Raw genomic sequence first — 57,671 nt, forward strand, 5'->3', positions numbered from 1 at the left:
AAAAGAATTGATTATTTTATGTTTGATTTTACAATGAAAATCGTGGGGAATTTATTTGGAGGAATGTATTTTTGCGATTACTTTACATAAAAAAACTAGTTTACTTATTATTATGTGTGCCATACCTTTATCTCGCTCTGCTTTTTGATTATTATTATCATTCAGTTAACCTATTCATCGTATTGATATTTTTGGCTTTTCTCTTGGGCTTTGCTTTAAGTCGAGCCAATCGCTTAAGGACGTTGTTGCTTGGTAATCTTTGCTCTACGTTGACATCTTATCTGCTTTTTGCCAAATGTACAGAATGGCATTTTTTGTACCAACCCTTTTCTCCCGAAAAGCTCATCTTACTACTTGCTGGTCTTTACTTATTGCCACAGCTATTAGGGATCGTTTGGGGAAATATCTTTGTTCGTTCACGTAGTCAAGCGAGGTAAGCACCCGCTTTTAAGGATAAAAGAAAAAAGTAAAGCATCCGTAACAGCAACAAGCTGGGGAATGCTTTACTTTTTTGTTGTTTTTGATTTGTTCCACTAATTAACAAGAGATTACTGTCAATCGATGACAATATTTTTTAGATTTCATGTAAATAGATTTTTTTGATGATCAACTTATCAAATAGCTGCGATTGACTATCTTGTTCGCCGATGATTTCTGCGATCACGATTTTGCCATTTGGTTTTTTCCTTAATTGATAATTGATTTTACCCGTTTCGGTTAATTCATTAAGCATATCGACAACTCCGCCAAAACCGGTCTTCTTCGTAATGAAGCCTAATGCGACCATTCGTTCATCAAGATTTTTCGCAGAGATCGACACACCAGTGACTAAATATTGCTTTAAGGCACTCACCAATTCATCTAATGATTCAGAAGTTGAAACGATCGCTGTGCGATTTTTCGGGAATGATTCGTTGGTAGCTGGCCCACTTACTTCTATCTCTTCAGTTTCTGTTGTAACAAGTTGGCGCAACGTAGCCAGCTCCTGCAATAACGTTTCATATTGCTCTTGTGTCAACATGACACCAGCAACTTTTTCTCGATTAAAAATATATACGCCCGTTTCAGCTTTTCTAGCTTGGTCAAACACATCCATCGGCGATCTTTTTACTTCTGTAATCGAAGATGTAGGTACTTCTAGTTTCTTTAATTCCAATGGATACCCTCCTTTGTTTTTCCAGTCCATTATAGCATATTCTATCGGTCGATGATTCGTTTACTCGTAAAAGTTATCTTCGTGTTGATCCAATAATCGATGTCTGACAATAGTCTTTCGATCCCTAAGGAATCCTGATAAAAATAAGTTTTCTGGTCACTGTTGAGATTTGCGGAGAAAAAGTGATCCGTAATGACAAGTTGGGCATAACTAGGTGGTTTACTCCTTGTACATACGTGGATCGATGTTCGTTTACGATGACGCAACGTTTTATCTAAAATCGCAGCAAGTCGCCTAGCTTCTTCATGGTCATACCGAAAAAAGAAAACGATCTTCACTTCTGGTGCATACATTTCCAGATATCCTCGTTCATTCAATAATTTCAGTAACATATTTGCCCATTCGATCGTTGGTTGAAACAAAGCCTGTTGCAACGCGAAACGGAACTGGCTTGATTTTTCAATAAAATTAGGGATTGTCTCTGCTAATACTTGGTAGGCATGCGCTTCTTCTGGAGTAAAACGATTATGTAGTCCGATGGAATATTTCAACCACTCTTGAAATAGTACTCTCGTGATTTTCTTTTTGTTGGAACTTTCGAAATCATTCGTCAACCAAAATAACGAATCTAGTTTTTCTGTGACGATTGCTAGTTTTTGATAAACAACGGTTTTTTCGATTCTTTGCCAACGTTTATCCGTGATCAAATGGCTATTCAATCGCAGGATCGCTCGATAATTTTTTTCTTTGGTTGAAAGTTTTTTTTCAGAGCGAAAGAGTAGTTCTGGAAAAAGTTCAAAGAAGAATAAACGATTATTTGCGAAAATCTCAATCTCTGAGTGTTGGGAGCGGCGATCCAGTAATTGGATGAATAGCTCTGAAAATGTCTGGTCATGGTCTTCCTTGAAAAAACTTGGAAATTCTTTTAGAAAGCAAAAAAGTAAATATCTGATTTTTCGTTCCGAGCCATAGATTTGCCTTTTTTTATAGGAAAAGGAAAGATGATAATCACCTAACCATTTTTTCAATCGTTCTTGTGCGGAACGATCATATTCAAATGAAAACTTCTTTTCTAGAATCAGATCTCGTAGCAAACAAAAAGAATCCGATCGAATCAAAAATTCGAATAAAAGGAAGGGTTCGTTGTACGCTTGATGGTACACCAATTGGACTTCTTTTTTCTCATATGCCAACTCTAACGGATAATCTTCTGATTTCAATCGTTTCAGATAGCGGTCGACCGTTTTGACATCTACACCCATCCTTTGAGCCAGATCACTCTTCTTCCAGCTCAGATCCTTCATTTGATTGATCAATAAAAAGAGATTCTGTGCTTGTTTTGTTAGTAGTTTTTGCCAGTTCATTCCTTCGCCTCACTCTATTATTAGTCTTTTCAAAGCTATTTATCTAAAACTCCGAAAATGTCTCTTTTATAAAGTACGCAAAGAAATAATTTTTATTTTTCTTCTTTTTCTTGTTTACAAAATTTACTGTAACTTAACCCAGCATGTATCGTTTCTGTAAAGTGGTTTGACGACAAAAAAAAGAGGAACGATTGTCCCTCTCTCCTATCAAGTTGATCATTCTTTGATTTTCAACGTCAATGCATTAAGTGCCACAACGACGGTACTCAATGACATCAACACAGCTCCTACAGCTGGACTCAATAAAATCCCGATTGGTGCGAGAATTCCTGCTGCTAAGGGGATGGCAACAATATTGTAACCAGCACCCCACCATAGATTTTGGATCATTTTCTTTCTTGTTTGTTTTGCAAGATCCAAGAAATGCAAGATATCTTTTGGATCGCTGTTGATCAACACAACATCCGCTGAATCAATGGCGATATCTGTTCCTGCACCAATGGCCATACCGATCGTTGCACGCGCTAAACTTGGTGCATCATTGATTCCGTCACCGACCATGATGACTTTTTTGCCTTGTTCTTGATAACGTTTGACGATGGCTTCTTTGTCGTTTGGCAACAATCCGCCATAATACTCTTCGATCCCTAAGTATTGCGCAACGACTTCTGCTGCATGTTGATTGTCTCCTGTCAGCATCACCGGAGTGATTTTTCTTTCTTTAAGGCTTTGAATAAAGCTTTTCGCTTCTGGTTTGATGATATCGCCTAAGGCAACCAAACCAACCAAACGATCATCGATCAATAGAAAACTGACTGTATTTCCTTGTTCTTCATAAGGCGTCAAGCGTTCTTTTGGGAACGCAAGTCCTAAACGTTTGATTTCTTTTTCGTTGACTACTTTGATCGTTTTATCTGCTACTGTTCCAGATAAGCCGACACCTGAAAGATTTTTTTGGTTTTCGGCTTGATAAGGAGAAATATTTTGTTCTTTCAAATACCGCATGATACCAATCGCTAACGGATGGTTGGCATTCGCTTCTAAGGCACCTAGATATTTCAATAGTTCTTCTTCGGAATAACTATCGTCCAAACGTTCAACACCGGTCACAGTAAATTTTCCTTCAGTTAATGTACCAGTTTTATCCAACATGATAACATCAAGTTCATTGGCTTGTTCTAATGCCTGACGACTTTTAAGCAACAGTCCATTTTTAGCCGCAATGGAAGTCGAACGTGCAACAACTAGAGGTATCGCTAAACCTAACGCATGCGGACAGGCGATAATAAAGACGGTGACCATTCGTTCTAATGCAGTTGGTAGATCGGTCAATACAAGCCAAACAACGAAGGCTAAAATTCCTGCGACCAACGCCACATAAAACAACCATTTCGCCACTTTGTCAGACAACGATTCTAATTTAGACTTTTCTCCTTGTGCTTGACGAACCATATCCATGACTTTGGCTAAATAACTATTTTCACCTGTTCCAGTTACTTCGATCTCGATAGTGCCATCGCCATTGATCGAACCACCGATCACTCGATCATCGACTTGTTTTTTGACTCCTTTTGACTCACCCGTTACGGCAGATTCGTCGACGATCGTTTTCCCTTTGAGAATCGTCCCGTCGGTTGGCATTTTATCTCCTGCTCGAACGACTAAGCGATCGCCCTCTTGCACTTCTTTTAAGGAAATTGTTTCTTCAGTCCCATCTGTTCGTAATCGTTTGACGGTTTCTGGTAATAGTTCTGCTAATTTTTGTAAAGCATTACTTGCATTAGAAACGGCACTCATTTCGATCCAATGCCCTAATAACATGATGACGATCAACGTTGCTAATTCCCAGAAAAAATCCATCACATGTGTATGCGGATTGATGAGATTTGCAATAAAAGAATAGAGACTGTACACATATGCTACAGTGATCCCCATAGCAATCAACGTCATCATAGCAGGACTTTTTTGTTTTAGTTCCATCTTAGCGCCGCTTAAAAACGGTTGTCCACCGTAGATGAATAAAATCGTTGCTAGGATCAAAACGATCCAATCAGAGCCAGGAAAAGTAACTTGGAAGGGAAATTCCATGCCCATCATCGGAGAAAACAAGATAATCGGAATCGCTAGCAACAATGACAACCAAAATTTTTGTTTAAAATTCCCCATGTGCATCGAATGATCCATCCCACCGCCCATATGGTCATGCCCCATTGAATCATGATCCATTGAACGATGGTTCATCGAATGATGGTCATGCCCCATTGCCTCGTGGTTCATTTTTTCATGATCCATGCCCATATGAGCCATCTGTTGATGGTCCATATTATTTGTCCTGTTCGTTTGTTGCTTCGTTTCATCATGATGATGTTCGTGCATCTTTCCTTTTTCTTGCTCGTTCATTTTCATCCTGTCCTTTCCTTTTTTGAACCGCTTATTTCTTCATTTTTTGGTTTAGACTCAATGAATTTAGTAATACACTGATTGAGCTGAACGCCATCGCTCCTCCGGCGATAATTGGATTCAATAGGCCAAAAGCAGCAAATGGGATACTGACAACATTATAGATAAATGCCCAAAATAAGTTTTGTTTGATTTTTTTCAGAGTTACACTTGAAAGCTCGATCGTTTGTCCAATCGATGACAGTTGACTATTCATCAACGTCACATCAGCCGTCTCCATGGCAATATCTGTTCCACTGCCCATGGCGATGCCGACATTTGCTAACGCCAATGCGGGTGCATCGTTGATCCCATCACCAACCATACCTACTTGTTTTCCTTCTTTTTGCAGTTTTTCAACATAGCCGGCTTTTTCGTCAGGTAACACTTCAGCAAAGATGTTTTCAGCTGGAATACCAACTTCTTGTCCAATCGTTGTTGCGACAGATTGATTGTCCCCAGTAACCATATAGACTGCCAAACCTTGTTCTTGTAACTGTTTGATCGCCAGTTGTGCGTGTTCTTTAATTTGGTCAGCGACAGCGATCAAGCCCAATACTTGTTTGTCATCTGCGAGAAACATCACGGTTTTTCCTTGACGTTCTAATTGTAACGCTTGTTCTTGATAAGCTTCAAATGAAACGTTCATCTCCACCAAACGTTTTCTTGTACCAATAAAATAAGATTTTCCATTGACTTCTCCGCTGATCCCAGCACCCGGATGCGCTTTAGCCTGAAGGACAGGTAGTGTAGGAATCGATTGTTCTTTTCCATAATTGACGATTGCTTTTCCTAGAGGATGCTCTGACCCTTGCTCTAATGTCGCTGCAATCGCTAAAACTTCTTCGTCACCGATCACGTCTGTAACGACTGGTTTTCCTTGCGTGATCGTGCCGGTCTTATCTAAAAGGATCGTGTCAAGATGTGTCGCAGCTTCTAGTGCCTCGCCACCTTTGATCAAAATGCCCTTTCGTGCGCCTAAACCGGTGCCAACCATGATAGCCGTTGGCGTAGCCAAGCCTAATGCACAAGGACAAGCAATCACCAGAACTGACACACTATGGATCACCGCAAGTTCCCAATTGCCTGTAAATATTCCTGTTAATACTAAAGTGAAAAAAGCGATAACTAACACGATCGGTACAAAAATACCAGAAATCTTATCAGCGATTTTTTGGATCGGTGCTTTGCTTCCTTGTGCATCTTCCACCATTTGGATGATTTGTGAAAGCACCGTGCCTTTGCCCACTTGGGTCACTGTCATTTCAAGAAGACCGGTTGAATTGATCGTTCCACCAAAAAGCAAATCACCTGGCTTTTTCTCAACTGGCACACTTTCACCCGTCAACATCCCTTCATCGATCGCACTGTCGCCTTTTATGACTTTTCCATCTGTTGGGATTTGTTCCCCTGGACGAACCAATAAGACATCCCCAATAACGACCTCTTCGATCGGGATAGTCTTTTCTTCGCCATTTTTGATGATTTGAGCTGTTTTTTTCTGGAGAGACATCAACTGTTTGATTGCATCACCAGTTTTACTTTTAGCCGTATGTTCTAAATACTTCCCTAATAAGATCAGCGTGATGATCATATTACTACTCTCAAAATACAGATCTGAAGAATGTGTACTAAAGAAGCCATTGTACACACTTAGAACAAACGCAGCAGTCGTACCGATTGCAACCAAGACATCCATATTTGGTGCATTCGTTTTAATGGCATGATAGGCACCTTCATAAAAACGCCAGCCAATATAAAACTGGACAGGAATCGCCAAGATCAGTTGGACCCATGGATCATGGAAGAAGTGGACGAGATTTCCGTGGAAACCTAACATCATGGCAATCATTGCGATCATCATAGGAAAAGTTAAAATAGACCCTATAATGACATCACGTTTCATGTTTTTTAAATAGGTGCGTTTTTCTTCAGCAATTTTTTGCTTATGTGCCTCGTCATATAAAATCGCCCCATAACCAATCGTTTCGACACTTCGAATCAAATCTTCGATGGATACTTCTTGATAATTGATCGTCGCCTTTTCTGTTGCTAGATTGACCGTAGCGGTCAAAACTCCGGGTTGTTCTTTCAATTCCTTTTCGATGCGTGCTGCACAATTTGCGCAAGTCATTCCAGTAATCACGAGTGTGTCTTTTTTAGCTGTATTCTCCATCAAATCACCTCTGCTTGGTAACCTAAATCATTGATCGCTTGACAGATCGTCAACGGTTGGATCACCGTTTCATCTAACGTTATAGTTCCTATCTCTTTTTTTAAGTGAACGTTGACTTTTTTTACACCTGGTAATGCCTTTACTGTCTCTTCTACTCGTGAAACGCAATGGTTACAGCTCATTCCGTTGATTTTTAATTTTGTTTTCATCTTTTCTTTCCTCCTAGTCGTGTTGGTGGCAATTACATTGTCCTGGGATACAATTGCACTGGATCGTTGCTACGGGTTCTTTTTGTTTTAGCTCTGCCAAAATCTGATCGATGTCCGCTTGCGTCAAAGTTGCTTCTGAAACAAGGTCTGCAATCGTCTCTCCGACTTTCTTGGCACAAATATGTGAGAATAAATTTTCTGCGGCACTTTGCACCGTTTCCGATTCAGACACCGCTGGATGATAGATAAATTTTTTCCCTTCTTGTTCTGTCCAAATCGCTTCTTTTTTGACAAGGCGCCCTAAGAGCGTTTTGACCGTTGCTGATTTCCACCCCATCGATTCTGAAAGGATCTGTGTGATTTCTTGGGCAGTTGTGTTTTGTAATGTCCACACCACACGCATGATCTCCCATTCTGAATCACTGATTTTGATTGGCTTTTTCAATGCTTCCATATGTATCGCCTCTTTTCCGTTTACAAATGTAAACTTAATTTCTATCTAAAGATTACACTTGTAAACGAAAGTTGTCAACTACTTTTGTTTCGCCATTTTTCTAAAAATGCTTTTTGCTGATGTGGCCCATCTAAAATAACTACTTTCGCCATTGCATCTTGTTCGGTTAGCTTTTTAAGAGCCAATGGTTCTTTCTCTTTTCTGTACCGCCAAACATACCGCAAAAAATCCAGATACTCCTGATCGAATTTTTCTTTGAATTCTTCTGGAACATCTGGACGTGTACGTTTATCTAATTTGCGTTTGATCGACCGCTTGATTACCCGATAGATCGCATGGTGTCTCGGCAAGCGAAGCAATAGGATCAAGTCCGCTTGTTCGATTCGCTCTTTGGCGATTGATAGATAGTTCCCTTCGATGATCCAATCGCTATTATCTGCCATAAAACGTTCTTGTTCCTGAAACAACCAACGTTCTGCTTCTTTACCATAATCTGTCTTGAGCCACAGCCGATCAAGTGCTAGAAGTGGGCTTCCTGTCATTTTTTGCAAACTTCTGGCAAGCGTAGATTTCCCAGCACCGGATTGTCCCATGATCATGATTTTCATCTTTTGCCCCCCTTAAATCAGTTTTTCTTTATTCTACCTTTAATCCGTAATAACGCAAAAAGAAACCGAATCAATCGTTGCATTGATTCGGTCATCACTATTGTTATAGTTGAGTAACTGGTTGTTTCACTTCATTTTTCTTTTTATCACGACGTGCAATCGCTGGCAAGATCATGCCTAGTAAAATCAAGATGATCGGTGTCACGATATTTGAGATCAATTGGAACCACCAAGCTTTTGGATCAGCGGCGTATTCCACTTTTGGAACCATTCCCAAAATACATGCAAACGCAGTGAAAGCAAAACACCAAGCACCAAAGATGAAGCCAACTTTTGGATTTTTCACGAATTTATATTCAGACGTGAATTTTTTGTATGCTTTGTTCAACATCATGTATGCTAAGAATACCCACAAGTAACGCATTGGCATAACGACTGAATTCAAGTTCGTCAACCATTTGACTAATTCATTCATATCTTTGATACCGACGATCGGTAAGAGGATGATGATCCCTACTAAAATACCTGTGAACATATAACCGTTCACTAATGTACCTTTGCTGTTGCGTTTACGTAACCAGCTTGGGACAAACTCTGGATCTGCATCTGCTAATAAAATCTTCAATGGCGCATCGATTGAAAAAGCCAAGGCAGAGATCTGACCGACCATGTTCGTCAACGCATAGATGATCATCAACAGATTACCAATACCGTAATAGTTACCTAAGATTTGGAAGGCACTGTATGCACCATTTGCCATTAAATCTTTTGGAATATTATCACTTGCAAACAACATACCCATTGCGACAGAACCTAAAACGGCACAGATTCCTACCATTGCAGCTAAGAAAATCATCCCTTTAGGAAATTCTTTTGCAGGGTTACGCGTTGAATTAACATAAGGAGAGATTTTTTCAGCGCCCCCTACAGCAAAAACAAGCATGGAGACAGTTGTGAAGTAGCCAAAATCAAACTTAGGAATATACGTTTGGACTTGATTCATATTCGCTGTCGCAAATTCCATCGTTGGATTGATGAATGGTGCAGTGACAGCAAGTAAAATGAATAATAATGACATGACAAACATTGCTGTACCCGCTAAACCACCAATTACTTTCAACGTAGATAAACCTTTAGTTGATAAATACAAGAAAGCTAAGAAAATGATCAATGAGATAACTGCGACCATTTGGACGGACATCGTATTGACGATATCGCCATTCCCTTGGACTGCCCACCCAGCAGCAATCAAGATTGCTTGCGGTTTTTGTGCTAAATATGGAATATGCACGACCCAGTAAGTCCAAGCAGCATAGTAAGCTAAGCGTTTATTTGACGTGGTATTTTCCACCCAAGAACTAACGCCACCTTTACTATCTTTAAATGCTGATCCTAATTGACCAACGATCAGAGCATAGGGGATAAAATAAATTGCTAGGATCAATAACCAAGAAGTGATTACTGAAATCCCTTGTTGCGCGTAGTTATTGACGACATTCCCCATACCCCAGACCATGTTGAATGCAATCAATGCTACTGTAAACCAGCGCAGTTGTTTTTCGTTCATCTGATTTCTCCTTTAAAAATATTTAATAATTAATCATTGACTATCATATTCAATTTTTTTATTGTTTACAACACTTCGTTATTTTATTTGTGGATTATTTTAGGTAAAACACATCGTTTTTACATTTTCTTTTCATTTTAGACTAAAACTCCCCTTATATAAGCGCATAAAAAAGATTTATTTTCTAACTATTTTGGAATTTTCAGAACAATTAAAATATTCCAGTTATTTTAAGCGCAAAAAACCACAGTCCTCACTTTACTGATTCCTGTGGTTTATCGTTGCTTTTTTGAATATTTTGTTTACTTTTTGACAGAGAGGCCACGCATCGCATTTAATACAGCGATAAGCGTCACACCGACATCGGCAAAGACGGCATTTCCCATCGAAGCATAACCGATTGCACCAAGAATCAACACGATCACTTTTACGCCGATAGCAAACGCGATATTTTGCTTGACGATTCTCAACGTTTTTCTTGAAAGTTTGATTGTCTCAGCTAGTTTTGATGGTTCATCGTTCATGATCACGACATCGGCTGCTTCAATTGCCGCATCACTGCCCAAGCCTCCCATAGCGATTCCGACATCCGCTCGAGCTAAGACTGGGGCATCATTGATCCCATCGCCGACAAACGCGGTTTTTTGTGATGTGTCGTGCATCAGCGCTTCTAATTTCTCAACCTTATCTTCGGGAAGCAGTTCACTATAGACTGTATCGACCCCTACCTCTTTTGCGACTTGTTCCGCAATGCTTTGAGCATCTCCAGTCAACATCGCCGTCTTTTTGACACCGACTTGCTTCAATGTCTCGATTGCTAATGTTGCATCTGGTTTGATCGTATCAGCAATGACTAAATACCCCATTACTTGATTATCGATCGCTAAATAAATCAAAGTGCCAATTTCATGAGGATTTGCTTGCTTGATTTTAAAACGAGCGAGTAATTTTTGATTGCCGACAAGTACATCTCGTCCTTCGATTTGTGCTTTGATTCCTTCACCAGCAATTTCTTCTGGTGTTTCAATCTCATATATTGGTCCACTATTTGCATCCATGACCGCCTTAGCGATTGGATGTGTCGAAAGATTTTCAAGACTGGCAATGTACTTCATGAACGCTTTTTCGTCCATGTCTGAAACGATTTTTTGTACCGAAAAATCACCCTTCGTCAATGTGCCTGTTTTATCAAATACGACCGTTTCTGTACGAGCTAAAAGTTCTAAATAATTGCCGCCCTTTACGAGTATCCCTTGTTTACTAGCTCCTCCGATCCCGCCAAAAAAGCTAAGTGGGACAGAGATCACTAACGCACAGGGACAAGAGATCACAAGAAACGTCAACGCTCGATAGATCCATTCAGAAAATCCTCCCCCCAAAAATAATGGTGGGACGATAGCTAAAAGAACAGCTAGAGCGACAACGATCGGCGTATAATAACGAGCAAATTTAGTGATAAATTTTTCAGCTGGTGCCTTTTTACTACTTGCTGTTTCGACTAATTCCAATAATTTACTGATTGTCGAATTTTCATAACTTTTTACTACTTCGATCGTTAATGGCTGCGTCTTGTTGATAAAACCACTTAGTACTGTTTCTCCACTTATAACTTCTTTTGGCAATGATTCTCCTGTCAATGCTGAAGTGTCTACGAGTGATTGCCCTTTGATGATCTTTCCATCTAACGGAATCCTTTCACCAGGTTTGACCATGAGTGTTTCACCAATCTGCACTTCTTCAGGTTGCATACTTACTAAGCCACTTTCAGTGATCACATGTGCAATTTCTGGTCGGATCGCCATCAAGTTGCGAATCGAGCGACGTGACTGATCGACAGCGAAATGTTGGAAATATTCGCCAATTTGATAAAACAACATCACAGCGACTGCTTCTGGATATTCACCAATCAACATCGCACCGATCGTTGCAATCGACATCAAGAAATTTTCATCAAATACTTGTCCTTTACGAATATTCACGATTGCTTGTTGAATGACATCAAATCCGATGAGAACAAAAATGGCAAAGAACGTAATGAAACGGATTGGCTCTGCTGGTTGCCATAGAAATAAGACGAGTAAGCCAAGTGAAGCAAGTACGATCCGCCATAGCGTCGTATTTTTTTCGCTTTCAACTTGCTTATTTTTCAGTTGCGGATTTTTTTTCACTTCTGTAACTGTCACATCTGGTTCTAAACGATTGATTTCTTCTTTTGCTTTCTCCTCAATCGCTGAAATCATTGTTTCATCCGCCTCGATCATCATTTTACCAGTCGCAAAATTGACTGTTGCCTCTTTTACACCAGGTATTGCTTGTACTTTCTTTTCAATTTTCATCGCACAGTTTGCACAATCTAAACCTTGTAATTGATAGCTTTTCATTTTAAGTCCCTCCTCACCAAACATATGAATATCTCTTCATAAGTTATTATACATGAGTAATCATTCATATGTCAAATGATTATATAAAAACTGCTCATTTTAAGAAAAATCCGAAAACTCATTATTTCTTCAATAGATAAAAGAAGTTGTTTATGTAAAAGTCACGAATGGTAGAATCCATTAACAAGTCTCTTGTTTTGGATAAAAAATGACCAAATAAATGATGGATACCACTCGCTACACAAATAAACTCTTTTGTACGATCGTACAAAAGAGTTTATTTAGATCTTAATTATACGATTTCTGCTCCAAATGGCATCAATGCTAATCGTGCAAGTTTAAAGGATTGTTTCGCAAATGGAATACCGATGATCGTGATGCATAGTAAAATCCCACTGATCACATGCCCTAAAGCAATTGGTAATCCTGACACGATCAGCCAAATGATATTGACGATCAAGGATACACCGTTGTTTGTATAAATGACTTCTTTACCGAAAGGGGCAAAAGACAATGAAGCGATTTTAAAGCATTGTAAGCCTATTGGTATCCCAATGATCGTGATACACCACAATACTCCAGCTAACGCCCAACTCAGTCCTCCGAGCAAACCACCAAAAATAAACCAAATAATGTTTCCGATACAACTCATTTCTTATTTCTCCATTCTAACGAAAGTCCTATTCTAAAATCCATTGAAATCGACTCTCTTGATTTTACGTTTTTTTGCTTCTAACAACCACTGCTCCATAAATTGAGCAGCTATGATTCGCTCTTGGTCCCCTGCCACAAATACCGTTCTCACGAGTGTGTCAGCTTTCGGATCAGCCTCTGTGGTTTTCACTTGTCTCACTTGGCTAAAGGCAAGAATCGTTTGTTTTTCTGTCTCCTCTTGTTCTGCCACAAGTGATATATTTAGTGGATCTTTTATGTCTTCCAACATTTGTTCCTTCAAAAAACGATCATCTTGCTGTCTGATCAATTCATTGATCTTTGGTAGATCTGCTTTGGTTGCTTGCCGGATGATCACTCAAACCACTCTTTTCTTTTCATGACCGTTTCCATCCAACTATTCGCAATCGTTTCATGTCCGAGTACTGTCGGATGAACGCCATCATCTCCTGTATATTTTTCATAGCCATAGGAGATCCCTAAAGAATTCAATCGTCCATCTAACGGTACAAAGACTGCTTGATATTCGTATGCTAACTGACGGATCAAATGGATCTTCGGATCAAGATCGCGACGCCAAGTTCTACGATCATCAGGTTCTGGCAAAACAAATGGTTCCATCAAGACGATTTTTTTGATTCCATTTTCAACTAAACGATCAAGCAAATAGCGATAATCTGCTTCAAATCGAGCGAGCGACTCCTTTGTCGCAAAAGCTGTAGGTTCACCTACATTGTGCCATGTATCATTGATACCAATCAAAATCGAGACGATGTCGGGCTTTAACTCAAGGCAGTCTTTCTTCCAGCGGTTTCTCAAGTCTGCTATCTTATTGCCACCGATACCTCGATTGAAAAATACCCATGATTTTTTTGGGTCACTTGCCGCCAATTTTGCTGCTGTCAATAGCGCATAGCCATGTCCGAGATCATCCGTTCCTCTGCCAGCATCTGTAATACTATCGCCAATGAATAAAAGTCGTTGTTCCATCACACACCCTACTTTCCATTCCACTTTTAGGTTATTATCCCATAGTCGTCTGCCCAAAGAAAGGAAGAATCGCCACCTTAGTCATTTTTAATATCCTCTTAAATAAAATAAGATCCACGAAAATTCAATGAACAATTTTCGTGGATCGCGTCTTATATTATGGGTAAATACGATTTAACAAACGTGGGAATGGGATAGCTTCACGTACATGGTCGATTCCTGAGATCCAAGTCACTGTACGCTCTAAACCTAAGCCAAAACCAGAATGTGGTACAGAGCCGTATTTGCGCAGATCTAAGTACCATGAGTATTCTTTTTCGTCTAAGCCATGGTTTTTGATTTGTTCTAATAAGAAATCATAGTCAGTCGCACGTTCACTTCCGCCGATGATCTCGCCATATCCTTCAGGTGCGATCATATCTGCACAAATCACAACATCTTCTCTTGTTGGATGTGGTTTCATGTAGAATGGTTTGATTGCTTTAGGATAGTTCAAAATAAAGACTGGTTGCTCAAATGAGTTGGCAATAAAAGTTTCGTGTGGTGAACCAAAGTCATCGCCCCACTCGATATCGTCAAACCCGTTTTTCTTCAATAATTCGATTGCATCATCATATGTGATACGTGGGAAAGGTAATTTTGTATAAGTTTTCAATACTTCTTTGTCACGTTCTAATACGTCTAAAGCATACTCACAATTATCTAGAACACTTTGGACTAAAAAGGCAACGTATTGTTCTTGCACTTCTAAGCTTTGTTCTTGGTGTGTAAATGCCATTTCAGGTTCGATCATCCAGAATTCGATCAAATGACGACGTGTTTTTGATTTTTCAGCACGGAAAGTCGGTCCGAATGAGAATACTTTACCAAATGCCATTGCTGCAGCTTCCATGTATAGCTGACCACTTTGTGAAAGATAAGCTTTTTGATCGAAGTAATTCGTTTCAAATAAGTCCGTTGTGCCTTCTGGTGCTGAACCAGTCAAGATCGGTGGATCGATTTTAACGAATTGGTTGTTGTTGAAAAATTCGTAGGTTGCACGGATGATTTCGTTTCGAATCTGCATCACAGCATGTTGGCGAGAAGAACGCAACCATAAGTGGCGATGATCCATCAAGAAGTCTGTCCCATGTTCTTTTGGTGTGATTGGGTAATCGTGGCTTTCGCTCACTACTTCAATATTCGTGATCCCGATCTCGTAGCCGAATTTTGAACGGCTGTCTTCACGGATCTCACCTGTAACAAGGATCGACGTTTCTTGAGAAAGATTTTTTGCTGTTTGGAAAACTTCCTCTGGTACTTCGCTTTTTACAACAACACCTTGGAAAAATGCTGTACCATCTCGTAATTGTAAAAAGGCGATTTTTCCACTTGAACGCTTATTAGCGACCCAAGCACCGATCGTTACTGTTTCGCCTACATGTTTTTTTGAATCGATGATTTGAATTTGTTCCACGTAAAATTCTCCTTTATCCTATACTATTTCTATTGGTTTTGACTTTTACTCTCAATAAAACGGCGAATACGGCGGATGCCTTCTTCTAGCGTTGCTAAATCTGTCGCATAACTCAAACGGACATTTTCCGGCGCACCGAACCCTTCACCAGTCACCAAAGCAACCCCTGCTTCTTCCAGTAAGTCCTCGACCCATGGTGTGACTTGCTCATAGCCACACATTGCCAGCGTCTCTTTGACATTTGGAAACAAGTAAAATGCGCCTTGTGGCCTCTTGACCGACATACCTGGCAGATCAGCAACCAGTGGAAATACGATATCCAGACGTTCTTCAAATGCTTGACGCATCTCTTCAACAGTGTCTTGTTCACCTTGTAAGGCTTCAACAGCCGCATATTGACTCACAGCAGTTGGATTACTCGTTGATTGAGAAGCAATCGCGATCATGCCATCAATGATATCCTGATTACCGACTGCATAACCGATACGCCACCCCGTCATTGCGTAGGTCTTAGATACACCGTTGATGACGATCGTCTGTTCACGTATCTCTTCTGAAATCGATGCTATTGGAGTAAACTCATTGTCATTATAAACTAATCGGCCATAAATATCATCAGCAACTATTAAAATATCATTTTTTACTGCCCATTCACCAATGGCTTGTAGTTCTTCTTTTGTATAGATCATCCCTGTTGGATTCGAAGGAGAGTTGATAATAACTGCTTTTGTCTTGGAAGAACGAGCTTGTTCCAATTGCTCAAGGGTCACTTTGAAATCATTGATTTCTTGACCAGTAACAAAAACAGGGACTCCTTCTGCTAATTTGACTTGTTCACCATAACTTACCCAGTAAGGCACTGGAATAATGACTTCATCTTCTGGATCAAGGATCGTTTGAAACAGCGCATAGAGTGCAAATTTTGCCCCATCCGTCACTATCGTCTGTGAAGATTCATAGGTCAAGCCATAATAGGTTTTCAGATACGAAACGATTGCTTGTCTTAATTCTGGAATACCTGCTGTAGGCGTATAATAACTGGCTTTTCCATTCTTGATCGCCTCGATTGCTGCTTCTTGGATATTTTCAGGCGTAGCAAAATCAGGTTCTCCTACGGTTAGGCTGATAATATCTTTTCCTTGTGCTTTCAATGCCTTTGCTTTTGCCGCAGTGGCTAGTGTGACAGAAGGCTCTAAGCGTTCCACTCTTTTTGACTGTTTCATCCCATCTATCCTTTCGTTCTTCTTTTCTACACCCCGCTGATGACTTTGATTTCTTCTCCTGTTTCAAAGGAAAGCAAATAATAATTCAACTGATCATCTGATGTTTTGGCAATGACTTCCCATACTGGTTCGTCTCGATACATCCCTAAAGAAGCTTTTTCCACTTGTTGATCAGGATGTTGCTCACTGATTTCTTTTCGGGCAGCTTCTTCCGTCAAGCCTGCTTTTTGATCTAATACCTTCACGCGCTCCCCCGATTTAGGAATGATCACTGCAATATCTTGTCCTTTATCATTTTGTCCTGTTAATGAAAAATAAGTGGCTTCTCGAGTAAACCAATAAAATTGGTCGACTTCTTCAAGGTTCGCATATTGTTCCGCCAACTTTGTCGCCTCTTGCTTTGCTTGCGTCATTGGTCGTGTCGCACGCAGATAAAAAATAGTACTGATCACGATCACTGTCAATAAGGCAATGATCAATCCCAATAACACGCGATTGATCGTATGTTCTTTGTTTGTCTGATTCTTCAAGGACCGTCGCTCCTTCTTTTTTCATTGATGTTCATTATAACAGATTTCGAGGTAAAAATAGTCCTCGATTATGGCTTAATTTCTTCGTTTTTCTTTAAGAAATCATGGATGTCCTGACAAATTTCTTCAAAAGAAGCTTCTTGGATAGGCACTTTTTTAGGTAGCGCATGGATGATCCGTGCCCCATATTTTGCAGTCACCAATCGGCGATCTAATATCAATAAGACTCCCTTATCCGTTTCTGAACGAATCAAACGCCCTAATGCCTGTCTCACTTTCAACGCTGCTTTTGGTAAAGATTCTTGATAAAACGGATTGATTCCTTCAGATTCTAAATACGCATTTCTTGCTTTGACCATCGGACGTTGTGGGTGATCAAATGGAAGACGCGTAATCACAACTAATTGTAACGCATCTCCTGGTAAGTCTACCCCTTCCCAAAAGCTATCTGCACCAAATAGCACACTCATTTCAGAAAGTACAAAGCGTTTCAATAACTTCTCACGACTGCCACCGATCCCTTGCGCTAAAATCTCTCTTCCTTGTTCAAGCATCGTCAAATGCATCCGTTGATAGACCTTTTGCAAGACATCATGGGAAGTAAACAAGACAAGGATCGGTCGTTTTTCTTGTCGGATCAATTGGTAGAGGACATCTGTGAGATAGTCGACATATGCTGTGCCACTTAATTGATTGATTTCTGGCGCTTCTTTCGGCACATAGATCCTTGCTTGTTCCTCATAATCATAAGGAGAAGCGATGACTTTTAAAGGTGTTCCTTCAATCCCTAATCGTTTCGCCAGATATTGGCGATCTGGACCTACTTTTAACGTTCCTCCTATATACAAGATCCGCTCATAGCGTTGATACCAGACAGTATTAGGAATCAATGCCGCAGTGAAATCGTGGAGGTGGAACATCGTCTGTTGAGGGGTAGCAGCCGGAACGAACCAATGGACTAAGCTTTCTTGCCAGTTCTCCAGCCATTCTTCCATAAAACTTGCTTGTTGCTCCAAGCGATCAAATAACGCATACAGGCTGGCTAGATCAACCCGCATTTGTTTCGTCCAGCTTTCTTGAAGCACCTCTACCCCTGCACGAATCCTGTCCTGCAATTCCTTTATTTCTTGGTAAAAAAGATGAAGATGATCGATGGCTGTACTTGCCTCAAAAGATAGTTTCTCTATATCTGTTTTCGTAATCATAACTTCTTCAGGATAAGCCTGTCCTTTTTGTGGCGGGACGATCTCAAGTAACCCCTCAGCTAAAAAAAGCTGTGCTTCCCGAAGTGCGGTCAACTCTTCTTTATAGATATCCAGCCAACGCTGCCCCTCATGATTTTTAGGGAGGTACCCTTTGAAGCGATCAAAAAGACGATCCGGTTCTTCGAATAATTGTACTTCTTTATTAAAATAGCTCAAACTAAACCGTTGATCATTGACTTTTTCTGCAATTTCAGGCAGATGATGTGCTTCATCGATCAATAAATAGGGACTCTCAGGTAACAAAGGTGTTTTTCTTTGCGTTTCTTGGACTAAGAAAGCATGATTGACAATCAAAAAGTTACTCTCTTTGATTTGTCTATGCAAAAAGCGGATAAAATCTTGTTCGTAAAATGCTTGTTTTTTTGCTAAAAAATCGATGCCGCGATGGGAGACATCTGTAAAAAATGAATGATTCAAGTTCGTTAAATGTAATTCATCTAAATCCCCAGTTTTCGTTTGCGTCAGCCAGACAAGAACAGTCATTTGGTACAGGGCATACTGTTTTTGTTCTTTCGGTTCAAGTAGCGTCGCTTTAAAACGTTGCAGATCAAGATAATGGCGATAGCTTTTGATGATCGTGGCTTGGATTGGCTGGTCGAATAATTGATTCAGCAAGGGAATATCTTTTTCCATGATCTGCTCTTGTAGAACAAGGGAGACCGTACTGATCACCACCGGCTTCTCGGGTGTAGCGAGATAGCTGAGCGGCAGCAAATAGCCAATGGTTTTTCCCATACCAGTTGCTGCTTCGATCATCAAATTTTTTGATTCATCTTTGGTAAAATGATCGTAAACAACATTCATCAAGCGATTTTGTTCTTTCCGATACATCAATGTTTTGCCAAATATTTTTTCTTTTGCCTGTTTTTTTCTTGGATATTCTTTTTGACCGTAATAGACTTCTGAAAACAATTCGACTTCTTTTTTTTGTAAAGCGATCCCTTCAACGATTTCTAATTCTTCCGATAACGGGGCTGGCTGTTCTCTCATTTCATTGGTGATTTGTTCGATGAATAGCTTGGTATCCATTCCAGTATGATTGCTTAACTTCACGATTTGTTCCAATGTCACTAAAGGTAGCTGGCGCATTCGTTCTTCAATCAATAAAAGCAATTGTGCGGTGACTTCAGCATCACTATCAGCTTGATGAGGATTGTCATGGATAAAGCCCAGGCTTTCTGACAAATCAGCTAAACGAAAGCTTGGCTCAGTCGGCAAGAATATTTGCGCCAACTCAACGGTATCGATACCAGGTATCTTTAATTTTGGTACACCACAACGAGCTAATTCATGGTTCAAAAACTGATAATCAAAATAAATATTATGCGCCACGAAAATGGTATCCGCTAGAAGGTTGTAAATCGTTTGTGCTACATCTTCAAAATAGGGTGAACGATGAACACGTTGATTGGTGATCCCTGTCAAATTCTGGATCTGTTTTGAGATTTTACGTCCAGGATTGATATCCATAGAATAACGAGAAGTGATCCGCCCATCTTCAATCATGACACATCCAAATTGGATAATGCGATCTTCTTTTGGATTTGTCCCAGTCGTCTCAATATCGACGACTGCATAAGTTTTCGGTTTCAACATAGCTTCCTCTTCTCTTCCCTCTAGTCTTCTTTTGAAATTATACTACAAATCACCTAAAAATTCTTAGGAAATCAACCTCAAACAAACGCCTAGACGATCAATTGCCCTCTAAAGAAAACAATGCGTGGGTGTTATACCTTCTATCTCTCCACGACTCAGAGATAATTTATCTTTCTTGTATTCCTTAGTTAGACAGAATCCGACAGTGAATAAGCAGAAAACACAAAAAAGCCCAGACCGCTAGAAACTAGCAGACTGGGCTTTTATTTAGTAGTGGGTTAATTAAGCTTTAACAACGTTAGTTGCTTGAGGGCCACGTTGACCTTCTTCAACATCGAAGTTTACTGTTTGGCCTTCTTCTAAAGTTTTGAATCCATCACCTTGGATAGCTGAGAAATGAACGAATACATCGTTTCCGTTTTCTGCTGTAATGAAACCGAAACCTTTTTCTGAGTTAAACCATTTCACTGTACCTGTTTCCATAATAAAAATCCTCCTTGTGTATCAAACACATATTTTGCAATTACTTGAATGGTGAATATCTGGAAGATGTTTATTTGAAACAAGCTACCAAGATTACCGAACAAAAACTACATAATTATTGTAGCACATTAATTACAGTTTAGCTAGTAAATTTTCGACTTTTTTTATTTTTTCTTCATTCTTTTGCTTATTTTCCAAAAAAAAAACGAACGTTTTGAATTTATGGCAATAAAAAATTCAGTTTTAAAATAACCGTGCCTCCGACTGAAGCTCTTCGAAAAATAAGAAAAGCCATGAAATCAAATGAATGATCTCATGACTTTTCTTTTGTAAGTGTACTGGACTAGGACCTAATAACGCAAGATTGCAGTCAGGCTCTTTTCGTCTGGAGCGTCTTTTTGATCCAGAATAAAGACTTGTCCGCCATTCGTGATCACGTCATCCGCAAGTTGGTTCAATACTTGGCGACGATCATATTCCGTTTCTGGATCTTCACCAAATCCGTTAGCAAGATTAGATGTAGCGATAAATAAGTGGGAAAGTTTCCCTTCTTTTGCTGCCGGCACGATATCGACCAATTGATCGAGGAATTTTTTATCCAATAACTGGTTGTAGCTGCTTGCTTCATTCGCTGCTAGTTGTTCCGATAATTTTTTACTACCTGCTTCAATTTCTTTTAATGAAAGTTGGGCAGGTGAAGCGGAGATGGCAACATCTGAGCGGAAATAAGGATTTTTTGCTACTTTTTTGAACATGGTTTGATTCTCAGGTAAAGCGTATAAGAAAATCGGCCATTTCTCAGGATTATCAAATGTATCTCTGAGGAATTCATCGACCGCTTGATAATAGTTGACCCAGTCGATCTCCACTTCCTCGTCTTTCGGGTTCACACCATGGAAATTCGATCCTTCACTTCCATTTGAAGAATAATTGATCCCTCCACCTGTCAGCTCAGACCCTAATGCAGTGACCACATCTGTTGGTGCGCCTTCTGGCAGATCAATTTCTTTGATTTGTTTGTTGCTTACTTCGTAAAGCTTCATCGAGTCACGATTCAATCCTAGTAAATAGTATGAGTAATTAAACTGTCCATTTTTGATGATCGCTAATAAGTAAGGAAGATCACTTACATAATATTGATCGTCTACCGCAATACTCAAACGATGAACAATCGTACTGTCTGTAGACAAAATGACGGCAACACTTGCAGTGGCACTACGCCAAAATGAAGCATCTTCTAATAGTTGATCGATCTTTTTTTGAAAGATTGACCAATCATGCTCCGCATATTTCTTTTCAAAACGTTTTTTTGCTTCTTTTGCAAAGTTCTTGAATTTGATCTGATCTTTTTCCACATCTTGATGTGCAACGTGAGTATTTAGCATAATAGTAATAAATGGTCCTTTGACACCTTCTGAAGTCAGTTGTGACAGTAACGCTCTATCCTTTTTCGCCATAAACGTACCCCTCCTAAAAAATCATTTCTTCAATACTACTAACTAAAGTCTACCACAACCATTTTTATCCATAAAACAAAATGGTCCCTAAAAGAAAAAACGTTTCCAATCCAACCATAGCCAATCATTTATTTCTTCAATGATTCTTCAAAATTTCCTCAATGATTCGTTACACTTCACAGCCAAATTATTCATACATCCATGCTAAGATGAAAAAAAGTAGAAATCGAGGTGTTTTTATGCAATTATTGATGATCTTTAGTTTACTAGGGCTGACCGCTTTATTTGTATTCACTGCCTTTCGTCTAAATGAACCTGAAGTACAACCCGTTCGGATCAAAAAGAATCAACGTTAAGCTTCTTGGGTGTGTTCGTTTTGTTTATCTAAAGTTTTTTTCAGAAAGATTGAAACTACGTACGCTCTCTGATAAAATTTTAATTTGTAGCAAATCAAATTAGAAAACAAGGAGATTGGACATGCGCACTAAGAAAACACATTTCGTTTTACTGTTGGCAACGCTTCTTTTGACGTTAGGAACGTTTCTGCCAACTTTATCCGTACATGCAGATGATACATTTTCTGTGAATTCCCAAGCAGCATTTGCGGTGGACGCAACAAGCGGAAAAATTTTATACAATCAAGATGGGGATAAAACAATGGGGATCGCATCGATCTCAAAAATCATTGGATTATACATCGTACTCGACCAAGTGAAAGAAGGAAAATTATCTTGGGACGATGAAGTGGCAATCTCCGATTATGCTGAAACCCTAAGTATCGCACCCAATTTATCAAATGTTCCCTTACATAAGGAGAATACCTATACTGTAAAAGAACTTTTTGACTCTGCCTTCATCCAATCAGCCAATGCTTCAATGGTCGCTTTAGCTGAAAAGATTTCTGGTAGTGAAACAGCCTTTCTGACTGTCATGAATGATCAATTAAAAGAATGGGGCATTGAAGATGCAACGATCGTCAATGTTTCTGGTCTAAACAATGTTTACCTTGGTGCAAATCGCCCAGAAGGTACTGGCGAGACAGATGAAAATCAAATGTCCGCAAAAGATGTAGCAATCATCGCACGTCATCTATTACTAGATTTTCCTGAAGTACTAGAAGTAACAAGTACAGCCACAAAAATGTTTGGTGAAAATACTCAATCACCGGTTGAAATGGTCAATTGGAATTGGATGCTTCCAGGATTTATCAACGCGAAAGAAGGTGTTGATGGACTGAAAACTGGAACCACTGATTTTGCTGGTGCTTGTTTTGTTGGTACGATCGAAAGAGATGGCAAACGCATTATCACTGTCGTATTGAATGCTGAAGGCCATGAACTAAACCCAAGTGTTCGTTTCACTGAAACAGCTCGCTTGATGGATTATTGCTATGATAACTGGTCAGTCAAAGAAATCGGCAAATCAAATGCAAGTATCCCTTCCCTTGAATCGATCAATGTGAAGAACGGGAAAGAAACTTCTGTCAACGTCGTATTGAAAAGCCCTGTCAGTGTCTGGGTCAGAAACGACATGGATACTGGTCAATTGACGATCACACCAAAAATCGATGAAGAAAAAGTAATAGACAATGAACTTGAAGCACCGATCGTCAGAGGCACAAAAGTTGGTACAGCAACGATCACTTTAGCTAATGATCAATTAGGCTACTTAGAAGACGATGCCTCTCCTAGCACAGACATCATCACTGCTAGTTCAGTTGAAAAAGCCAATATTTTTGTGATTGGCTGGCGTAATGTCACTAACTTTTTCAGTAATCTATTCTAGATAAAAACTCTTGATCGATTGCATCAAATAGCTACCCAAACGATAAAATTTGGTTCTTCGTCATGATACGACGTGGATCAATGCCAAAATTATCGTTTGGGTATTTTTTTGCTTATTTCAGAAAATAAATGTAATTTATATTTTTTCTTTTTTTATAACAGCTTTTTTGTTCATTTTTCGTTATACTGTAAAAGATAGATGGTTACTTGAAGGGTTGTTCTTTGAGGGGCAAGTAACACTATCATTTCGTGTGTATAAATTCATCGGTTTTCTGCTATCTATCCCTAGCAGTGATGACTGCACGTTTAGAAAAAGGAGTTGGTTCTATGAATTTAACAAGAGATTTGATTTTTTCGATTCTCTATATTTTAGGGATGACTGGCATCATCACCTGGCGTCGAAAACAAAAAGACCCGGCGCTATTCTTTTATTGTGGTACTTGGACATTTGCATTGATGCTCACGTATTTCATTGTGTTAGAGATTTTTTTTGCAAGTTTTTATTTCTTGATTCCTCTAGCCTTCTTTAGTATTTTTGCCTTTTTTTACTTTACAGAAAAACGACGGCTCATGAATGGATTGATCTTCAATTTATTTTTAGTCAGCTTTGGCACTTATTTATTACTCTTACTCTTTGAGACCCAAAACGTCTTTATCGGTGGTATTTTCGCCTTGATAGCAGTGCCAGTTGTATTGATTTTATTATTTGGTGTTTATATTTTAGTCGTCTTTCTGGTTTGGAATGGGATCATCGTTCTAAAGAGAGAATCTAGGTCTCTAGCAAATCTTTTGACCTTACTACTAGGAATCGCTTTGATGCTTTATGTAGGGACTGCTACCTTTTTGATTAGTTACTTGCCAGCATGGATCAATGTATTTCTTTCTGGTATAGCAGTTATTTTGATTTATCTGTTTATCGTCTTCTATAATTTTATGACCGTTTCTTTCTTATATCAGTTCAACCGACCACGATATAATCAAGACTATATTATTGTTTTAGGCGCAGGACTGATCAATGGTGAACGTGTTTCCCCTCTCCTAGCCAAGCGAATCGACAAAGCCATCGCTTTTTATTGGGCGCAAAGTCATGCTACTCTAAACCCACCGACACTTTTGATGTCAGGGGGACAAGGTGCAGACGAAAGATTGCCTGAAGCAATGGCGATGAAAAATTATGCGTTAGAAAAAGGGATTCCTGAAAGAGATATTTTGGTTGAGACTAATTCGACTACCACTTTAGAAAATATGCGTTTCTCTAAAGAGTTGATGGACCGAGAGTCTGGTGGCGGTGCTTACCGTGCCATTTTCAGTTCGAATAATTACCATATTTTCCGTGCAGGACTATTTGCGAAACAAGCGCAACTAAAAGCAAATGGCATTGGCGCAAAAACAGCCTTTTATTATTTGCCAAATGCTTTTCTGAGAGAATACATTGCAATCTTGATGCTCCACAAAAAACGTCATATGATCGTATGTGGCACAATCGTTGGCTTTTCGGTCTTGATGGCCTTGCTTACATTAATTGTCTAAAAAAAGAAGTTGCTGAAATAGCAACTTCTTTTTTTAATATGAGATCACTCTTTTGTTTTCCTCTGATTTTTTTCCACTGGTAAAAATAAAATCCCTTTTTTGACCATCACTTTTTGTGCCGAATAGATCCCGTAGTTTCCTGAACACATGAAACTGATCAAGCAAATCATGAAAAAGAAACTAGCTGCTTCACCACCAAAGAGTTCGATCCCCATGATAAAACAAGCAATTGGCGTATTCGTTGCACCAGAAAAAACGCCAATAAATCCTAAGGCTGCAAGAAAAGGAATCGAAACATGTAAAAGTGGTGCTAATGCTGCACCTAAAGTCGCACCGATCTCAAATAAAGGCGTCACTTCACCGCCTTGATAACCAGCCCCTAGTGAAAGGACAGTAAAGCCCAGTTTCCCAATAAAATCATATGCGTTGGCTGTTCCTGCAAACGCATCTTGTAACAAAGGCAGGCTAAGTCCTAAGTAGCGTTGGGTCTGGAAGATAAGTGCGACAATAACGACGATGCCCCCACCAATAAAATTTCTAACTACTGGGTCTTTGAACCATTTCGTATACACTTTTTTCAAAAAGACGATCGAGCGGCTAAAAACCCAACCTATCAATCCAAAAGCGATCCCTGCCACCATCAATTTAGCAAATAGTGCGGGACTCCAGACAGGAATCTCCCCCATTGCGTAATGGACATGCGTGACTCCAATACTCTCCGTCACAAAATTTGCAAACAAGGCAGCAAAAAAACTAGGAAAGATCGCTTCTGTTCGCATTTTACCAATTGCTAATACTTCAAGCCCAAAGAGTGTGCCAGCTAAGGGAGTCCCAAAAACAGAACTAAAACCAGCGCTTATTCCACTGACGATCAGTACTTCTCGCTCAATACGACTTAATTTCAACCCTCTAGCAAGATTTTCAGCCAAAGCACCACCCATTTGGACCGCCGTTCCTTCTCGACCGACTGAACCACCAAAGAGATGTGTCGTGATCGTGCCAAAAAGCGTCAAGGGAATCAATCGAAGGGGGATTTTTTCTTCTCCACCATTTCCTTGATCAATCACCAGATTGTTTCCACGACTAGCATTTCCACCGTACCGTTGATATAAAAAAGCAAATAATGCCCCACTGATTGGTAATAGATACAATAGCCACGTATGGGCTTCTCGTAGATTTGTTACCACCGTCAAGCTATTCAGAAAAAAAGCTGAAAGTCCTCCCATCAATAGGCCCAAACAGGCAGTGATCACTAGCCATTTGATCATATACGTGATTATTTTGATTGGGTTATACAACCATTGTTCCATTTTTTTTCATTCCTTCCCACAAAAAAAGCCTACTAAAAAAACGGATTCTCCGATTTTTAGTAGGCGTCATTAGTCATCTATCGATCGACATTTAAAGGTGAACACCATCACCTATTCATTTACGGAAAGTTTATCATACCTTCTTAGAAAAAACAATGACACTATTTCTCTTTCTTCACGATTTCTGTAAATTCATAGAATGGTGCCAACTTTACAAGTTGTTGATTGCATTGATCGCTATCGTGACAAATATAATTCCCTTTTTTGGTATACGTGCCATCTGATCCAGATTTCGTTGTGGAAAGAAACATTGCAACATTTGAGGTCTTATGACAAATCGCACACACCCCTTTGATGATCGTCGGTGAAAGTGTTCCATGCACCCCTTTTAGCTGGTCGTTCTCGTAATAAAGCAGATATTTCTTTTGTGTTCCTGGGTCGTTCCAACCAATATACGTGTGTTCTTTCAGATCTAAGATTTGCCAATCTGGTTGTTTCAACTTTTTCACTTTTCGGAATATTTTTTCCACTTGGATTTTTGATGGTTGCTTGAATGGCGCAACATGTTCTTTCAAACGCTCGAGCAATTCTGCTGCTTTTTCTTTTTTCAAATTCGTATCCATGATCTGCTGCACAAATGGTTCAAGTAAAACGATTGCTTGCGGATCATTTTCTACTACCTCATTGATTTTTTCTGTTGCTAACGCTTGGACTGTCGCGACAGTTTTTTTGTCATTCACTGAATGATACACATTCAATAATTGCTCGATTTCTCGTTTAATAAAGAAATATTGATAGGTTTTAATTGTTGTTTCCATGATTTTTTGAGTCCTTTCTTCTTTCAAAAGTAGCTACTTTGAAGAAAAAAGTGTCCTTCAACAAAGTTAGCTTAATAACTGAAGTCCTTGAACTCTGCTAAATAAGATACATATGGCATCTCATCACCCCCCTTATGCTTTTTTCATTATGTACAGTTATCTAATAAAGAGTTAACCTTATCTCTCTTATTTCGTCAACTACTTTCGTACAAAAAAACAGTCAAAGAATGCCCAAAATCGGGTTCTTTGACTGTTTCGATTCGGCTGGTCAATGGGTTAAACCGATTGTTCTTTACCAAAATATCGTTGCCATTTTTGTTTCATCGTATCTGTTACCGGTTGTGCCGCTTCTTTCACTGCACAATACTTGTCCACAAATGTCACAATATAGCTTTCTTTGTATTTTGGCGGAGCGATCGTTGCGCCCCACATGTGTTTCAAAATGATGTCGCGTTCTAAATCAGAAAGCTCTGTGATCTTTTCCGCATTCTTTACTGCGATTCTTGGATGCACATACGCATGTGTTCCTTCATCAAATTTTGTCGTACGCCAGTCATAGTAAAATAGGTCATGTAAAAGTCCTGCACGTGCAGTTGCTCTTGCATCTCCACCCCATTTTTTTGCTAATTTGTAGCTATAGTAAGAAACACTGATCGAGTGTTCCAATCTTGTCGAATGTACATGTTGAATATAGTCAGCTAATTTTTGCACAGCTTCTGTTTCTAATAGATCTTCGATATAAGACATGTATTCTTCGTCTTCACGCCATTTTTCTGTCATAATTTTCGATCTGCCACCTTTTTGAATTTCATTTATCGTTGAAATTGTACATAGTATATCACTCGCGTTCGGAATATTCTAGTGAGGTTGACTAAAAATCCAAAAAGCTTAATAGTTCCTTAATCAAGAAGAGAGATGATACAACAATATCCCCGTAGCAACACCGACATTCAATGATTCGGCGTGTCCATTCATTGGGATATAGATATTTTTATCGGTCAACGCTAGCAACTCTGATCGCACCCCTTGTCCTTCATTCCCCATAATGATCACATAATTTTTTGTTGGAGTGATTTCAGGTAAAGAAATTGCCTCTTCATTGAGTTCTGTTCCATAAATCGCAAACTCTTTTGCTTTTAATTCAGGAATGAGTGCGTCTAATTCTTGCACGATGACGGGTAAATGGTAGTTGCTTCCTTGCATACTTCTCAATACTTTGGTGCTATAAATATCAGCTGTTCCTTTACCTAAGATGACGCCGGCTAAACCAAACGCATCGGCTGTACGGATCATTGTTCCGACATTTCCAGGATCTTGGACATTGTCTAATAGCAACCAGCCGCCGGTATCGATTGATGACTGGCTGACTTCTAATGGCATTACTGCCACGATTCCTTGTGGTGTCGGTAAGTCAGAAATCGCTGACATCACTTCATCAGTGACTAAGAAGTGATTCAATGCGTGTTGCTCGACCCATGTCCCCCACTCTGACCAGCCTTTTTCTGTCAGAAAGATCTCTTTCGGTATAACTTGGGAGTTCACAGCTTCTTCGATCAAATGGAACCCTTCAAGCAGGTATTCCTGACCTTCTTCGCGGTGCTTCTTTTTATGTAATTTTTTTAATTCCTTGATTCTAGGATTTTTTGCTGATTGAATTTTTTTCACGTTTTTCCACCTCACTTTATTATAGCATGGAATCAATCTTGGAGCTTGTTAGTTTTGGAAAAAATCGTTATCATAAATTTATAACTAAAGGAAAGAGTGGTGCTTTAGATGAAAAAGGTAAAAATGAATGTACAAGGTCGTGTCCAAGGTGTTGGTTTTCGCTATATGACGAAAATGGTGGCTGATCAACTAGGTGTGACTGGCACAGTTAAGAACGAAGAAGATGGTTCGGTGACGATCGAAGCCGCTGGCGAGGAATCAGTCATTGATCAGTTCATTAAAGAAGTCAAGCAGTCACCTAGTCCAAGCGGTCGTGTCCAATATGTCGATCTGCAAGAACATCCGATGATGGAGGAACGTAAAAAATTCGATGTGATTGGCTAAACTTAGTGATTCGTCTATCCCTATCTCCTAATTTTGGCAGCGGTCTACTAAAAATAGCGAAGGCTTGTGTTTTTTAATTGTGTGTGATCATATCCCTTCACTTGATTGACTCGTCTTACGAGGATTATTTGAATTTTCTATGAAGTTCATTGAATTATTCACATATTTTTAGTATAGTTAAGCTTGTGTAAAAATTTTAAAAGAGGAAGTATTTTATGAATAAATGGAAAAACTGGTTACTAGGTTCTGGTCTTGTAACACTCTTACTTTTCTTATCTGGCTGTGTCAGAATGGATGCTGACGGAAACCCTGATACATCTGGGATCATTTATCGAGTACTCGTGCAACCTATGGGACAAGCGATTACATATCTCGTGCAGAATTTCAACTGGTCATACGGTTGGGCTGTTATCTTGATGACTGTGATCGTCCGAATCATCATTTTACCTTTAGGGATCAGTCAATCGAAAAAAACAATGATCCAGTCTGAAAAAATGCAAGCATTGAAACCTCAAGTCAGTGCCGCCCAAGAAAAATTAAAAGCGGCAACGACACGTGAAGAACAAATGGCTGCACAAGCAGAAATGCAACAAGTCTATCGCGAAAATGGTTTAAGTATGACTGGTGGTATCGGTTGTTTACCTTTATTGATCCAAATGCCGATCTTCTCAGCGCTATACTTTACTGCTCGTTACACAGAAGGTATCCGTGAATCGACTTTTTATGGTATTGATCTAGGAAATCCAAGTTTAGTTTTAGTTGCGATCGCAGGGATCGCTTACTTGCTCCAAGGATATATCTCAACGATCGGTATTCCTGAAGAGCAAAAGAAAACAATGCGTACGATGTTGATCGTGTCGCCAGCGATGATCGTTTTCATGTCGATCAGTGCCCCTGCCGGAGTAACACTTTACTGGGTAGTCGGCGGTATCTTTAGTTGTCTTCAAACATTTATTACAAATGTCATCATGAAACCACGACTAAAAGCACAGGTGGCAGAAGAATTAAAACAAAATCCACCGAAACAAGTCGTGACACCTCGAAAAGATGTGACACCTGAAGAAACAACGAAATCAACAAAAAAAATCAATACACAAGCTACAGCGAATAGAAACAATACTAGCGGGCGTAATGCTGGCAAACAACAACGTAAAAAATAAAAGAGTTTGGGATGTGTGAACATCCCAGACTCTTTTTGCTCTACTTGGCTTTACTTTGTAATGATTTGATCTAGACTTGCAATACTCAATGCCATATCAGCAATTTGTTGTAATTGCGCTAGACGATTGTTGCGGACAGCTTCATCTTCGACCATTACCATCGTTTGATCGAAATACTGCTCGATAACTGGTCTCAAGCTAACTAATTGGTCATAATTCTCTTTGAGTGTCCGTTCAGCAAACTCAGCTTTCACTTCTTCGACCGCTGTATACAATGCTTTTTCTGCTTCATTTTCAAATAAGCTTGGATCTACTTCAACTGTCGTGCCTTCCGCTTTTTTCGCTAGATTCATCACACGTGTCAAAGCTTCCATTGATGGTTTGAAGTTTTCATCTTGTAGACGTTCTTTCAATAGACGTGCTGCTGCAAATACTGTAGTCAAATTGCTTTCTTTTGCATTCAAGACAGCATCGATCACATCATGGCGAATGGCTTTTGTTACCAAACGTTGGCGCAAACGTCCTTTGATAAAGTCAATGACGTCATTTCCTTGAACAAATGCTAAACCAAAACGCTCTTGGTTTTCATTGATTGCATCGTTTACTTCTTGTTGTAATTGTGCCAATGGGAACGCCCATTGTTTTTCTTCAATGATTCGAACGATACCATAGGCTTGACGACGTAATGCGTATGGATCGTTTGATCCGCTTGGTATCATTCCTACAGTGAAGAAAGAGAAAATACTATCTAGTTTATCCGCAATCGCTAAGACCGCACCAACAGCTGTTTCTGGTAGTTCACCTTCACTGGCGATCGGCAAGTAGTGTTCCCGGATCGCTGTCGCAACTGCTGGATTTTCTCCGTGCAACAACGCATATTTTTCACCCATGATCCCTTGAAGTTCTGGGAATTCGCCAACCATGTTCGTGACTAGGTCAAACTTGTAGATTTCTCCTGCACGTTGTAAGTCAGAAAGTTCTTCTGAAGATAAACCGACTGATTGACCAATCACTGATGAAATCACTTGTACACGTTGCATTTTTTCATAAATGCTACCGATTTTTTCATGGAAAGTGACTGATTTCAATTTATTGACATAATGTTCGATCGGGAATTTTTTATCTTCATTGTAAAAGAATTCCGCATCTTCTAAACGAGCAGTCAATACTTTTTGATTCCCACGAACAACGTTATCTAACTTCACACGATCGCCGTTTCGTACAGCGATAAAGTGTGGCAATAGTTGTCCTTTCGCATTTCGCACATCAAAATAGCGTTGATGTTCCTTCATTGAAGTCACAAGAACTTCTTCAGGCACAGACAAATATTTTTCTTCAAAGTCACCGGCAAAGACTGTTGGATACTCCACTAGATTATTGACTTCTTCAAGTAGGTCTTCATCAAAATCGATATGCCAGTCATTTTCTGTTGATAATTGAGTGGCTTGTTCCATGATCATTTCTCTTCTCTTTTGTGGAGAGGCAATCACAAATTGCTCAGATAGTTTTTCTTCATACTCCCCTGGATGGGCAAATGTGACTTCTTCTCCTAAGAAACGATGCCCACGAGAAGTACGTCCAGTTTTCACATCTAAAAATTCAAACGGGATCACATCTTCTCCTAACAGTGCCACGATCCAGTGAATTGGGCGGATGTATTCAAAGTCAAATGACGACCAGTGCATCGTGACAGGGAATGTCATACTTTTAATCACATCGATCAGTCCTGTTAAGACTTCGATGGCTGGTTTTCCTTGTGTATATTTCGTGACATAAACGTATTCTACGCCTTTGATTTCTCGGAAAGTGATATCGTCTGTTGTCACTCCTTGTCCACGAACAAATCCTTGCGCTGCTTTAGACCAGTTACCTTCTGCGTCTAAAGCAATTTTTTTCGCAGGTCCTTTTACTTCTTCTTCACTATCCGCTTGACGTTCGGGTACGTTTGTTACTTTGATCGCCAAACGACGTGGTGTAGAGAATGTCTCAATTGCATCGTAAGTCAATTGATTGGCTGTTAAAAAAGCTGCTGCTTTTTCTTCTAATTGTTTCATGCTCGGTGTCACTACATGCGCGGGCATTTCTTCCAAGCCGATTTCTAATAATAAGTCTTTAGCCATCTTATTCAGCCTCCTTAACGGTCGTTGATTTTTCTGTTTGATCGTTCAGCAGTGGGAATCCAAGTTTTTCACGTTCTGCGACAAAGATTTTTGCTACAGATTTCGCCATATTACGAATACGTGCCAAGTAACCGGCACGCTCAGTCACAGATACCGCACCACGGGCATCTAATAGATTGAACGTATGGCTGCATTTCAAGATATAATCGTATGCTGGATGAACCAGATTTTCTTCAATGCAACGTTTCGCTTCTTTTTCAAAACGGTCAAAGTTGCTTAACAGTAATTCTTGATCACTGACTTCAAATGAATATTTTGAGTGTTCGTATTCTGGTTGTTTGAAGATCTCTCCATATTTGACACCTGCTGACCATTCAAGATCATAGACACTTTCAACTTCTTGGATGTAAGAAGCTAAGCGTTCCAATCCATAAGTGATTTCTGAAGTGACTGGTTTACAAGGCAAGCCCCCAACTTGTTGGAAGTACGTAAATTGAGTGATCTCCATACCGTCTAACCAAACTTCCCAACCAACACCGGCACAGCCCATCGAAGGATTTTCCCAGTTATCTTCAACAAAGCGGATATCATGTTCCAACGGATCGATCCCTAATAGTCGCAAGCTTTCCAAATAAAGTTCTTGGATATTTTCTGGTGATGGCTTCATTACGACTTGGAATTGATGATGTTGGTACAAACGGTTAGGGTTTTCGCCATAACGACCATCGGCTGGTCGACGTGACGGCTCAACATATGCAGCATTCCACGGCTCTGGACCGATTGCTCGCAAGAAAGTATATGGGCTCATTGTGCCCGCCCCTTTTTCTGTATCGTATGCTTGCATCAGCATACAACCGTTTGAAGACCAAAATTTTTGTAATGTCAAAATCATTTCTTGAACTGTTTGCTTCTTACTCATAAAATTACCCCTTTCATCTTAACCAAGAATCAAAAATAGTAATAAAAAAAGTCCCTATGTTTGCATAAACAAACATAGGGACGAAAATGTTCGCGGTTCCACCCTACTTCCGAGTCACTCGGCAGCTTCGTTGATCGTACTCACAAGTGCCTCTTCAAAAATCGTTTGCATCCGGCTCACACTCTCCCGAACTCGCTTGTGCCACATGATTTCCTACTGATCTTGATCATCGTACGTATTTGATTATTGAATGTACTTCATCAGTTACACTCATCTATTGAAAAAATAATCGTTACTATCTAGGCTTTATAATAGACGGTAACTAGCTACTTTGTCAAATATTTTTGAAAAAAAGTGCTTTGTTTCAATTTACCGATCATTCTTCGGTGGGCTTCTCCTGATTTCGATCATTCGCTGGTTTCATGATATGCTCCCAACTTTTCATTTGATCGATAAATTTTTTACTTTTTAAATGGATCCCGACGTATTCTTCATATAGCAGATCGATCAATTGACGAATTTTTTGCTTCGTTTCTTCTTTGACATTGATCCCACTGATACGATCATACGAAATCGCCGAAAACATCCGTACAAAGTAGACTGCTCGCGGGTCGGCATGATAGCGATGATGATCTAACTCCCAGTGGTTTTCACATAAGACACCGCCATATTTTGATGAGTAATCAAATTTTCCTTGAGTCTGCCCACATACCGCACAATGCGTCCAAACTGGCGAGATCCCAAAGCGTTGCAACAATTGGATCTCAAAGATGTTGGTAATGATCTCTGGGTCATCCCCTTGATCCATACGTTGTAGTGCTTGATGGGTAAATTGAAACAGATTGGGATCATATTGTCGATCCTCGATTGCCGCATCGACTAAGTTCAACAAGTACGTCCCATAACCGCTAAGAAAGATATCTTCTTGGATCTTACGAAACGAATGGACATCTTTCACGCTGTTGACAAAGGACAATCCTTCATTATGAAAATGACCGATATAGACTGCTTCCGTAAAAGGGAGCAAAGCCGGCGCGATCGGCTGATTTTGACGATGGATTCCCTTGACGTAAAACATCATTTTACCTGCCGATTCTGTAAATATCTTAACTAATTTATCTTTTTCCTTGTAGTTCCGGCTTGAAAGGATGATCCCTTTTGATTCTGCAAGCTGACTCATCGTCACGCCTCCTCTGATTTAAACATCGACTGCTTTTTTAATAAGCAAGAAAGTAGGAAAAAGTCATGCGAGCATCTAAGACAAAATTACTAGGCTCTTTTTGTCTTAATTGCTTCCATGACTTATTGATCTTTTACGCTACAACTAGATAAACGGTGTTCGAAAGCTAACTCCTACGATATTAAGCCAAAATTTGAAAAAATATGAGAAGCTATTTTCTCAAATTCTTTCTTAATACTCGGAGTTGACCAGCTTTCTCACAACCTTGTTTAGTACTCGTCTTGACGATACCCAAAATCTTGTAAATAAACTCGCTTGTCTCGCCAATCTTTTTGGACTTTGACCCAAAGCTCTAAAAAGACTTTATCCCCCAACAGGTTCTCAATATCTCTTCGTGCTTTTGTGCCGATATCCTTCAGCATCTTACCGCCTTTGCCGATAATGATCCCTTTTTGACTATCGCGCTCCACGATGATCGTCGCTTGGATATGGATTTTATTGTTCTCATTGCGTTTCATTGTGTCGATCACTACTGCAACTGAATGCGGGACTTCATCTCGTGTTAAGAATAAAACTTTTTCTCGGATCAATTCAGAAACGATAAAGTACTCTGGATGGTCTGTCACTTGATCGTCAGGGAAATATTGTGGCCCTTCAGGCATTTCATCCACTAAAACATCCATCAAACGCTCCACATTGTTTCCTTCTGTAGCAGAAATCGGCACCACTTGTGCAAAGTCCATTTGTGTCGAATAATCTTCAATGATTCCCAATAGCTCATCAGGATGAACCTTATCGATCTTATTGATGACCAAATATACCGGTGATTGAACATTTTTCAATCGTTCGATGATAAAATCGTCACCTTTTCCTCTTTTTTGATCGGCGCTGATCATAAATAATACCGCATCGACTTCACGTAATGCACTATAGGCTGTTTCTACCATGAAATCACCTAAGCGATGTTTTGGCTTATGGATCCCTGGTGTATCAATGAAGATCAATTGCGCTTCAGGAGTCGTATATACTCCTTGAATCTTATTTCTCGTCGTTTGCGCTTTATCACTCATGATCGCGATTTTTTGACCAACGATCCGATTAAGCAATGTGGACTTACCAACATTTGGTCGCCCAACGATTGCGACAAATCCAGATTTATGTTCTGACATAGTTACTCTCCTTTTAATTAAAAAACAGTTGATAGATTTTTGGACCAAATAAAATGATCCCGACGATCACAGCAAAACAAGCTGTCAAAAGCACCGCACCAGCTGCCATATCTTTGATTTTTTTTCCAATTGGATGAAAATGGAAGTCTGTGAACATATCGACTACATTTTCAAACACAGTATTCATGATCTCAACGATCCATACGAGAAAGACTGAAAGGAGCAACCAGAGCCACTCCATTCGGTCCAACTGAAAGACGACGCCCATCAGCAATGCAATGATGCCAAAAGCAACGTGTTTCTTCATATTTCGTTCTTCATCGAAAACTGTTTTAACGCCTTGTAAAGCAAACTCCACTGACATCCAAAAATGTTTGTTTTTATCTGCCTTTTGTTCTTCTTTTCTACCTTTTAAGTCCATAAGCATCTAAAATCTCTTTCTGTAGTCCAAACATTTCCGCTTCATCTTCAGGTGTCATGTGATCATAGCCATTGATGTGTAAAAAGCCATGCACGGCTAAGAATCCTAATTCACGATCATAGGAATGACCGTATTCTTCTGCTTGTTCTTTTGCTCGATCGATCGAGATCATGATATCGCCTAACACACGAGGCATTGGCTCATCGTCCTCTTCAAAAATCACCGGGATCTCATCTTCAACCTCATCTTCTAATGCAAAACTGATCACATCAGTTGGTGCATCTTTGCCACGGTACGTACGATTGATTTCCTGAATAGACGGATTATCCATGAACGTGACCGACATTTCTGTTTCATCTGATAAAGAAAGTTTTTTTGCGGCAAATTGAAGAAGTTCTTCGATTTCTTTGATTTTCGTTTCAGATACAGTATTTGTTTCATCGATAAATGTAATATCCATTAGGCATCGCTTCCTTCTTGCTATTCTTTTTCTTGTTTCATTTTTTCTGCTTCAGATTTCATCTTAGGGTATTTGATCCTTGAATGGAAGGTACTGCTCAAGCCGCTAACAAGGGATTTTTCCACTTTGCGGATTTCTTTGAGTGTCAATCCACTGTCATCTAGCTGTCCATCAGAAATTCGTTCTTCAATCAAATTATGCACAAAAGCCTGGATTTTTTCGCTCGTCGGATGATCCATTGCTCGCACAGCGGCTTCGCAACTATCCGCAATATTGACGATCCCAGCTTCGCGGGTTTGTGGTCTTGGTCCAGGATAACGGAATTGTTCTTCCGTTACTTCCGGGTTACGTTCTTTTGCTTTGATGTAGAAATAACGCATCAAGGTCGTCCCATGATGTTGCTTGCAAATATCGATCACCATTTGTGGCATATCGTATTCTTCTAAAATTTTAGCGCCATCTGTCACATGCCCAAAAATAATCTGTTTACTATCTTCAGGAAGTAAAAAATTATGCGGATTTTCTGCGCCAGAAGGCAGGTTTTCGACGAAAAAGCTCGCATGTTTGATTTTGCCGATATCGTGGTAGTAACAAGCTACTCGGGTCAATAGTGACCGCCCGCCGATCTCAGCGACTGCATTCGCACTTAGATTTGCAACCATCATACTATGGTGGTAAGTGCCGGGTGCTTCTTCTAGTAATTGCTTCAACAATGGATGATTTGGATTACTCAATTCATTCAAAACGATCACACTGTCGTCATTTACCAATAATTCGATATATGGATGTAATCCGATCGTCAAGAGATAAGATAGGAATGCACCCATGAAACCACACACTAACGTCAACCAAGTCGTACCATCACTAAAACTCATTCCTTGATAAACCACTAGAACGACATCCATCAATAATGGAAAGACAACGACCCACATGATTGCTGGAAACCATTGTTCTGAAATCCGTTGACGCTTCAAGATCGCTGCTAAAAAGCCAGCAAAAAGATACGAGATCAAAATAACGGTCAAGAAATTCGTACCAATCGAATTATAAAAAATGAACAGCGCTGAAACTGCCTGGAATAACGCAGCCATGATACCTGCTCTTCGATTTAGGAAAAAGTTCAACACAAGCGGTACGAACGCCGCTGGATAAAGCAGCGGAATATAAGTTGCTTGTTCTGTTTGAAAGACTTGGAAAAATTTCATCAATAAAATACTGATGGACATGGCTGTCACATAAAAAAGAATATATTCTGTTCGTTTGAATAGATCTTTATATTGGAGTGAGTTGTAGAATAACACGCCAATTTGTAACAATACCGCTAAAATCATTGCGACAAGTGGAAAAATTGAGGTAGATTGACTCGTCAACCCTAGCAATTCTAACTTTTTCATCGCGGTTGCATCGATCTGGTTTCCTTCACGAACAATGATCTCCCCTTGGAAAATCATGACAGGTTGAATCGAATCTCGTGCCTCTTGCTTCAATTCTTCTGTCCGCTTCTCGTTTAGAATGTCATTGACAACGATTCCCTGATCCACTAAGTAACGGATCATTTCTTGTTGTTCAGCCGAAACATTCAAATATTGGATCTTCTCGTCTGCTTCTTGTTTGAAATTGTCCAGATCACTTTCTCGAACTTGCTTACTCATTTGTTCGTCGATCAATTTCAAGCTTTCATCACGAATCGTCGTGATCTCACTATCGGACATATCCATGATCGTTGAGTAAAAACTATTTGGTAATTTCTGATAGAATGCGACATCATCAGCATTTGAATTTTCAAATATTCGTTTCAAAGCTGCTATCCGTTCTTCTACGGTTGGTTTTGGTACATTTTCATCTTCTTTTGCCTTACTGACTTTCTCTTCGTATTGCTTGTCGATCGTGTCATTGGCACGCCTGATCAATACAAATAGTTGATTGATACGACGATCTTGTTCAGAAGCTAGATCACTTTGATAAGTGTATTCAGGTGTGACCGCTTCAGCAGCTAACTTCCTTTTTTGCTCTGTTTCTTCCGTGTTCTCAATCGTTTTATTGGCACGGATACTTTCTTCTGCTACTTGTCCTTCTCTAAAATCATTGGGCTTTTGTTTTACACTGCTAAACATTATCCCACACATCAAAATGAAGAAAAGCAATAAGAGAAATGGAGCAGCAGCTTTACCTAGTTTCGCTTGAAGGTGCTGCAATATTTTGTTCAACATGTGGTAATCCTCCTAAAAAAGCTATTCCTGATGAAGATCCGCTTTTTCATAAGCTTTGATGATTTCTGCCACGACAGGGTGACGAACGACATCGCTAGCTTCAAAATTCACAAAATCGATTTTTTTGATTTGTTTGAGTGTTCGTTCGGCATGGATCAATCCACTCATTGTCCCTTTTGGCAAATCGATCTGGCTCGTATCCCCATTGACGATCATTTTTGACTGATAACCAAGACGAGTCAAAAACATTTTCATTTGGGCAACCGTCGTATTTTGGGCCTCATCTAAAATGACAAAAGCATCATCTAAGGTTCTTCCACGCATATAGGCAAGTGGGGCAATTTCAATGATTCCTCGCTCCATCAAACGATTCGTATGATCTAATCCAAAAATTTGATACAAGGCATCATACACGGGACGTAAGTATGGGTCGACTTTCTCTTTTAAATCTCCTGGTAAGAAACCAAGATTCTCCCCTGCTTCAACGGCTGGACGAGTCAAAATGATTTTTTGGACTTCGCCTTTTTTCAACGCAGCAATGGCTAGTACGACAGCCAGAAATGTTTTTCCGGTGCCGGCTGGTCCTACACCAAAGACAACATCATGTTTTGCTACAGAATCGACGTATTTTTTTTGTCCGCTGTTTTTGACACGGATCGGTTTGCCGTTCCGGTCTTTGACGATTTCTTGTTCATACATCTCAACAAAATAATCCAGCGTCCCTTTTTGCGCCATTTTTAATGCTGTGACTACATCAGGCATACTGACATGGATTCCTCGTTTGATCAATTCTTGTAATGTTCGAATCACGGAAGCAGCCAAAGAAATATCGGTTTCGTCACCGATGATCTGGATGACTTCCCCTCTTGCATGGATCGTCGTTTCAGTTGTTTCTTCGATCAGTTTGATATGTTTATCATGTGATCCTAAAAGCATACTGACATCATCAGCAGCTGTTAATCTAATATCCAAAGAACTAGACTCTTCTGTCAAAAATAGACATCTCCTTTATTTCAAATCGTTCCTACCTATTCTACCATAATCACGAAAAACTATATAGCGAATAAAATGCGACGTTTTTACAAAAAGATGTTACAAATAAGAATCAACGATTGATCAAGCGGTCTAGACATTAAAATCAGTACTTTATTACTTAAAAAAATTTATATGATAAGGAAAAAACTGTTTTATTGAGGATTTCTCATAGAAACACAAAAAAACTACGGACATTTTCATGTCCGTAGTTTCATTTGCTAAGATTAAGACTGCAATAGTTCTTTTACGATAGCATTGACTTGGTTTCCATCTGCTTTTCCTTTGACTTTAGGCATGATGACTCCCATGACTTTACCAAATTCTTTTACAGATGAAGCACCTGTTTGCGTGATCGCATCTTGAACAAGTTGTCGAATTTCTTCTTCAGAAAGTTGTTCTGGCATATACTTTTCGACTATCACAATTTCACTTTTCACTTTTTCAGCTAAATCGTCACGTCCAGCTTCCTCGAATTCATGCAAAGAATCACGGCGTTGTTTCATTTCGCGAGACAACACTGTTAGTTCTTCTTCTTCTGTCAAGTCGTGACCTTCTTTAATCTGCTCGTTTTGTATAGATGACTTGATCATACGAATCACCTGTAAAGATTCTTTATCTTTAGCTTTCATCGCTGTCTTCATGTCATCGTTCAATCTACTTAGTAGTGACACACTACCAACTCCAATTCATCAAAGAACTAGAATTTTTTGCGTTTTCTAGCTGCTTCAGATTTTTTCTTACGCTTTACACTTGGTTTTTCGTAGAATTCACGTTTACGAGATTCTTGTAAAGTACCCGCTTTTGACACGGAACGTTTGAAGCGACGAAGAGCATCGTCAAGTGATTCGTTTTTGCGAACGACTGTTTTTGACATATTAATTCCCTCCCTCCGAGCTTAAAAAGTAACCGTAATTGTTATTGAAATGTTAATCTCAAGAAACAAGACTGTTCTATAAACATTATAGCTAATGCAGTTTTGACCGTCAAGAGAATCTTATGATTTTTTTAAATATTCAATTGTTATTTTATTGAAAATTATCATTGACAGCTCTCACAGCGACCAAATATTTCAAAACGATGCCCTTCAATGGTACATCCACTTAATTGCTCTTCGAAGTAATTCATTGGGCACATATGGATTTCTTTTGTCACACCACAAACGGTACAAATAAAGTGATGATGGTGTCCGATCTCGCCTTGGCAACAATGGAAACGGAATTTCATCTCTCCATTTAAATCGGTTTCTTCCAAAAGGTCCAACTCTGAAAAATCGTGCAAATTACGATAGATCGTGTCATAGCTGACCCCTTTAAATTCCTGACTCATATAATCAAAGACTTCCTTTGCAGAGACATACCGATTGCGTTTTATCAAATAAGCGAGCAATGCTTCCCGCTTTTTGGTGTATTTAAATCCGTTATTTTTCAATGTTTCTAAAGATTGTTCGATCAATGTTTGTTTATTCATGATTATCCCCCAAATCAAAATGATTACGAAGTATGGATACTTGAGTATGGTATAATAAACCTAAAAAAAAAGCAAGTGAGGTTTTTTATTTATGACTGCCGAATCAAACGAAGTCGTTACCTTCTTTGTCATTTCAGACTCCGCAGGTGAAACAGCGACAAAATTAGCCCAAGCCACGATGGCGCAATACCCGTCGATCGAATTTAGTTTATTTCGACGAACTTTTGTGACAGACCCGGATACGTTACAGCGTGCGCTAACGGATGCCTTGGCAGAAAAAGCGTTAGTGCTTCATACTTTGATCAATCAAGAATTAGTCGACCTGACCAATGAGTTTTGTCAAAAAAACAAGTTATACAGCTTTGATGTATTGACACCTCCGATTGCCGAGATCGAGCGCTTGACTGGCATCAAACCGACACGTCAACCGGGAGCACTTCATCTCTTGAATGAAAATTATTTCAAGCGTATCAAAGCAATGGAATTTGCAGTGAAATACGATGATGGCAAAGATCCTCGTGGTTTTTTAGAAGCCGATGTCGTCTTACTTGGTGTATCTAGAACTTCTAAAACACCATTAAGTTTGTTTTTAGCCAATAAGAATCTAAAAGTTGCGAATCTACCGCTGATTCCACAAGCACATATCCCTAAACAGTTGTGGGAAATCGATCCGAAAAAAATTGTTGGTTTAACAAATAATCCTGATATTTTAAATAACATTCGTAAAGAACGGATGCGTTCGTATGGTCTTAACCCGGATACTGCTTACTCAGATATCGAAAAAATTCGTGCAGAGCTTGAATTTGCCAATGAACTTTATGAGAAATTAGGTTGTGTGGTCATCAATGTCGCATCTCTTTCTATTGAAGAAACAGCTTCATTGATATTAAACGAGTTGGAATTGGAAGACCATAGCTATTACGGCACAGAAACATCTGAAGAAAAATAGTTCAACTCTCTTTAGATGATAAAAACAGGATTTGAATCCACTGATGCGTGGATCAAATCCTGTTTTTCGTCTATCAAGTTAATTTTTTTGATGCGCTACATGCTTGATCGTTTGCTCTAAAATATCCAAAACGTGGAAGTCATCTAGACTATAAAGGATCGTTTTCCCTTCACGTCGGGATTTCACCACATGATTTTCACGCAGTAAACGTAACTGATGGGAAACAGCCGATTGTTCCATTTGAACTGCTTGACTGATCGACGTAACATTCTTTTCACCATCTTTTAGATAAAGTAAAATATTCAAACGTGTCGGATCACTTAATACTTTGAATAGTTGACTCACTTTATCTACTTGTATGTGTTGATTGATTGCCAACAGCTTCACCTCCGTCAAAAAGACTGACTACTAAAGTGTACCACTTTTTTCGTCAGTCTCAACTATTTATTCTTCTGTCATTGATTTGATGCTGGCTTCAAACGCAGAGATTTTTTCTTGGGCTGCTTCATTTGAATCACCTTTGACACCAATATAAAATTTGATTTTTGGTTCAGTTCCAGAAGGACGGATCGCAATCCAACCATCTTCCTCCAATGTGTATTTCAAGACATCTGAAGGTGGTGTTGTTAGTTTTTCCGTCTGTCCATTTGCATCTGTTCTTGTTTGTGCTTTGAAATCTTCTGTTTGTAAGACTTTTGCTCCGGCAAATTCAGTTGGTGCATCGTTTCTGAATTTCTCCATCAATTGGGCGATTTTCGCTGAACCTTCTTGGCCACTCATCGTAACTGAGATTGTTTTTTCTGCATAGTAGCCATAAGTTTCAAAAATCGATTGTAAGCCGTCATAAAGCGTCTTATCTTGTTTTTTATAAAATGCTGCAACTTCGGCTAATAATAATAGCGCTTGGATCGCATCTTTGTCGCGAACGAATGGTTTGACCAAATAGCCGTAGCTTTCTTCAAAACCAAACATAAATGTATGGGAGTCTGTCTCTTCAAATTGTTGAATTTTTTCAGCAATAAATTTGAAGCCAGTCAAGACATTCATCATTTCTGCCCCGTAATGTTTGGCGATCGCTGCTGGCAATTCACTTGAAACGATCGATTTCAAGACTGCTGCATTTTCTGGTAACGTTCCTTTTTCTTGATGTGCTTCCAAAATATATTGAACGAGCAATGCACCGATTTGATTTCCTGTCAGCACTTTATACGAACCATCTGGCAAGCGCACAGCTGCACCTAGTCGATCGGCATCCGGATCAGTAGCGATCAGTAGGTCTGCGCCTTCTTTTTCGCCTAGACGGATCGCATATTCAAAAGCAGAGTGTTCTTCTGGATTTGGTGATTTGACGGTAGTGAAGTCTGGGTCAGCGACCGCTTGTTCAGGAACCAAAACGAATTGTTCAAAGCCTGCTTGAGTCAACGCACGCTCGCCTAACATTTTGCCTGTACCATGTAACGGTGTGAAGACTAGCTTCAACTCTTTCCCTAATGTTTCTACTAATTCATGATTGATCGTCACTGCTTTGATTTCTTCCAAGTATGCTTGATCGATTTCTTCGCCGATGATCGTGATCAAATCACTATTTTTTGCTTGTTCTTCCGCTAAAACTTCCACTTTCAATGGATTACTTACGTTGCGGACATATTTTGTCAATGCGTCTGCATCAGCAGGTGGCATTTGTCCACCGTCTTCGCCATAGACTTTATAACCGTTATATGCCGCAGGATTATGAGAAGCTGTAACCATGATCCCTGCAAACGCGTTAAGATGACGAACTGCAAAAGAAAGCTCTGGTGTTGGACGTAAGCTTTCAAACACAAAAGATGGAATCCCATGTTGTGCTAAAGTTTTCGCCGCTTCCATCGCAAATTCTGGCGATTGATGGCGTGAATCATAAGCAATTGCCACACCACGTTTTTTGGTTTCTGTTCCTTGTTCATCCATAAATTGCGCAAGTCCTTCTGTGGCTTGACGTACTGTATAGATGTTCATTCGATTGATACCAGGACCTAAGATCCCGCGCATTCCTGCTGTTCCAAATTCCAAAGGTGCGTAGAACGCATCTTCTAATTTTTCAGGATTTTCACTTAATTCTTTTAATTGTTTTTTTAAATTTTCTTCTAATGATTCTTCAGTTGCCCATTGCTCGTAAACTTGTTTCCAAGACATGAAGCTGACACCTCTTTCTAAAAATATGTTCCTTTCTAAGTATAGCATTCTCTTTTTAGATAGCAAAGCATAAGAAAAGGTTGTGAAAGAAGCGTTCTGCACTAAGGCACAAGAGAAAAAAATCGAAAATGGCTTTTTCATTTTTGATTTTTTTCTCTTGTGTCCGAAGTGTTGCTTCTTGAACACCGTTTATCTAGGTTGTGAAAGAAGCGCTTTGCCCGGAACACATTTTGTCTGGGAGGTAAAAAAATAAGCCCTACCAGCCGAGAATAGTTTCCTATCTTGGTCATGGTATGGCTTATCTGCAAAGGTGTTATTTTGGGAACACCTTTTATTCCGTTTTAAAGTTAGAAACAAAAATGAATTTTATTTTTGTTCCAGACACCTTATTACGCTTTTGTTTCTTCTAAAGATTCCAAGTATTTATAAACTTGTTGTCCGGCAATCCCACCATCACCAACTGCTGTGGTGATTTGGCGTAAGTCTTTTTCTCTTACATCGCCAATAGCAAAGACACCAGGCATATTCGTGCGCATGTCTTGATCAGTTGGTATCCAGCCTGCATCATTTGTTAGTCCCGCTTTACGGAAAGGTTCTGTCAATGGATCTAACCCAACGTAAATGAACACGCCATCTGCTGCTAACTCGATTGGTTCACCAGTTTTTGCATTATGGCCTTTGACACCAGTCACGACCATCTCATTACCGATGATCTCATCAGTGATCGTATCCCAAACAAAAGAGATTTTTTCATTGGCAAATGCACGATCTTGAATGATCTTTTGCGCTCTTAATTCGTCACGACGGTGAACAACGATGACTTCTGAAGCAAATTGTGTCAAATATACCGCTTCTTCTACAGCAGAATCGCCACCACCGATTACAACTAATCGTTTGTTACGGAAAAAGGCTCCGTCACAAACTGCACAGTAAGATACACCACGTCCAGCATATTCTTCCTCGCCTGGTACACCTAGTTTACGATGGATACAACCAGTTGCGATGATCACTGTTTTTGCTTCATAGCTTTTGTCTTCACAAATGACTTCTTTGTAATTGCCATGATCTTTGATATCTTGGACGATACCATAGATGTTTTCGGTACCAAATCGTGAAACACCTTCATACATTTTATAAGCAAGATCTGGACCCATGATCGAGTCAAATCCAGGATAGTTTTCGACTTCTGCGGTATTGTTCATTTGTCCGCCAGGTGCCCCTTGTTCGATCATTGCTACAGATAAGTTTGATCTTGAAGCATATAAAGCAGCTGTCATTCCAGCAGGGCCTGCGCCAATTACGATTACATCATACATATGTAGATTCCTCCGTTTTAAAAATCAAGTAAGCTTACTTTACAGCCAATCACATAAAAAGTCTATTGTTCTGCCTACGAGTCTCGAATAGATATATTATACTCGAAATCGATAGACAAAAACAATAGACTTTAACATTACATCTTATTCGTTCGCCAGGTTTTCTCCATTTGAGGCAATCACTTGTTTGTACCAATCAAATGATTTTTTCTTTGTTCGTTTCAATGTACCATTGCCTTCATTGTCACGATCAACATAGATAAAGCCGTAGCGTTTTTTCATTTCACCAGTTCCAGCAGAAACTAGATCGATACAACCCCAAGTCGTGTACCCTAAAAGATCGACACCATCAAGTTCAACTGCATCTTTCATCGCTTGGATGTGTGAAGCAAGATAAGAAATGCGGTAGTCATCGACAACATAACCATTCTCATCTGGAGTATCCACAGCACCTAACCCATTTTCGACAATAAACAATGGTTTTTGATAACGATCGTAAATATCGTTCAATGTTACACGCAACCCTAGTGGATCAATTTGCCAGCCCCATTCACTTGCTTCTAAATAAGGATTTTTCGTTGATTCAAAAATATTTCCGGCTGTTTGTTCGAGTAGTTTAGGATCTGTTGTTGAGACCCGAGAAGAATAATAAGAGAACGAAATGAAATCAACCGTATGTTGTTTCAATAATTCTAAATCTCCTGGTTCCATCTTGATCTCGATTCCTTGTCGCTCCATTTCTTTTAGCGCATACGCAGGATATTCCCCTCTTGATTGTACATCGATAAAGAAATAGTTTTCACGATCTGCTTGGCGTGATGCCCAGACATCTTCTGGTTTGCATGAGTAAGGATAATAAGCTCCCGCCGCTAACATACAACCGACTTTATTTTCAGGGTCAACTTCATGAGCAATCTTTGTGGCGATTGCACTCGCTAGCAATTCATGATGGGCAGCTTGATATTTGATTTGTTCGACGTTATCGCCTTCTTCAAAATACAAGCCAGCGCCCATAAATGGTGCATGTAAGATCATGTTGATCTCATTGAACGTCAACCAGTATTTCACTAATCCTTTGTAACGGTTAAAAATCACGTGACAAAGATTTTCATAAAAACCAACTAATTCTCTTGAACGCCATGCGCCATATTCTTTGATCAAATGCATTGGACAATCAAAGTGTGTGATGGTGACTAATGGTTCGATCCCATATTTCTGACATTCTTTAAAGACATCTTCATAGAATTTCAAACCTTCTTCATTCGGCTCTTTCTCATCACCCATTGGAAAAATTCGGCTCCACGCAATCGATAGACGATACGTTTTAAAGCCCATTTCTGCAAAAAGAGCGATATCTTCTTTGTAACGATGATACATATCGATTGCTTCTTTTGCTGGATAAAAATGTTCATCATCAAATTCAAACATTTTTTGTTGCCCAGTGATCACCGGAAAACGATCTGGACCGATTGGCACGACGTCTACATTCGCTAAACCACGCCCACCTTCATCGTATCCTCCTTCACATTGATTGGCAGCTGTTGCGCCACCCCATAAAAAGTCTTTTCTAAATCCCATCGTTACACTTCCTCCACTACACGTTTTTCTGACAATTCTCTTGCCAGTTCATCTTGTACTTCGATACCTTCTGCAATCAAGCGATCGATTGCTTCTTTAAATTGTGGCAAATACTCTTGGTGAGCAATAAACAACTCATCCATCATACGTTTTGCTGTTGCGCCAGAACGAACCAACGGATTGATCGTAAAGGCTTGTAATGCCGTGCCATAATCACCTGTGACAGCAGCTTCGATCGTCAGCAATTCCATGTTTTTCATCACTTGTAACCAGCCACGTTCAGCTGGTGGTAATGATCCAAATGCAACATTTCTTGCTCCTTGCGCTCCTACATAGGCTGTTACTTCGACTACACAGTCCGCTGGTAGATCAGGAACCGCGCCATTGTTTTTCGTTGAGACCACGATTTGGGTTTCTTTATTGCCGTAAATCGAAGCAATCGTTTCACATGCCGCATCCGAATAATAGGCACCGCCTCGTTGTTGTAATTGTTCTGGTTTGTGATCAAGTTGTGGGTCTTTGTAAAGTTCAAACAACTCTGCTTCTGTTTGTTTGACTTGCTGTGCCCGAGTGCCGATCGTGCGGTATTCTTCTAACGCATGAGCCAACATTTCTTCTTCACGATAGTAATAGCGGTGATACCCACAAGGAATCATTTGCATTTGGTCAAGTTGCTCTCTGAAAAATGGTACATCAAAAATATTTTTTGGTAATCCATTATCTTCGGCATAAAGTTGTTCGATCAGATCTCCTGTCCGATCATTTCCATTGGCATCCGCTACTTTGTGCCAATGGAAATGGTTTAGTCCAGCAAATTTATAGATCAAATCTTCTTTCTTTTCACTGATCATCACCGGTTCTGTCATCATCGCCATGACTGGAACATTGCATAAACCAATGACTTTATCCCATTTTCCATAACGAACGACTGCTTCAGTCACCATACCACTTGGATTGGCAAAGTTGATCAACCAAGCATTCGGACAAAGACGTTTCATATCTTCTACGACTGCTAAAATGATCGGGATCGTACGAAACGCTTTGAACATGCCGCCAGCACCATTCGTTTCTTGTCCCAACATGCCGTAATAAGCAGGAATACGTTCATCTTTCACACGAGCATCTAACTGACCGACGCGAAATTGTGTGGTGACAAAGTCAGCATCTTTCAACGCTTCTTCACGATCTAACGTTGCGTAGATTTTCACGTCGTAAGGAGAAGCATCCCACATCCGTTGAGCCATTTCACTGACGATCGCTAATTTTTCACGACCAGCTTCAACATCAACTAACCAGATCTCACGAATCGGTAATTCATCGTAACGTTTGATAAATCCTTCCATTAACTCTGGTGTGTAGCTACTTCCGCCACCAATTGTCGCAATCTTGATTCCTTGATTCATATCCTCACTCCTTCTTCTTTTTTACAACTCTATTATCATTTTTGTAAATAAAAGACACAATACTTTTTAATTACTTTGCATATTCATTTACAAAATGAGCGATTATCTTGCGATTATTTGTAAATTTATTGCGCATAACAGAATACTGATCTACGGAGAAAATATTTGATTAACCAACATTTTATATTACATAACCTCAAAAGATAGACTCCTAAATTAGGGGATTCCTTTTATTGACACACCGAATAATACCGTTTACAATTATTTTACATATTTTTCATAAAAAACGTAAAAAAGAGGATAAAATCATGCTATTAAAGGAAAAGCTCAAACAAATCAACTTCTCACCTTCAGAAAGTGAAGTTATTCGCTTTCTTCAAACAAATGAAACAACGTTAGCCGATCAAACAATTCAACAAATTGCAACGACTTGTTACGTCCATCCTTCTACGTTGATTCGGATCGCTAAAAAAATGGGGTTTCACGGGTGGGTCGATTTTAGAGATGCGTTCATTGCCGAAACCGAATACCTTCAAGGGAATTTTCAAGAAGTAGATGCCAACCTCCCTTTTTCCGAAAATGAGGGAATCATGACGATCGCCAATCGAATTGCATCCCTTGAACGAATGACGATCCAAGACACCTTATCGTTGTTGTTGCATGATGATCTCCAACAAGCCAAACAGCTTTTGTTACGTTCCAATAAGATTGTTTTATTTTCTAGTGATACCAACACACTGATCGCTCAATCATTCAAATTGAAGATGAATCGCATCAAGCAGGAAGTGACCATTGTTCCGACTTCTGGCGAGTCTTATTATGACGCCTACAATTGTCAGCCTGAGAACTGTGCGATCTTGATCTCTTATACTGGTGAAAATCAGATGATGTTGCGGACTGCTGAAATATTGAAGGAAAAGCATGTGCCGATTTTATCGTTGACAAGCATTGGTGAGTCGAGCTTATCAACAGCAAGTGACGTTGTGCTGCGGTTGACCACACGAGAACGGTTGTACTCAAAGATCAGTAGTTTCACGATCAATACGTCGATTTCCTATTTGTTGGATGTTCTGTATAGTTGTGTCTTCGCTGAACACTACCGCGAAAACCTCGATTATTTGATTGAAGTCGGTCAAAAAGTTGACACACGCCAAATCAGCTCGTCGATCATGAAAGAAGAACTCTTCACTGATCCACTCGAGCCAAGTGATTAGGTCGTGTGCCAAGCTGAAAAGCAACTCCTTTAGCAACGAATAAATGACTTTCTCAGAAAAAAGCCGTAACATCCAAATCATGAGGGAGTTCCTCGGATGTTACGGCTTACTTCTCGGAGAGAGACCTTCCGAACATGATTATCTGTGGAAAAATGCTTGGTGTCTTTCATTCATCCCTTATAAAACCTTGATTTTATAGGCTTTTTACTCAGTTATGTCAGGGCGGTGATCAACTCATCCCCACTTGTCACGATCTTCGATTGATTCTCGACGATATCTAGATAATCTGCTGAATTTGTAATAATGACAGGGGTTTCTACACTGTATCCTTCACTTTCAATTGCATTGATATCAAAACGCAATAAGACGTCCCCTTGTTTCACCGAATCCCCTTGTTTCACAAATGCTTCAAAATGCTTTCCTTGTAATTGTACCGTATCTAAACCGACATGGATCAACAGCTCTAAACCACTTGCGGAAACTAAACCGATCGCATGTTTTGATGGGAATAAGGTCATCACAGTTCCGTCAAATGGTGCCACGACTTCGCCTTTTTCTGGGTAGATCAAGATGCCGCGACCTAACGCACCTTTGGCAAATGCCTGGTCTTTTGCTTCACTTAATGAAGCAATTCCGCCTTGAATCGGTGTTTTAACGATTTCTTTGATTTTACTTTCTTTTTTCTCAGCCACGACTTCTTCCGTATCTTTCCAGAATAAGAAAGTCAAAGTAAAACCAATGACTGCAGCAATCGCGATACCAATAAAGGCATTGTACATCCCACTTGCATCACTTCCATCAATGAAGTTGACTACCCCAAAAATACCTAAGCCACCCATTGTGTAGCCTGTGGTACCACTCATCATAAGGAAGATTCCAGAAAGTGAGCCGCCGATCATTGAATAGATAAACGGCATTTTTTTAGGGAGTGTGATCCCATAGATTGCTGGTTCTGTGACGCCAAAGATTCCTGAGATAAACGCAGGCATACATAAAGCTTTCATTTTCTTATCTTTAAATTTGAAATACATCGCTAACACAACTGCGGTCTGAGCGAAGCTTGCCCCATAAACAGCTACTAACATTTGGCTTGAGCCGTTTTGTGCCAACTGCATGATTGCTAAAGGAATGATACTCCAATGTAAACCAAAGATGACCAATACTTGCCAGAAGAAGCCAAGAACACCACCATAAAGGGCAGGTGAAAAAGCCATCAACGCTTCGAAACCAGCACTTAACCAGTCTGTCAATAAGCTAACGATTGGGCCGATAACTAAAAAGCCAATCGGTAATGCAATCAATAAGACCATAAATGGCACAACGAACGTTTGAACAACTGTTGGCACGATTTTCTTCGCCAATCTTTGGACTTGTGCGGCAAATGCAATAATAAAGATGACGGGAACGACACTGGATGTATAAGAAGCGCCCACCCATGGGATACCTAAGAAGCTCTCATAGGCTGGTAAACCTAAAAGACTAAATGGTGCGGCTGCCCCTTGATTTGCTGCTTCAAAGCTACTTTGTAATACGGGTCCTTGAACCGTCGGATAGACAAGGGCTGCACCGATCACGATCCCGACCATTGGATTCAATTTGAATTTTTTGGCTGCTGTATAACCTAAAATGACGGGCATGAAATAAAAGATTGAATCGCCGATCCCATTCAGCATGATATAATTTCCAGAAGTCTGTTCATAAAGTCCTAAGAAAACGAATAAGGCATTCAACCCTTTGACCATACCGGCAGCTGCTAATGCCCCTAAGAATGGTTGGAAACAGCCACTTAGAATATCGATCAAGCGATTAAAGATATTCCCCTTGGCAGGGGCTAATTCGGCATCTTCAGAAATGCCTGCCACACTCAATACGTCTGCATATACGTCTGGCACATGATTACCAATGACTACTTGATACTGCCCCCCGCTTTTCATTACGGTCACGACACCATCCATATTCTTCAATACTTCATCTGCCGCTTTGCTCTCGTCTTTTAATCGGAACCGTAAACGAGTCACACAATGCGTCAAACTACTGATATTTTCTTTGCCGCCAACATATTTGACGATTTCTTTTGCTAAGTCTTGATATTTTCCCATGTTTTCTTCCTCCAATTGTTTGATTGAAGGTTTAGCCAACTGAATGTCACTATCCTTTGTTACTTCCTCAATAAAAAATCCGTTCCTCCTTTTAATGATTTTTCAAATGATCATTATCTGCCAAACGAGCCAAATGGATCGTTAAGTAGACAATTTCATCGTCAGACATATGATAATTGAATGTTTCCTCTAAAAATAAAGCGATTTTATCCACACAACCTGAAGCAGTCTGGTATTTTCGCTGGATCATCTGGATCAGCTCTTCTTCGACTTCCCCCTCATGGGTAAGAGAAGTATTCATGACACGATTCAGAAAAAAACGCAGATGTGTCACAAAACGGAAAAAATAAATCGATTCTTCATCGAATGGTGTTTGATAATAATAGCGAACGATATTCAAAATATCTTGAATGGTTTTCGTAAACTGGTACATATTATTCATGCGGTCTTGCTCAGATTGGGCATTGACTAAATGAAGTGCAATGAACCCCGCTTCGTTTTCAGATAAATCAAAGCCATATTTATGATGGACTTTTTCGATCGTTTTTTTACCTATTTGATATTCTCTAGGAAATAATTGCTTGATATCATAAAGTAAAACATTGGATAACCCGACCCCTGTCTTATAACGTTTGATCGCATTGTATAGATGGTCGGTCAACGAAATATAGATTGACTCATTCAACGTCACACCAAGGGTTTCTTTCGTATACTCAATGATTTCGTAGGATAGTTCGAGATATTCCATGGGGATATCCTCTGCTAATTTTTGAAAATGCCTAGAGAGTCCATCATCTGTCAAATAAAATTCCTTATCGACACACGTTTCTGAAATCGAATCACCAATCTTTTTTTTGAATGCTAATCCTTTTCCCATGACGATCATTTCTCGATTCAACTTATCCCTTGTGACAACGACATTATTATTTAGAATTTTTTCAATCCGCATAATATCCCCTTTCTATGATTGTCACTCCCAATAAAAACAAAAAAACCCAAAAAGTCGGCCATGGCGTCTATTCATGGTGACTAATTAGGTTTAGCTTGCGTAATGCAATCACTATCCAACATTATATTCTTTTCTTCATATTAGCGAACTATTTTCAAAATGTCAACGCTTTCTTTTTTGTTGTTCTACTATTTCCAAAAATATTTTTACGTGTGTACTCAGAAGCTACCACTTCACTATCAAAATAAGGAATGATAAAAGAACAACAAGCTGTCCCCTCCAAAAACGTAAAAATTTTTCGGAGGATGCAGCTTGTTTGTCAACATTGACTGATTTTTCTTCACCTGATTGATCGGTGATATACAAAAACTTCAGTTTTGCTATTATTCACTTTGTAATTTGTACATATCGGCGTATAGCCCTTCTTCAGCTAATAGTGTTTCGTGGTTGCCGCGTTCCACGATATGGCCTTTGTCTAAGACAAGGATCAATTCGGCATCGCGGATCGTTGACAGTCGATGGGCGATGGCGATCGTCGTTCGTCCTTGGCGCATTTTTGCAAGTCCCTCTTGGATCAACACTTCTGTTTCCGTATCGATATTCGCTGTCGCTTCATCAAGGACTAAGATTTTAGGGTCAGTAACAATCGTTCGCGCAAACGTAATCAATTGACGTTGACCACTCGAATAGCTCGCTCCTCTTTCGATCACTTTTGAGTGATACCCTTTTGGCAATTCTTCGATGAACTGATTCGCTTGGACAAACTCCGCAGCCGCTTTGATTTGCTCATCTGTGATATCGGGGTCCATCATACGGATATTCCCTGCAATATCACCATAAAATAAGAAAGCATCCTGCAAAACTAAGCCCATTTTTTTCCGTAATTCCTCGATTGGATATTCACGAATATCATGATCATCGATCAAAATCTGCCCTTCATAAAACTCATAAAATCGCATCAGCACATTGATGATCGAACTTTTCCCACTTCCAGTATGACCGACTAATGCGACTGTTTCTCCTGGATTTGCAACAAATGAGATATTGTTCAATACATTGTTTTTTCCATCATAAGAAAAGCTGACATTACGAAACTCGATCTTCCCAGCAGTGATTGTACGATCCGCTGTTTCGTTTTGCTGTGGGGCATATTCTTCCGTATCCATGATCTTCAAGATACGACTACCCGCGACCGTTCCGTCTGTAAAGACACTCAAGAAGTCCATCATTTGTGACATCGGGTTAAAAAATCCTTGCACATACGTCGTGAAGGCAAAGATCAAACCGACTTCAACTGGTGAATTCAATGCATCAAATCCGAATAAGGTCAATGTCAAAGCAATCGCTAAGGCATATAGAAAACTGATGATCGGACTCAAAAGAATCGAGTTTGTCTTGATCATGGCATAGCGTGTCGCAAGATATTCTTCATTGACTTCCTCAAATTCCTTTGCCAAACGTGATTCTTGACGGAATTGTTGGATGATACGCATCCCAGAGATCGATTCATTCAATTTTGTATTCAATTGACTCAAACGTTCACGCATATTGCGATAGATCCTTGAACTGAATTTTTGATAATACCAAATCACTACACCAAGGATCGGCAAGAAGATCAAGCACCATAACGCGATTTTTTCATTGATCTGAAACATTGCGATAAATGAGGAGACGACCGCAAAAATACCTGTTAAAACCATTAGAAAGACATACCAAAATTCAAAAAGTGTCTCAGTATCATTCGTCACACGAGATACAGTGGAACCTGCGGGTGTTTGATCGAAGTAACGCATACCTAACGTATGAAGTTTCTCAAATAACTTCACACGGATATGCTGATACGTCTTCAATGAAGCCATCGAATATAAATACCATTGGAAAAACCAAATGATACTTTTGACAATGACCCCAAAAAGATATAACCCAGCAAAGAAAAAAATGACTTGAGTTGTCGCTGACTGCTTGGCTAAATGCTCATCCATGAATGTTTGGATGATTCTCGGCAAAAGAACGTTGATGACTGACAGTGCGAAAGCAAATAAAATTGCAATGATGAATGTCGAGCGAAAAGGTTTTGCAAAGTGCATCAAACGTTTGATGATCGAGGCTTGTTCTTTGAAGGTCATGGATTTTGACCATTCTGACTGATATTGATCTTCCATTATTCACCACCTCCTTCAATTTTTGCTTCTAATTGTTGCTTCTGCCACATTTGTTCGTACCAACCACCAAGAGCTAGTAATTCTTGATGTGTCCCACGTTCAACGATCCGTCCGTGATCGATAACGATGATTTCATTGGCATGCATGACACTACTTAAACGATGCGCGGCAATGATCGTTGTTTTGTTTTTCCGTTCTGCTTTAAGGTTACGCAAAATCGCTTCTTCTGTTTTTGCATCAACAGCAGATAGTGCGTCATCCAAAATCAATAATTCTGGACTTTGGATCAATGCACGAGCGATCGACAAACGTTGCTTTTGTCCACCAGACAGAGAAACGCCACGTTCACCGACCATGGTTTGATACCCTTCTGGTAAACCTTTGATCTCTTTATTGATATACGCCAATTCCGCTGCTTCTTCCACTTCTTCTGGTGATTTTTGTGGATTGGAGAATCGGACATTATCTAAGATCGTCATCGAAAACAAGAAATGATCTTGTGGTACATAACCGATCGAGCGTAATAACGCATCCAAGGAGTAGTCTTTGATCGTTCGTCCGCCAAACTTGATTTCTCCTTGATAATGGTCATATTCGCGCATCAATAATTTGATGATCGTAGTCTTGCCGGCTCCTGTTTTACCAACGATCCCTAACGTGTCACCTTCATTGATCGCAAATTTGATGTGTTCTAACGCTGGTTGTTTATCGTCAGGGTAAGTAAATTGCGTGATTGCAACATTCAACTCCCCTTTAGCGGGTGTGCTTTCTGCCCCAGTTTTTTCGACGATATGTGTTTTTTCATGCAATAACTCATTGACACGATCATAGGAAGCATTCCCACGTTCTAACACGTTGAATAAACGTCCGATGGCAAACATTGGCCAAACAAGCATCCCGATATAACTGATAAAAGAAACCATCTGCCCAATTGAAATCGTACCATTCAGTACATAACGTCCACCTAAAATGATCGTCGCCACATAAGACAAGCCAATGATCAATGTGATGAATGGATCAAAAAGCGCATCTAAAAAGTTTACACGCTTATTTTTCTTGATGGCATCATCGATTTTTTCTTGGAAGTCTTCCAAGTCCTGTTTTTCTTGTCCAAATGTTTTGATCACTTTGATACCTGTGATACTTTCTTGCGTTTTATCATTGATACTTGAAAATGCTTCTTGTGAATCACGAAAAGCATCATGTAATTTTGAACCTAAGATCCTTGAAGTGACCGCCAGTAAAGGCAATGGAATCAAGGCAATCAGTGTCAAACGCCAATCAATGAATAGAACCATCGCAATGATCGTCGTCCCTCCAGTGATCACTGAATCTGCAAATGTTAAAATCCCAGCACCTGCCACATTTTGGATTGCGTTCAAGTCATTTGTTGCATGAGCCATCAAGTCGCCTGTTCTGTATTTTTGATAGAACAAACTATCCATTCGAGTAAAATGGGCAAATAGGCGTTGACGTAATTCTTTTTCAAGTCTTGCTGCACTTCCCCAAATGTTCATTCGCCAAATATAGCGGAATAAATATTGTAAAAAAGCAGCTACGATCAGTACCCCGATCCACAATGAAATGATTTGCATCGAGATGTTTTGATCGGCGATCTCATCGATGATGATCCCAATGACTTTAGGTGGGATCAATTGCACTAATGCGACCGCGAACAAAGAAAATACGCCAATCAAATAGTGCTTTTTCTCTTGTTTAAAAAACCAACCCAATTTTCTGAAAATCGACATATATTTCCTCCTTCTAACTCCTAAAAATTTCATTTTACTTCAGAGGTCGAATTGCGTCCTCTGATATCGTTGATCACAATCGAAAAAATCTGATCATCATACTTTTATAAAATAATTGCTTAACGGCGTAAATGAATGCGCTTTTCTCATTTTGAGAAAAAGAAAAAAGCGAGCTGAAATCAATCAGCCCGCTTTTTGATGTTGTCGGTCAAGAACCTACTTCTTCCCTTGGTTCTTCATCTGTTGCATCATCTGACGAATTTTCTTTTCAGATGGTTTTTGCCCCATAGACATCATCATTGATCTTAACATTTCCTCATTAACGGGAGGATTTTTTTCTAAGTAATCTTTCATATATTTACGCGCAAGAAAGAATCCACCGACTGCGCCGATTAATAATGCAATAACTGCAATAAGTAC

At 39.6% G+C, this 57,671-nt stretch carries 50 protein-coding genes and 1 riboswitch (1 of these 51 running past the window's edge); of the genes, 7 read left to right on the top strand and 43 right to left on the bottom strand.

The genetic code is table 11. The annotated features are described in order from the left end of the window. Positions 1–71 precede the first annotated feature (71 nt). Positions 72–437, top strand: coding sequence for a hypothetical protein (locus JZO83_RS02535; protein ID WP_206856218.1), 366 nt, complete (start codon positions 72–74; stop codon positions 435–437). A 137-nt stretch (positions 438–574) separates the two neighbouring features. On the opposite strand, the gene JZO83_RS02540 is transcribed toward JZO83_RS02535, so the two are convergent. The 18 genes from JZO83_RS02540 to JZO83_RS02625 form a co-directional block, all read right to left on the bottom strand. Continuing rightward, on the bottom strand, positions 575–1,156 hold the full coding sequence (locus tag JZO83_RS02540) for a type II toxin-antitoxin system Phd/YefM family antitoxin (protein ID WP_206856220.1): 582 nt from the start codon (positions 1,154–1,156) through the stop codon (positions 575–577). 41 nt (positions 1,157–1,197) lie between these two features. Next, positions 1,198–2,520 (bottom strand): hypothetical protein, encoded by a 1,323-nt coding sequence (locus JZO83_RS02545; protein WP_206856222.1) that lies wholly within the window; start codon positions 2,518–2,520, stop codon positions 1,198–1,200. Positions 2,521–2,736: 216 nt separating this feature from the next. Further along, the gene (copB, locus tag JZO83_RS02550; RefSeq protein WP_207114972.1) at positions 2,737–4,920 is read right to left on the bottom strand and encodes a copper/silver-translocating P-type ATPase CopB; all 2,184 of its coding nucleotides are present in this window, start codon (positions 4,918–4,920) and stop codon (positions 2,737–2,739) included. A 31-nt stretch (positions 4,921–4,951) separates the two neighbouring features. Further along, complete coding sequence (locus JZO83_RS02555) at positions 4,952–7,135, bottom strand: heavy metal translocating P-type ATPase (RefSeq protein ID WP_207114910.1); 2,184 nt, start codon at positions 7,133–7,135, stop codon at positions 4,952–4,954. Further along, entirely contained in the window at positions 7,135–7,344 is a 210-nt protein-coding gene (gene copZ, locus JZO83_RS02560; protein ID WP_207114911.1) for a copper chaperone CopZ, read from the bottom strand. The genes JZO83_RS02555 and copZ overlap by 1 nt, the downstream gene beginning before the upstream one ends. A 13-nt stretch (positions 7,345–7,357) precedes the next feature. Then, positions 7,358–7,798, bottom strand: a complete 441-nt coding sequence (locus JZO83_RS02565) for a CopY/TcrY family copper transport repressor (RefSeq protein WP_206856230.1) — start codon at positions 7,796–7,798, stop codon at positions 7,358–7,360. 74 nt (positions 7,799–7,872) lie between these two features. Next, complete coding sequence (locus tag JZO83_RS02570) at positions 7,873–8,406, bottom strand: topology modulation protein (RefSeq protein WP_207114912.1); 534 nt, start codon at positions 8,404–8,406, stop codon at positions 7,873–7,875. 103 nt (positions 8,407–8,509) lie between these two features. After that, complete coding sequence (locus tag JZO83_RS02575; protein ID WP_206856235.1) at positions 8,510–9,973, bottom strand: amino acid permease; 1,464 nt, start codon at positions 9,971–9,973, stop codon at positions 8,510–8,512. 302 nt (positions 9,974–10,275) lie between these two features. Beyond that, positions 10,276–12,354, bottom strand: coding sequence for a heavy metal translocating P-type ATPase (locus tag JZO83_RS02580; RefSeq protein ID WP_207114913.1), 2,079 nt, complete (start codon positions 12,352–12,354; stop codon positions 10,276–10,278). A 292-nt stretch (positions 12,355–12,646) separates the two neighbouring features. After that, positions 12,647–13,006 (bottom strand): YccF domain-containing protein, encoded by a 360-nt coding sequence (locus JZO83_RS02585; RefSeq protein WP_206856240.1) that lies wholly within the window; start codon positions 13,004–13,006, stop codon positions 12,647–12,649. A 33-nt stretch (positions 13,007–13,039) separates the two neighbouring features. Beyond that, complete coding sequence (locus tag JZO83_RS02590; protein ID WP_206856241.1) at positions 13,040–13,384, bottom strand: hypothetical protein; 345 nt, start codon at positions 13,382–13,384, stop codon at positions 13,040–13,042. After that, complete coding sequence (locus tag JZO83_RS02595) at positions 13,381–14,016, bottom strand: SGNH/GDSL hydrolase family protein (protein WP_206856242.1); 636 nt, start codon at positions 14,014–14,016, stop codon at positions 13,381–13,383. Before JZO83_RS02595 ends, JZO83_RS02590 begins: the two co-directional genes overlap by 4 nt. 157 nt (positions 14,017–14,173) lie before the next feature. After that, a complete protein-coding gene (gene asnS, locus JZO83_RS02600; RefSeq protein WP_206856243.1) occupies positions 14,174–15,472 on the bottom strand; it encodes an asparagine--tRNA ligase in 1,299 nt (432 codons plus the stop codon). A 29-nt stretch (positions 15,473–15,501) separates the two neighbouring features. Continuing rightward, complete coding sequence (locus JZO83_RS02605; RefSeq protein WP_207114914.1) at positions 15,502–16,695, bottom strand: pyridoxal phosphate-dependent aminotransferase; 1,194 nt, start codon at positions 16,693–16,695, stop codon at positions 15,502–15,504. A 26-nt stretch (positions 16,696–16,721) separates the two neighbouring features. Continuing rightward, positions 16,722–17,225 carry a DUF5590 domain-containing protein gene (locus JZO83_RS02610; RefSeq protein ID WP_207114915.1) on the bottom strand — a complete coding sequence of 168 codons (504 nt, stop codon included), beginning with the start codon at positions 17,223–17,225 and terminating at the stop codon, positions 16,722–16,724. Between the two features lie 68 nt (positions 17,226–17,293). Continuing rightward, complete coding sequence (locus tag JZO83_RS02615) at positions 17,294–20,083, bottom strand: helicase C-terminal domain-containing protein (RefSeq protein WP_207114973.1); 2,790 nt, start codon at positions 20,081–20,083, stop codon at positions 17,294–17,296. A gap of 285 nt (positions 20,084–20,368) precedes the next feature. Then, positions 20,369–20,569 (bottom strand): cold-shock protein, encoded by a 201-nt coding sequence (locus JZO83_RS02620; protein ID WP_005875554.1) that lies wholly within the window; start codon positions 20,567–20,569, stop codon positions 20,369–20,371. Positions 20,570–20,919: 350 nt separating this feature from the next. Next, the gene (locus tag JZO83_RS02625) at positions 20,920–22,026 is read right to left on the bottom strand and encodes a hypothetical protein (protein WP_207114916.1); all 1,107 of its coding nucleotides are present in this window, start codon (positions 22,024–22,026) and stop codon (positions 20,920–20,922) included. A gap of 477 nt (positions 22,027–22,503) precedes the next feature. On the opposite strand from JZO83_RS02625, the gene JZO83_RS02630 reads away from it, so the two are divergent. Continuing rightward, complete coding sequence (locus JZO83_RS02630; protein WP_207114917.1) at positions 22,504–23,811, top strand: serine hydrolase; 1,308 nt, start codon at positions 22,504–22,506, stop codon at positions 23,809–23,811. A 326-nt stretch (positions 23,812–24,137) separates the two neighbouring features. Continuing rightward, positions 24,138–25,340 carry a YdcF family protein gene (locus JZO83_RS02635; protein ID WP_207114918.1) on the top strand — a complete coding sequence of 401 codons (1,203 nt, stop codon included), beginning with the start codon at positions 24,138–24,140 and terminating at the stop codon, positions 25,338–25,340. Between the two features lie 44 nt (positions 25,341–25,384). Here JZO83_RS02635 and JZO83_RS02640 read toward each other — a convergent pair whose 3' ends face one another. The 4 genes from JZO83_RS02640 to JZO83_RS02655 form a co-directional block, all read right to left on the bottom strand. Continuing rightward, a complete protein-coding gene (locus tag JZO83_RS02640) occupies positions 25,385–26,650 on the bottom strand; it encodes a voltage-gated chloride channel family protein (RefSeq protein WP_206856249.1) in 1,266 nt (421 codons plus the stop codon). Positions 26,651–26,703: 53 nt separating this feature from the next. Further along, positions 26,704–26,771, bottom strand: a riboswitch (Fluoride riboswitch). A 40-nt stretch (positions 26,772–26,811) separates the two neighbouring features. Next, a complete protein-coding gene (locus tag JZO83_RS02645; RefSeq protein ID WP_206856253.1) occupies positions 26,812–27,468 on the bottom strand; it encodes a FusB/FusC family EF-G-binding protein in 657 nt (218 codons plus the stop codon). Between the two features lie 276 nt (positions 27,469–27,744). Then, positions 27,745–28,248, bottom strand: coding sequence for an HD domain-containing protein (locus JZO83_RS02650; RefSeq protein ID WP_206856255.1), 504 nt, complete (start codon positions 28,246–28,248; stop codon positions 27,745–27,747). A gap of 123 nt (positions 28,249–28,371) precedes the next feature. Further along, positions 28,372–29,133, bottom strand: a complete 762-nt coding sequence (locus JZO83_RS02655; RefSeq protein ID WP_207114919.1) for an RNA methyltransferase — start codon at positions 29,131–29,133, stop codon at positions 28,372–28,374. 108 nt (positions 29,134–29,241) lie between these two features. Between JZO83_RS02655 and JZO83_RS02660 the strand changes: the two genes are divergently transcribed. Both JZO83_RS02660 and yidC read left to right on the top strand, forming a co-directional pair. Further along, the gene (locus JZO83_RS02660; RefSeq protein WP_207114920.1) at positions 29,242–29,517 is read left to right on the top strand and encodes an acylphosphatase; all 276 of its coding nucleotides are present in this window, start codon (positions 29,242–29,244) and stop codon (positions 29,515–29,517) included. A 215-nt stretch (positions 29,518–29,732) separates the two neighbouring features. Then, positions 29,733–30,677, top strand: coding sequence for a membrane protein insertase YidC (gene yidC / locus JZO83_RS02665; RefSeq protein WP_207114921.1), 945 nt, complete (start codon positions 29,733–29,735; stop codon positions 30,675–30,677). Between the two features lie 50 nt (positions 30,678–30,727). Here yidC and glyS read toward each other — a convergent pair whose 3' ends face one another. The 11 genes from glyS to JZO83_RS02720 form a co-directional block, all read right to left on the bottom strand. Beyond that, positions 30,728–32,797: a glycine--tRNA ligase subunit beta gene (gene glyS, locus JZO83_RS02670; RefSeq protein WP_207114922.1), complete on the bottom strand. Its 2,070-nt coding sequence runs from the start codon at positions 32,795–32,797 to the stop codon at positions 30,728–30,730. A 1-nt stretch (position 32,798) separates the two neighbouring features. Beyond that, entirely contained in the window at positions 32,799–33,716 is a 918-nt protein-coding gene (gene glyQ / locus JZO83_RS02675; RefSeq protein WP_207114923.1) for a glycine--tRNA ligase subunit alpha, read from the bottom strand. A gap of 376 nt (positions 33,717–34,092) precedes the next feature. Next, positions 34,093–34,896 (bottom strand): DNA repair protein RecO, encoded by an 804-nt coding sequence (recO, locus tag JZO83_RS02680; protein WP_207114924.1) that lies wholly within the window; start codon positions 34,894–34,896, stop codon positions 34,093–34,095. A gap of 269 nt (positions 34,897–35,165) precedes the next feature. Beyond that, the gene (gene era / locus JZO83_RS02685; protein WP_206856271.1) at positions 35,166–36,065 is read right to left on the bottom strand and encodes a GTPase Era; all 900 of its coding nucleotides are present in this window, start codon (positions 36,063–36,065) and stop codon (positions 35,166–35,168) included. A gap of 13 nt (positions 36,066–36,078) precedes the next feature. After that, on the bottom strand, positions 36,079–36,492 hold the full coding sequence (locus tag JZO83_RS02690) for a diacylglycerol kinase family protein (protein WP_206856274.1): 414 nt from the start codon (positions 36,490–36,492) through the stop codon (positions 36,079–36,081). Next, positions 36,470–36,946 (bottom strand): rRNA maturation RNase YbeY, encoded by a 477-nt coding sequence (gene ybeY / locus JZO83_RS02695; RefSeq protein WP_206856277.1) that lies wholly within the window; start codon positions 36,944–36,946, stop codon positions 36,470–36,472. The genes JZO83_RS02690 and ybeY overlap by 23 nt, the downstream gene beginning before the upstream one ends. Before the next feature lie 20 nt (positions 36,947–36,966). Further along, entirely contained in the window at positions 36,967–39,156 is a 2,190-nt protein-coding gene (locus JZO83_RS02700; RefSeq protein WP_206856279.1) for an HDIG domain-containing metalloprotein, read from the bottom strand. Positions 39,157–39,177: 21 nt separating this feature from the next. After that, the gene (locus JZO83_RS02705) at positions 39,178–40,149 is read right to left on the bottom strand and encodes a PhoH family protein (RefSeq protein ID WP_207114925.1); all 972 of its coding nucleotides are present in this window, start codon (positions 40,147–40,149) and stop codon (positions 39,178–39,180) included. Between the two features lie 266 nt (positions 40,150–40,415). Next, positions 40,416–40,862: a GatB/YqeY domain-containing protein gene (locus JZO83_RS02710; protein WP_207114926.1), complete on the bottom strand. Its 447-nt coding sequence runs from the start codon at positions 40,860–40,862 to the stop codon at positions 40,416–40,418. A gap of 26 nt (positions 40,863–40,888) precedes the next feature. Continuing rightward, positions 40,889–41,065, bottom strand: a complete 177-nt coding sequence (gene rpsU / locus JZO83_RS02715; RefSeq protein ID WP_002356740.1) for a 30S ribosomal protein S21 — start codon at positions 41,063–41,065, stop codon at positions 40,889–40,891. A 164-nt stretch (positions 41,066–41,229) separates the two neighbouring features. Then, positions 41,230–41,658 carry a Fur family transcriptional regulator gene (locus JZO83_RS02720; protein ID WP_206856288.1) on the bottom strand — a complete coding sequence of 143 codons (429 nt, stop codon included), beginning with the start codon at positions 41,656–41,658 and terminating at the stop codon, positions 41,230–41,232. 91 nt (positions 41,659–41,749) lie between these two features. Between JZO83_RS02720 and JZO83_RS02725 the strand changes: the two genes are divergently transcribed. Next, positions 41,750–42,607, top strand: a complete 858-nt coding sequence (locus JZO83_RS02725; RefSeq protein WP_206856290.1) for a pyruvate, water dikinase regulatory protein — start codon at positions 41,750–41,752, stop codon at positions 42,605–42,607. 78 nt (positions 42,608–42,685) lie between these two features. Here JZO83_RS02725 and JZO83_RS02730 read toward each other — a convergent pair whose 3' ends face one another. The 5 genes from JZO83_RS02730 to JZO83_RS02750 form a co-directional block, all read right to left on the bottom strand. Further along, the gene (locus JZO83_RS02730) at positions 42,686–42,985 is read right to left on the bottom strand and encodes a metalloregulator ArsR/SmtB family transcription factor (RefSeq protein WP_206856292.1); all 300 of its coding nucleotides are present in this window, start codon (positions 42,983–42,985) and stop codon (positions 42,686–42,688) included. A gap of 66 nt (positions 42,986–43,051) precedes the next feature. Continuing rightward, positions 43,052–44,779, bottom strand: coding sequence for a phospho-sugar mutase (locus JZO83_RS02735; RefSeq protein ID WP_207114927.1), 1,728 nt, complete (start codon positions 44,777–44,779; stop codon positions 43,052–43,054). Between the two features lie 389 nt (positions 44,780–45,168). Then, a complete protein-coding gene (gene trxB / locus JZO83_RS02740; RefSeq protein ID WP_206853733.1) occupies positions 45,169–46,095 on the bottom strand; it encodes a thioredoxin-disulfide reductase in 927 nt (308 codons plus the stop codon). A 144-nt stretch (positions 46,096–46,239) separates the two neighbouring features. After that, positions 46,240–47,673 carry a 6-phospho-beta-glucosidase gene (locus JZO83_RS02745; RefSeq protein ID WP_206853731.1) on the bottom strand — a complete coding sequence of 478 codons (1,434 nt, stop codon included), beginning with the start codon at positions 47,671–47,673 and terminating at the stop codon, positions 46,240–46,242. A gap of 2 nt (positions 47,674–47,675) precedes the next feature. Then, positions 47,676–49,076, bottom strand: coding sequence for a 6-phospho-beta-glucosidase (locus JZO83_RS02750; protein WP_206853729.1), 1,401 nt, complete (start codon positions 49,074–49,076; stop codon positions 47,676–47,678). A 308-nt stretch (positions 49,077–49,384) separates the two neighbouring features. Between JZO83_RS02750 and JZO83_RS02755 the strand changes: the two genes are divergently transcribed. Then, positions 49,385–50,290 carry a MurR/RpiR family transcriptional regulator gene (locus tag JZO83_RS02755; protein ID WP_207114928.1) on the top strand — a complete coding sequence of 302 codons (906 nt, stop codon included), beginning with the start codon at positions 49,385–49,387 and terminating at the stop codon, positions 50,288–50,290. Between the two features lie 212 nt (positions 50,291–50,502). Here JZO83_RS02755 and JZO83_RS02760 read toward each other — a convergent pair whose 3' ends face one another. The 5 genes from JZO83_RS02760 to JZO83_RS02780 form a co-directional block, all read right to left on the bottom strand. After that, positions 50,503–52,389: a beta-glucoside-specific PTS transporter subunit IIABC gene (locus tag JZO83_RS02760; RefSeq protein ID WP_207114929.1), complete on the bottom strand. Its 1,887-nt coding sequence runs from the start codon at positions 52,387–52,389 to the stop codon at positions 50,503–50,505. A 91-nt stretch (positions 52,390–52,480) separates the two neighbouring features. Next, positions 52,481–53,338: a PRD domain-containing protein gene (locus JZO83_RS02765; RefSeq protein ID WP_207114930.1), complete on the bottom strand. Its 858-nt coding sequence runs from the start codon at positions 53,336–53,338 to the stop codon at positions 52,481–52,483. Positions 53,339–53,721: 383 nt separating this feature from the next. Then, on the bottom strand, positions 53,722–55,500 hold the full coding sequence (locus JZO83_RS02770) for an ABC transporter ATP-binding protein (RefSeq protein WP_207114931.1): 1,779 nt from the start codon (positions 55,498–55,500) through the stop codon (positions 53,722–53,724). Beyond that, positions 55,500–57,251, bottom strand: a complete 1,752-nt coding sequence (locus JZO83_RS02775; RefSeq protein WP_207114932.1) for an ABC transporter transmembrane domain-containing protein — start codon at positions 57,249–57,251, stop codon at positions 55,500–55,502. The genes JZO83_RS02770 and JZO83_RS02775 overlap by 1 nt, the downstream gene beginning before the upstream one ends. Before the next feature lie 216 nt (positions 57,252–57,467). After that, positions 57,468–57,671, bottom strand: partial view of a YneF family protein gene (locus tag JZO83_RS02780; RefSeq protein ID WP_206853717.1) — the 3' portion only. 21 nt of this gene lie beyond the right edge of the window; 204 of the gene's 225 nt are visible here — the last part of the coding sequence; its start codon lies off the right edge, out of view — the gene reads right to left on this strand; its stop codon occupies positions 57,468–57,470.

Origin of the sequence: Enterococcus sp. DIV1298c, from assembly GCF_017316315.1 — a bacterium.
Classification (GTDB): Bacteria; Bacillota; Bacilli; order Lactobacillales; family Enterococcaceae; genus Enterococcus_B; species Enterococcus_B mangumiae.

Coding starts and splice junctions, on each gene's coding strand:
- JZO83_RS02545 (WP_206856222.1), bottom strand. CDS start 2,520: ATGAACTGGCAAAAACTACTAACAAAACAAGCACAGAATCTCTTTTTA.
- copB (WP_207114972.1), bottom strand. CDS start 4,920: ATGAACGAGCAAGAAAAAGGAAAGATGCACGAACATCATCATGATGAA.
- JZO83_RS02555 (WP_207114910.1), bottom strand. CDS start 7,135: ATGGAGAATACAGCTAAAAAAGACACACTCGTGATTACTGGAATGACT.
- copZ (WP_207114911.1), bottom strand. CDS start 7,344: ATGAAAACAAAATTAAAAATCAACGGAATGAGCTGTAACCATTGCGTT.
- JZO83_RS02565 (WP_206856230.1), bottom strand. CDS start 7,798: ATGGAAGCATTGAAAAAGCCAATCAAAATCAGTGATTCAGAATGGGAG.
- JZO83_RS02570 (WP_207114912.1), bottom strand. CDS start 8,406: ATGAAAATCATGATCATGGGACAATCCGGTGCTGGGAAATCTACGCTT.
- JZO83_RS02575 (WP_206856235.1), bottom strand. CDS start 9,973: ATGAACGAAAAACAACTGCGCTGGTTTACAGTAGCATTGATTGCATTC.
- JZO83_RS02580 (WP_207114913.1), bottom strand. CDS start 12,354: ATGAAAAGCTATCAATTACAAGGTTTAGATTGTGCAAACTGTGCGATG.
- JZO83_RS02585 (WP_206856240.1), bottom strand. CDS start 13,006: ATGAGTTGTATCGGAAACATTATTTGGTTTATTTTTGGTGGTTTGCTC.
- JZO83_RS02595 (WP_206856242.1), bottom strand. CDS start 14,016: ATGGAACAACGACTTTTATTCATTGGCGATAGTATTACAGATGCTGGC.
- JZO83_RS02605 (WP_207114914.1), bottom strand. CDS start 16,695: ATGAAACAGTCAAAAAGAGTGGAACGCTTAGAGCCTTCTGTCACACTA.
- JZO83_RS02620 (WP_005875554.1), bottom strand. CDS start 20,569: ATGGAAACAGGTACAGTGAAATGGTTTAACTCAGAAAAAGGTTTCGGT.
- JZO83_RS02625 (WP_207114916.1), bottom strand. CDS start 22,026: ATGGCGAAAAAGGATAGAGCGTTACTGTCACAACTGACTTCAGAAGGT.
- JZO83_RS02630 (WP_207114917.1), top strand. CDS start 22,504: ATGCGCACTAAGAAAACACATTTCGTTTTACTGTTGGCAACGCTTCTT.
- JZO83_RS02635 (WP_207114918.1), top strand. CDS start 24,138: ATGAATTTAACAAGAGATTTGATTTTTTCGATTCTCTATATTTTAGGG.
- JZO83_RS02640 (WP_206856249.1), bottom strand. CDS start 26,650: ATGGAACAATGGTTGTATAACCCAATCAAAATAATCACGTATATGATC.
- JZO83_RS02645 (WP_206856253.1), bottom strand. CDS start 27,468: ATGGAAACAACAATTAAAACCTATCAATATTTCTTTATTAAACGAGAA.
- JZO83_RS02650 (WP_206856255.1), bottom strand. CDS start 28,248: ATGACAGAAAAATGGCGTGAAGACGAAGAATACATGTCTTATATCGAA.
- JZO83_RS02660 (WP_207114920.1), top strand. CDS start 29,242: ATGAAAAAGGTAAAAATGAATGTACAAGGTCGTGTCCAAGGTGTTGGT.
- yidC (WP_207114921.1), top strand. CDS start 29,733: ATGAATAAATGGAAAAACTGGTTACTAGGTTCTGGTCTTGTAACACTC.
- glyS (WP_207114922.1), bottom strand. CDS start 32,797: ATGGCTAAAGACTTATTATTAGAAATCGGCTTGGAAGAAATGCCCGCG.
- glyQ (WP_207114923.1), bottom strand. CDS start 33,716: ATGAGTAAGAAGCAAACAGTTCAAGAAATGATTTTGACATTACAAAAA.
- recO (WP_207114924.1), bottom strand. CDS start 34,896: ATGAGTCAGCTTGCAGAATCAAAAGGGATCATCCTTTCAAGCCGGAAC.
- era (WP_206856271.1), bottom strand. CDS start 36,065: ATGTCAGAACATAAATCTGGATTTGTCGCAATCGTTGGGCGACCAAAT.
- JZO83_RS02690 (WP_206856274.1), bottom strand. CDS start 36,492: ATGCTTATGGACTTAAAAGGTAGAAAAGAAGAACAAAAGGCAGATAAA.
- ybeY (WP_206856277.1), bottom strand. CDS start 36,946: ATGGATATTACATTTATCGATGAAACAAATACTGTATCTGAAACGAAA.
- JZO83_RS02700 (WP_206856279.1), bottom strand. CDS start 39,156: ATGTTGAACAAAATATTGCAGCACCTTCAAGCGAAACTAGGTAAAGCT.
- rpsU (WP_002356740.1), bottom strand. CDS start 41,065: ATGTCAAAAACAGTCGTTCGCAAAAACGAATCACTTGACGATGCTCTT.
- JZO83_RS02720 (WP_206856288.1), bottom strand. CDS start 41,658: ATGAATAAACAAACATTGATCGAACAATCTTTAGAAACATTGAAAAAT.
- JZO83_RS02725 (WP_206856290.1), top strand. CDS start 41,750: ATGACTGCCGAATCAAACGAAGTCGTTACCTTCTTTGTCATTTCAGAC.
- JZO83_RS02735 (WP_207114927.1), bottom strand. CDS start 44,779: ATGTCTTGGAAACAAGTTTACGAGCAATGGGCAACTGAAGAATCATTA.
- trxB (WP_206853733.1), bottom strand. CDS start 46,095: ATGTATGATGTAATCGTAATTGGCGCAGGCCCTGCTGGAATGACAGCT.
- JZO83_RS02745 (WP_206853731.1), bottom strand. CDS start 47,673: ATGGGATTTAGAAAAGACTTTTTATGGGGTGGCGCAACAGCTGCCAAT.
- JZO83_RS02750 (WP_206853729.1), bottom strand. CDS start 49,076: ATGAATCAAGGAATCAAGATTGCGACAATTGGTGGCGGAAGTAGCTAC.
- JZO83_RS02755 (WP_207114928.1), top strand. CDS start 49,385: ATGCTATTAAAGGAAAAGCTCAAACAAATCAACTTCTCACCTTCAGAA.
- JZO83_RS02760 (WP_207114929.1), bottom strand. CDS start 52,389: ATGGGAAAATATCAAGACTTAGCAAAAGAAATCGTCAAATATGTTGGC.
- JZO83_RS02765 (WP_207114930.1), bottom strand. CDS start 53,338: ATGCGGATTGAAAAAATTCTAAATAATAATGTCGTTGTCACAAGGGAT.
- JZO83_RS02770 (WP_207114931.1), bottom strand. CDS start 55,500: ATGGAAGATCAATATCAGTCAGAATGGTCAAAATCCATGACCTTCAAA.
- JZO83_RS02775 (WP_207114932.1), bottom strand. CDS start 57,251: ATGTCGATTTTCAGAAAATTGGGTTGGTTTTTTAAACAAGAGAAAAAG.